Consider the following 56,421-nt stretch of genomic DNA (forward strand, 5'->3'; position numbering starts at 1 on the left):
TCAAATCATGAAGCGCCGAGGCGTTTCACAGGAACAAGCGCGGCGCGCCGTGATTGGCAACCCAACACTGATTGGCTCCATCATGGTTCATCGGGGCGAAGCCGATGCGATGATTTGCGGCACTATTGGCACTTATCATGAGCATTATGATGTGGTTGAGAAAGTCTTCGGTTTCCGCAAGGGCGCGCATGTGGCGGGCGCAATGAATGCGCTGCTGTTGCCCACCGGTAACACGTTTATCGCCGACACTTACGTCAATGATGACCCGACGCCAGAGCAGCTAGCCGAGATTACCTTGATGGCGGCTGAAACGGTGCGCCGTTTTGGTATTGAGCCAAAAGTGGCGTTGTTGTCTCATTCAAGTTTTGGTACCTCGAATTGCCCTGCGGCCCGTAAAATGCGCCGTACTCTGGAATTGGTGAATCAGATGGCACCTGAACTGGAGATCGACGGTGAAATGCACGGTGATGCGGCGCTGGTGGAAAGTATCCGCCATAACCTGATGCCGGACAGCCCACTGAAAGGGGCGGCTAACGTGCTGATTATGCCGAATATGGAAGCGGCGCGAATCAGTTATAACTTGCTGCGCGTAACTTCTTCAGAGGGCGTAACAGTCGGGCCAGTGCTGATGGGGGTAGCAAAACCGGTGCATATTCTGACGCCGATTGCTTCGGTGCGCCGAATTGTGAATATGGTGGCGTTGGCGGTGGTTGAAGCACAAACCGAGCCACTATAAAACCTCTTCCGCTTCGGTAGTTTTTTGTGAAATGAAAAACTTATACCCAAAGTAATTGGAGTTGCAGGTAGGCAGCCAGCAAGCAAATCCCGATGAGCTTACACTTGTAAGTGATTCGGGTGAGTGCGCGCAGCTAACAACCCTGCGGCTTCAAGAACGAAGGGTATTTCGGCGGTTTTTGCTGGCCTGCTGTAACCACTTATCCAGCTCGTTGGCAAATTGCTGGCGATCCCGCTGATTTAAGGTGTTGGGGCCGCCGGTTTGAATACCACTGGCGCGCATGGTGTCCATAAAGTCGCGCATATTCAACCGCTCACGAATGGTATCCGGGGTATAACGCTCACCGCGAGGGTTTAGCGCAATCCCCCCTTTTTCAATCACTTCTGCCGCCAGCGGAATATCGGCGGTGATCACTAAGTCGTTTTTTTCGACGCGCTGCACGATTTCGTTATCGGCAACATCAAAGCCGGAAGCAACCTGTAAGGTGCGGATAAACTTCGAGGGCGGTGTTTTAAGTGGCTGATTTGCCACCAAAGTGACCATCATGCCGGTTCTGTCTGCGGCACGAAATAATACATCCTTAATGACATTCGGACAGGCGTCTGCATCAACCCAAATTTGCATCAGTGGTGTTCTCCTGCGGCTAACCAGTCTTTGACTGGCAGAAAATCGCGGTACAATGCCGCCTCAGCGCTGTCTGCCGCTGGTTGATAATTATATTCCCAGCGCACCAGTGGCGGTAGGGACATTAAAATAGATTCTGTGCGGCCCCCGGTTTGCAGACCGAATAATGTGCCACGGTCCCAGACCAGATTAAACTCAACATAACGACCACGGCGATAAAGCTGGAATTCGCGCTCGCGTTCACCCCAACTCAGTGCTTTGCGCCGTGCAACAATCGGCATATAAGCATCAAGAAAACCATTGCCGACCGCCTGAGTGAAATTGAAGCAGGTAGCAAAATCGGGGCTGTTTAAATCGTCGAAGAACAGGCCACCAATACCACGGGCTTCATTGCGGTGCTTAATATAAAAATAATCATCGCACCATTTTTTATAGCGCGGATAGACTTGCTCACCAAAGGGTTGGCACAGTCCATTGGCGGTTTTATGCCAGTGAACCGCATCTTCTTCAAATCCATAGAAGGGGGTTAAATCAAATCCGCCGCCAAACCACCACACGGGATTTTCACCGGGTTTTTCAGCAATAAAAAAACGCACATTAGCATGGCTGGTAGGCAGATAAGGGCTGTTCGGATGAATGACCAATGACACGCCCAGCGCCTGAAAACTGCGACCTGCCAGTTCAGGGCGATGTGCTGTGGCCGATGCTGGTAATGCTGCGCCTGAAACATGCGAGAAGTTAACACCCGCCTGCTCGAATACCGCCCCGTTGACCAATACCCGACTGCGGCCACCACCGCCTTCCTCACGGACCCAATTTTCCTCTGTGAATTCAGCGTTGCCATCAGCTTGAGCCAGTGCGGCACAGATTTTATCCTGCAAACCCAGCAGGTAAGTTTTGATTTGGTCTGTATTGGGTAAATTCATCAGAAAGGTTCTAGTAGCCGGGAAATTATCAGGAGCCAAGTATACCCCGATTTACTGTCATTGTTGTACTCTCGGTGCGTATGAGTGCTGAATGGGAAATATTCTGGCGAGATTTATCTGGATCTTCTCAAATATCATTACGGACTATCACTATGGGAAATATCACTTTATTATTGCGTGATATAATAAGGCGTAATGATCAACATATTCATTTTACTCAAGGGTGCGAATATCCATGGAAATCCGCGTATTTCAGCAAGGCGATTTTGAAGAAGTGATTCTGCTGTGGGAGCATTGCGATTTGTTGCGGCCATGGAACGACCCAGAAATGGATATTGAGCGTAAGCTGAATCATGACCCCGAATTGTTCCTGGTAGCGGAAGTCAGCGGCGCGATTGTCGGCTCGGTGATGGGCGGTTATGACGGCCACCGAGGCTCCGCTTATTATCTGGGAGTTCACCCTGACTTTCGTGGTCGTGGCTTTGCCAATGCGCTGATCAGCCGCCTTGAGAAGAAACTCATCGCCCGTGGCTGCCCGAAGCTCAATATCATGGTGCGCGAAGACAATGACGCAGTCATTGGCATGTATGAAAAGCTCGATTACGAAACCCAAGACAGCATCATGCTGGGCAAACGGTTGATTGTCGATCAGGAGTATTGAGGGTTTAGTGGGTTGAATTTTAAATATATTTAATTCATACCTGCTGAGGGAATTAAGGTGTTAGTGTCTACCTGGCCGAATCATTGACTGCCCGTTGACCTTAAAATAAATAGACTCATCGGGATTAATGAGCCTCATCCTGGAGGCTCACCCTACGGGCTAGCATAAATGCTGTTCAAATCGGTTCCCGACCGATTTGTTATTCACTTGCTGCTTACCTGCGCTTCCAATGATTGTGCGGCGTGACATTATTATCTGGAGTCGCAAGCCAAAGAGCTGCGACTCCCATAATTTTAGCTATCAGATTGATTATTTAATCTTGGTAATGTTTTTCACATCGACTTCCACAGAGTTCCAGTCTTTATCTACTTTCCCTTCGATTTGGACTTTATCTTGTGGCGTAATGGTTTGGCCTTTCCAACGCTTGCTGTCGATATCCACCGTAATGGTGCCGGTGCTATCGCGGAAAGTATAGGTATCATGGCTGAGCCGCTCTACGATGCTCCCTTGTAAAGTGACATAGGCGTCATCACGCATGGTACTCACTTTATCTACCGTCGTGCTACTGGTGCTCGGGCCAGAGAAGCCGCCTTGTGTTGCTGGCTGAGCCTGTGTTGTTGCCGGGCCGTCAAAACCCCCTTGCGCAGTGTTTGTCGCACTTTGCGCCAGTAATGGCGTGCTGCATAACATAACCAAGGTGGCAGCTAAGGTCAGTTTCTTCATTTTATTGCTCCTTCAATGAATGAATTATTGCATTTGAAACCAGAGACCTTTTCGGCCTCGCTACCCAATACTAGACTAAAATCACATTAGAATTTACTGATTATAAGAAAGAATGATGAAAGCTGATTGTGTTATGGCACTTTTTCAGCGAGTTGGACTCCAATCTCTGGTTATCATTTTTCAACTGTCATGCTTTTGCTTCTGTGCAAGGTTCTCTGTAAAAAGGTTCTTTGTAGAAAATGTTCTTTGCAGACAAGCTGATGGGATGCAGTGGTTTTTTAAGGAGTTTTAGATGAATATTCGCCTACGGTTGTCAGGGGTGCGCTTGTTATTACTGGGGGCCCCTCTGTTATTGGCCGGGTGTTCAGCCACGTCCGGGTTTTCTTGGTCAAGTTTGTCTCCGCTTAATTGGTTTAGTGGCAGCAGCAGTATGCAAGTGACTGATAATGGTGTCGGTGGTATCACGGCCAGTACCCCTTTGAGCGAAAATGAGATTAAAGAAGGGCTGAAAGGTGATTATCGGTTGCGCAGCGGTATGGCAACTAATGATGGCAAGCTGGTTTCTTTCTACCAAGCCATGAAAGAAAACCAAGTTAAGTTGGTTATCTCTGGTCAGCCCAAAGGCACGGTAGAGCGCATTGATGTCATGGATAAAGATATTCCGAGCCAATGGGGCGTTAGTATTGGTGCGCCATTCAGTCAGTTATATAAAAAAGCTTTTGGTGTTTGTCAGAAAGGCACTGGTGATGATAGTGGGCAAATAGAATGTGCCGCGCCCGATAGCAAGCATGTTAGCTATTTATTTGCGGGCAACTGGCATGGCCCTGAGGGCTTAATGCCATCTGACGATACTTTGCAAAGCTGGAAAGTGAGCAAGATTATCTGGCGTGCTAAAAGCGAATAAATATTATTCTCCTGTTAAGGCGCGGCTTACATTTAGCGCCTTAATAATAATCCCATCCCGTTAAAAACCCTTTTCCCTTCACCCAATTTTATTTTGCGTTGACACAAGGTTATTTTAATCGCTTCAGTTATGATATTTGGCATAATCGATATGGTTTTTTAGTGAGGAAAAGAAATGACTCAAGTTCAGAGTGGCATTTTGCTGGAGCATTGCCGTTTTGCCATTTTTATGGAAGCAAGAGTACAGGGCGAATTTGATGCCATTCGCCAAGGGTGCAAAAAATTCTGCCTTTCATTGCAAGAGTTACAACAAAAATTCCCTAATGAGCATTTGGGCGCAGTTATCGCGTTTGGTTCAGATATTTGGCATGACCTATCCAATGGTCAAGGTGCACCAGAATTAAAGCCTTTTGTTGCCTTGGGCAAAGCGCCGATGATTGCTCCTGCCACCCAACGTGATTTATTGATTCATATTCAGTCATTACGCCAAGATATTAACTTTACTTTAGCACAAGCCGCTATTGCCGCTTTTGGTGATGCTATTGCAGTTGAAGAAGAGACCCATGGTTTCCGTTGGGTGGAAGAGCGTGATTTTACTGGCTTTATTGACGGTACAGAGAATCCGCAAGGAGAAAGTCGGCCAGAAGTTGCTGTCATTGCTGAGGGCGAAGAAGATGCCGGTGGCAGTTATGTATTAGTTCAGCGCTATGAGCATGACCTGAAAAAATGGCAGCGTATCCCGGAACATAAACAAGAACAAATTGTGGGGCGGACCAAGCATGACAGCGAAGAGTTGCCATCGGACCAGCGCCCTGATACTTCCCATGTTAGCCGGGTTGACCTTAAAGAGAATGGCAAAGGGCTGAAAATTCTACGTCAAAGTTTGCCTTACGGCACCGCCAGCGGTAAACACGGTTTGTATTTCATTGCCTATTGTGCGCGCTTACACAATATCGAGCAGCAATTATTGAGCATGTTCGGCTCAATTGACGGCAAGCACGATCTGTTATTAGGTTTTAGTAAGCCAGTGACCGGCAGTTATTACTTTGCGCCGTCACTAACTAAATTATTGTCTTTATAATTGCTCTTATTCTGAATGACAAAAGGTCGGTTTCCCGGCCTTTATCTTTTGGTGACTCATTCGGTATTGTAATTACATCGCTATTGCGTCGCGCATTCTGTTGACGACGGTCTGTTTCTGTTCTTTGGTCAGTGTGCGCAATGGTAAGCGCGGATTACCGGCATCAATGCCGTGTAATTGCATTGCTGCTTTACCAGCGGCAACACCACCAAATTCAACTAAGACGCGAATAAGTGCAATAACCTGATCCATACCGCGTTGCACAGCAACTTGGTTACCTGCATTAAAATCAGCAATAATTTTATGGAACAACGGCGCTGCATAATTATAAGTGCTGCCAACTGCGCCAATAGCGCCGACGGCCAGACCACCCGGTAAATGCTCATCAACCCCGAATGGAATATCAAATTTACCGCCGCTGACACGCAGACAGCGCTGGAATTCATACAAATCCGCATTATTGAATTTAATCCCTGACAGGTTTGGGATTTTTGATTCGGCTTTGATGAGGAATTGTTCCATATCCAAATTCACACCGGACATTCCGGAATGATAATAATAAAAGCCTTTCGAGGGAGCCGCTGCCGCGATTGCCTGACAATAAGCAATAAGGTCGTCAATATTACCCGGTTTGAAGAAGCAAGGGCCGATGGCCGAGGTTGCGAAGATATCCAGTGTTTCGGCATGGCGAGAAAGGTCGACGGCATCTTTAATACTCAATGCGCCAGTATGTAAGGTAATACTCAGTTTACCTTGCGCCGCTTTTACCCAGCGCTCGGCAACTTTTTTGCGCTCTTCTACTGAGCAATGAATACCTTCACCCGTGGTGCCACACACATAGACCCCTGTCACACCATCATTGACCAGATGCTCGGCAATTTGGTCGATGACGGGATAATTAACTTCACCCTGCTCATCAAAGGGAGTGTGCGGAGCTGCGATCAGGCCGGTTAACTTTTTCATACGCATCCTTAATAAATCAGAGAGAGTGGGGGCATGGTTAGCCAAAATAGTTTTGGGTACAAGTGACATCTCGTGTGATCAGTTTTTCGTCTGTTTTGCTGCTTCGTGTTTTTGTGATGTATTTTGTTGAATAGCTTCACAAAACCAACTGCAAATATGTTCTATACGCGTAATGGCAGAACCGACGGTGACAGCATAAGCGCCTGCTGATATTGCCGCTGCGGCTAATGCTGGCGAGTTATAACGGCCCTCTGCAATCACTCTACAGCCCGCTTGGGATAGCTGTTTTACCAGTTCTAAGTCCGGTTCGGTGGGAATTGACGTTTGGGTATAACCCGACAATGTGGTGCCGATAAAATCGATACCTAACCGGTGCGCTAACAGAGCATCTTCAATATTAGAGGAATCTGCCATTGTCAGGCAGCCTGTTGCTTTTGCCCGCTGGAATAAATCTTCTACTGAAACTGGGCGAGGGCGGCAGGTGACGTCAAAAGCGATAATATCGGCCCCGGCGGCACTTAACGCATCTACATCTTCCAGCCAGGGGGTGATTCTGACTTCTGAGTCAGACAAATCACGTTTAATAATGCCAATAACGGGGGCATCGGTAACCCGGCGCACCGCTTCAATATTCCTAATGCCCTCAACACGCAGACCAACCGCACCACCCGCCAGTGATGCTAATGCCATTGCCGCCACAATTTCTGGCGTATCCATGGCGCTGCCGGGGACAGGTTGGCACGAGGCGATAAGGCCATTTTGGAGCTGGTGGCGGAGACGACTTTTTTTACTTAGGTTCAGATTGCTCACGGTCTTTAGCTCCGATAAAATATTTTAAATGAAGTTTTACTCCATTATGTTAGATCTTTTATCTGTAGGGTGCAATGGTCAACCTTTCATTAATTGGGTCAAAAAGTATTTATTGTGGAGCGTAACTCCAGTATGAAAATAATAATGGAGTTGTGACAAGAAAATTGTCATAGTCATCCTATCAACATCATTACAGATATAGGGGGTTGCGCCAGATGGGAAAAGTGTTGGCACTGGATATCGGTGGAACAAAGATTGCTGCGGCGGTGGTGACTGAGAGCGGCATGTTAGTTGGCCGTCAGCAAATAGCGACACCACATGGCGGGGCAGCACAGCTGGCGATAGCACTGGAAACGCTGATTGCACCTTATCGGCATCTGGTTGATTTTATTGCGGTTGCTTCAACTGGCATTATCAATGGTGGCCGCTTGACGGCACTTAATCCTGCGAATTTGGGCGGTTTAGCGGATTTTCCGTTACAAGATTGCATCCAGTCGATCACTGATTTGCCTTGTGTGTTGCTCAATGATGGGCAGGCGGCCGCTTGGGCTGAGTATCAGGCGTTAAGTCGTGATGGTAACAATGAAATTTCGGTAAAAAATATAATTTCTGTAAAAAATATGATGTTCGTGACGGTTTCCACCGGTGTGGGCGGCGGCATCGTGTTGGATAAAAAATTGCTGGTTGGTCATCATGGATTGGCCGGTCACATTGGCCACACATTGGCAGATCCCCACGGCCTGTTATGTGGCTGTGGCCGTCGAGGATGTGTTGAAAGTGTCGCCTCCGGGACGGCAATCGGCGCAGAAACACTGGGTTGGAAACAACCGGTTGCTGCCGCCAAAGTATTTGAATTGGCACAACTTGGTAATATTCATGCAGAAAATATTATTAACCGCTCCGCGACTGCGATTGCTCAAATGCTGGCCGATATGAAAATGGCATTGGATCTGGAAATAGTCATTTTGGGCGGCAGTGTTGGGCTGGCGGCGGGGTATTTGGAGCGGGTTATTGGGGCACAAAATATATTGCCGGAAATCTATCGTGTGCCAGTTCAGGCTGCCCATCACCAGCAAGATAGCGGGTTGTTGGGCGCGGCACTGTGGGCCAGATCATCACTGTAGTCATAACATCATAGCAAAACTATTGAGGCCAATATGATCAGCGGATCATTAACACAAACAGCTTTTTTCAGTGGGTTACCAGAACGTCTGCAATGGGTTTTAGCCTATTTGGCTAAGACGCCGTTGGCGGAGCTAAGTTGCGGGCGTCATGAAATAGACGACGAGCTTGTTTTCATGAATGTGATGGAGTTTGAGACCCAACCGGCTGAAAATAAGAAGGCCGAAATGCACCGGACTTATGCAGATGTTCAACTGCTGATAAGTGGCATTGAAGGCATTGAATACTCGACTCTGACACCCACTGAGCATCTCGAACCTTATCATGCTGACGATGACTATCAACTGATTGCCGAGATTCCAGATAAAAGCCAATTACGCATGCTACCGGGGATGTTTGCGGTATTTCTACCGGGCGAACCTCATAAGCCAGGTTGCCAGATTGCGGGGGCGGGCACTATCAAGAAAGTAGTGGTGAAAGTTCATCATAGTTTATTGCATAACGAATTATCTCTATGATTTTTAAATAATAAGAAAGCACGTTATCTTTGACATCTTCCCCGGACCCCCGGGGTTTTTTTATTGATCTCACCCCGCACAATACCGCCATTTGTCTTCACGAAATGGGCCAATTATGTCATGATGCGCGGCAGAAGCGTCCCTATCCGTCAATTCTCTTTCCCTTGAGGTGTCCGCGTGAATACTGGTGCCCCCCGTTTTAAGCCAGGTAAAATTCTTGATGCCTTGGGTGCGATGCAAAATAGCCTGACCCGCTCAGCGCAGCGCATTGCCGCCTATATTTTGGCGGAACCCGCCAAAGTTACTCAGCTTTCTATTGCCGACCTTTCCTCCCTGACACAGGCCGGTGAAGCCACTATCATCCGTTTTTGCCGCACACTGGGTTATAAAGGATTCCAAGATTTCAAAATGGATTTGGCCATTGAGGTGGCAACCCGCCATCACAGTGAAAACAGCCTGTTAGATGCTGATGTGCAAGAGGGCGATGATGCATTGGCGATTGGCAATAAATTGCAATCGGCAATTAATAATGTGCTGTCTGAAACTCTGAATCTGCTGTCTTTTGAGAGTGTTGAACAGGTGGTTAAGCTATTGCGCCCGGCTGATCGCATCTGCATTTTTGGTGTTGGCTCATCCGGTATCACTGCGGAAGATGCCAAAGGTAAATTGATGCGTATCGGATTGCGGGTCGATGCGGCCACAAATAATCATTTCATGTATATGCAGGCTTCTTTGATGCGCCCCGGTGATGTGGCAATTGGTATCAGCCATTCGGGTACCTCAGCCGAAACCGTGCAAGCACTAAAACTGGCGAAGCAGGCCGGTGCCACCACAGTGGCGCTGACGCACAATATGGGCTCCACCATTACGGAACTGGCCGATTATGTGCTGATTAACGGTAACCGTCAGGGGCAGTTGCAAGGGGACTCCATCGGCACCAAAATTGCGCAATTGTTTGTTTTGGATCTGATTTATGCCCTGTTAGTCAAAGCGGATCCTGCTCAGGCAGAAAGCATTAAACGTAAAACAACCCAAGCCGTCAGTCAAAATGGATGACCGGTAATCTTTTTCTGCTGCCATATCTAGCTGCTGCTGCGGAGATCTTTCGCCCGCAGTGGTAAATACCCCATCATTCTGTTGCTTATCTTACTCACTCTGGCATTTCGCTATCTTTGTCACGTTTTAGACACATTGTGATTGAAATAGCGGGCTGATCTTATACACTCAAATGGAGTTTTACTCCTCTTATGCATTTTGTTTGGAGTAAAACCACATAAATATAAATGTGGCGAGAACCTTCGGGTAGTGACAGATTAAGTGATTTTAAACAATCAGTTGCTAGGGTTTACCTGCCGCGAGGAAAACAGTTTCTGCCAGTGAACTTAGCTGGTGGTGGAGAGATCGACGATATGAGCACTTCAGTACAACCACAAACGGACCAACCACCTCGTGGGGATAAACCATTGCGCTGGTATAAGCAGCTCACCCCTGCACAATGGAAGGCATTTATTGCCGCCTGGATCGGTTATGCCCTGGACGGCTTTGATTTTGTTCTTATTACTCTGGTTCTGACTGATATTAAACAAGAATTCGGTTTGACGCTGATTCAAGCAACCAGTCTGATTTCAGCGGCCTTTATCTCGCGCTGGTTCGGGGGCTTGGTGCTGGGTGCTATGGGTGATCGTTATGGCCGTAAATTAGCCATGATCACCAGTATTGTGCTGTTCTCCTTTGGTACCTTGGCCTGTGGTTTGGCACCGGGTTACACCACGCTGTTTATTGCCCGACTGATTATTGGTATCGGGATGGCGGGGGAGTATGGCTCCAGTTCTACCTACGTGATGGAGAGCTGGCCGAAGAATATGCGTAACAAAGCCAGCGGTTTCCTGATTTCTGGTTTCTCTATTGGTGCCGTATTAGCCGCTCAGGCTTATAGCTATGTGGTCCCGGCATTCGGCTGGCGTATGCTTTTCTACATTGGCTTACTGCCAATTATCTTTGCTTTGTGGTTGCGTAAAAATCTGCCGGAAGCAGAAGATTGGGAAAAAGCACAAAGTAAACAACAGCAGTCGAAGCAGACTAATGACCGCAACATGGTGGATATTCTGTATCGCAGCAACTTGAGCTACCTGAATATTGCGCTGACCATCTTTGCCTCCGCCGCCCTTTATGCTTGTTTCACCGGCATGGTATCTACCCCAGTCGTGGTGATCCTTGGTATTCTTTGTGCGGCAGTATTCGTCTACTTTATGGTACAAACCAGTGGTGATCGCTGGCCGACCGGTGTGATGCTGATGGTGGTGGTGTTCTGTGCCTTCCTCTACTCATGGCCGATTCAGGCATTATTGCCCACTTATCTGAAAATGGATTTGGGCTATGACCCGCATACTGTGGGCAATATATTGTTCTTTAGTGGGTTTGGTGCCGCGGTGGGCTGCTGTGTCGGGGGCTTCCTGGGGGATTGGCTGGGAACGCGTAAAGCTTATGTCACCAGTTTGCTGATTTCACAATTACTGATAATTCCACTGTTTGCCATTCAGGGCAGCAGCATCCTGTTCCTCGGCGGGTTATTGTTCCTGCAACAGATGTTGGGCCAAGGGATTGCCGGGTTATTACCAAAACTGCTGGGCGGCTACTTTGACACTGAACAACGTGCTGCGGGGCTGGGCTTTACCTATAACGTTGGCGCATTGGGCGGGGCGCTAGCGCCCATTCTAGGGGCTTCAATTGCTCAGCATCTCAGCCTCGGTACGGCGTTGGGTTCACTCTCATTTAGCCTGACATTCGTCGTGATTCTGCTCATTGGTTTTGATATGCCATCCCGTGTGCAGCGCTGGGTGCGCCCATCGGGTTTACGGATGGTGGATGCCATTGACGGCAAGCCATTCAGTGGTGCTGTTGGCCCAAATCATGTCAGTGTGGTGACACAGAAGTAAAATAATGACTTTTTATTGCCCGGTGCAGGTTGGCCGGGCTTTTTATTGACCAGACATAAGTGAAATAGGTGGCTGGCGACCAGCATCGTGACTGGCTTAGAGCATTTGATACTTGAACATCACTAAACGGTATATAAAAGCGTTATAGGTATGCACCTAGTTATAAATACACTGAACATAATTTAAGGGCACAACATTCTCAATGAAGAAGCTTGCTGCCGAATGAACCCAGTGAATAAGGTGCAAAATGAAACAGATTTCAATAAAGAAAAATGGATGGACTCGAGTTGCCTTATTTAGCGCGCTAATCTTCGGCAGTGCAACCGCGAGTGCCACCGAGCTGCTTAATAGTTCTTATGATGTGTCCCGCGAGTTATTCAGTGCCTTAAACCCCGGTTTTGAAAAACAGTGGGAACAGCAAAATCCTGGTGACAAGCTGACCATCAAACAATCTCATGCCGGTTCCTCCAAACAGGCGTTGGCAATCTTGCAAGGGCTTAAAGCGGACGTGGTGACCTATAACCAAGTCACTGATGTGCAAATCTTGCATGACCGCGGCAATCTCATCCCGCCTGACTGGCAAGCGCGTTTACCTAACAACAGCTCGCCGTTCTACTCCACCATGGCTTTTCTGGTGCGTAAGGACAATCCAAAGAACATCCATAGCTGGGATGATTTGGTGCGCGAAGACGTCAAGCTGGTATTCCCGAATCCAAAAACCTCCGGTAATGGCCGTTATACCTATCTGGCCGCTTGGGGGGCAACTGAACAAGCCAATGGTAAAGACCAGGCCCAAACCCGTGATTGGATGAAGCGTTTCCTGAAAAACGTGGTGGTTTTTGACACCGGCGGTAGAGGGGCGACCACCACTTTTGTTGAGCGCGGCTTGGGTGATGTGCTGATCAGTTTCGAATCTGAAGTGAACAATATTCGCAAAGAGTATGGCAGCGACAAATATGAAGTCATTGTCCCGCCAGTCGATATTCTGGCGGAATTCCCAGTAGCTTGGGTGGATAAAAATGTCGAGAAAAATGGCACTGAAAAAGCCGCCAAAGCTTATCTCAATTACCTCTACAGTCCACCGGCACAGCAGGTAATCACCAGCTTTAACTACCGTGTTTATGATAAAGCGGCGATGGAAGCGGCTAAATCCCAATTCCCTGATACCAAATTATTCCGCGTTGAAGAGCAATTCGGTAGTTGGCCACAGGTGATGAGCACTCACTTCGCCACTGGCGGCGTGCTGGATAAATTGTTAGCAGAAGGTCATCAGTAATGATGTCGGCATCGAGTAAACGGGTTCTGCCCGGATTTACCCTCAGTCTTGGGAGCAGCCTGCTTTACACCTGCCTGATTTTGTTATTACCACTCAGCGCGTTAGTGATGCAAGTTGCTCAGATGAGTTGGGCACAGTATTGGGAGGTGATAACCAACCCTCAGGTGGTCGCCGCTTATAAAGTCACCTTACTGGCCGCCGGTGTAGCCAGTATTTTCAATGCGGTATTTGGCATGTTGATGGCCTGGATTTTGACGCGCTATCAATTCCCCGGCCGCAGTTTACTTGATGGTTTGATGGATTTACCCTTCGCCTTACCCACGGCGGTAGCGGGCTTGACACTGGCAACCTTGTTCTCCACCACCGGTTGGTACGGTGCCTGGTTATACGATGTTTTGGGGATCAAAGTCTCCTTTACCTGGTTAGGGATTGCGGTCGCCATGGCCTTTACCAGCTTGCCGTTTGTCGTGCGCACCGTGCAGCCGGTATTGGAAGAGTTAGGGCCAGAATATGAAGAAGCGGCGGAAACTTTAGGGGCCAGCCGCTGGCAGAGTTTCCGTCTGGTGGTGATGCCGGAATTGGCTCCGGCCTTGCTGGCGGGCACTGCATTATCCTTTACCCGCAGTTTGGGTGAATTCGGCGCGGTGATTTTTATCGCCGGTAACATCGCCTGGAAGACGGAAGTGACTTCGCTGATGATTTTCATCCGCTTGCAAGAGTTTGATTACCCGGCAGCCAGCGCCATTGCGTCAGTCATTCTGGCGGTTTCACTGGTGCTGTTGTTCGGGATTAACACGTTACAAAGTCGCTTTGGTCGGCGGATAGGGGGGCATTGATGGCTGATATCACAGAATTTAATGGTGTGGCCCGCCCGCCCATCAACTGGGGCAAATGGACGTTGATCGCCATCGGCGCACTGTTCTCGTTTTTACTGCTAGTGATCCCGATGGTGTGGATCTTTATCACCGCATTTTCGAAAGGGATCGAGGTGGTCGGGCAGAACTTATCTGACCCCGATATGCTGCACGCCATTTGGCTGACGGTGCTGGTGGCGCTGATTACCGTGCCGGTGAACCTGGTATTCGGTGTGGTACTGGCTTGGCTGGTGACGCGGTTTGTTTTCCCCGGTCGCCAGTTATTGATGACATTAATTGATATTCCGTTTGCCGTTTCACCGGTGGTTGCCGGTTTGATGTATCTGTTGTTTTACGGCTCAAACGGCGTGGTGGGCGGTTGGTTGGATTCTCACGATATCCAATTGATGTTCTCCTGGCCCGGAATGGTGCTGGTCACCATCTTCGTCACCTGCCCATTTGTGGTGCGTGAACTGGTGCCGGTGATGATGAGTCAGGGCAGTCAGGAAGATGAGGCCGCCGTGTTGTTGGGGGCCTCAGGTTGGCAAATGTTCCGCCGTGTGACCTTGCCGAACATTCGCTGGGCATTGCTGTATGGCGTGGTGTTGACCAACGCCCGCGCTATTGGTGAGTTTGGTGCGGTTTCGGTGGTTTCCGGTTCTATTCGTGGCGAGACCTACACCTTGCCGCTGCAAGTTGAGTTATTGCATCAGGATTACAACACCGCCGGGGCCTTCACCGCCGCCGCGTTGTTGACGCTGATGGCAATAGTGACCCTTTTTCTGAAAAGCGGCCTGCAATGGCGCTTAGCGCGTCAGGTTGTTCGTCTCGAACAGGAGCAAAAAGCATGAGCATTGAGATTGATAATATCAGTAAGTATTTTGGCCGCACCAAAGTGCTGAATAACATCACACTTGATATTCCTTCAGGCCAAATGGTGGCTTTGCTTGGCCCTTCTGGTTCGGGAAAAACCACTTTATTGCGCATTATTGCCGGGTTGGAAAACCAAAACGCCGGGCGTTTAAGTTTCCACGGCACTGATGTGAGCCGCTTGCATGCCCGTGACCGCCGTGTTGGGTTTGTATTTCAGCATTACGCGCTGTTCCGCCACATGACGGTGTTCGATAACATTGCTTTTGGTTTGACAGTGTTACCTCGCCGTGAGCGCCCAAATGCGGCGGCTATCAAGCAGAAAGTGTCGCAATTGCTGGAAATGGTGCAATTGGGCCATTTGGCTAGCCGCTATCCATCACAACTTTCTGGTGGCCAAAAGCAGCGAGTGGCTTTGGCGCGCGCGCTGGCGGTTGAACCACAAATTCTGTTGCTGGACGAGCCGTTTGGTGCCCTGGACGCGCAAGTGCGCAAAGAGCTACGCCGCTGGTTGCGCCAGTTGCATGATGAATTGAAATTTACCAGCGTCTTTGTCACGCACGATCAAGAAGAAGCCATGGAAGTGGCTGATCGAGTGGTGGTGATGAGTCAGGGCAATATTGAACAGGTCGGGACACCCGATGAAGTGTGGCGCGACCCCGCGACTCGCTTTGTGTTGGAGTTCCTCGGTGAAGTTAACCGCCTGAGCGGTGAAATTCGCGGGTCACAGCTGTTTATTGGTGCCCATCATTGGCCGCTGGATTTAGCCCCAATGCACCAAGGCAATGTGGATCTCTTCCTGCGCCCTTGGGAGATGGAAGTCAACATTCAATCAAGTGCCCGCTGTCCGCTGCCGGTTCAGGTGCTTGAAGTCAGCCCGCGCGGCCACTTCTGGCAATTAACAGTGCAACCTATTGGTTGGCATCAGGATCCTATCAGCGTGGTCTTGCCAGAAGGTAACATTGACGCCCCGGTGCGCGGCAATCGCTATTATGTTGGCGGGTTAAATGCGCGCTTATATTCTGGCGATCAATTGCTGCAACCCATTGCTTTAGCCCAAAGCGCCTGATAGGTTTTTCTTCTTTTTGTAAACACAGAGTCATACCCAAAGTCATTGGAGCGGCGAACACCTCTGCCGCTTCAAGAAGAAAGGGTATCTAAAGGTAATGAATGTGACGACCCTCGAACACTGCATCGGCAACACCCCACTGGTAAAACTGCAACGCATGAGCCAAGGGCTGAATGCACAGATTTGGGTCAAACTGGAGGGCAATAATCCGGCCGGTTCGGTGAAAGACAGGGCGGCACTGGCCATGATCCAGCAAGCGGAATTGCGCGGAGAAATATCTCCGGGCGATGTATTGATTGAAGCCACCAGTGGTAATACCGGCATTGCGCTGGCGATGATTGCCGCCATCAAGGGCTATAAGCTGAAATTACTGATGCCGGAAAACATGAGCCAAGAGCGGCAGGCCGCCATGCGCGCCTATGGGGCCGAGCTGATTTTGGTCAGCCGTGAGCAGGGTATGGAGGGCGCGCGGGATCAAGCGCTGGCGATGCAAGCACGAGGGCAGGGTAAGGTGCTGGATCAGTTTAATAATACTGACAATCCGTATGCGCATTTTACCGGTACCGGGCCGGAAATCTGGCAGCAAACCGCGGGTAAAGTGAGCCATTTTGTTTCCAGCATGGGGACGACCGGCACTATCACAGGGGTTAGCCAATATCTGAAAAGTCAAAATCCGGAGATAACTATTATCGGCTTGCAACCGGCCGAGGGCAGCAGTATTCCGGGAATTCGTCGTTGGTCACCAGAATATATGCCGGGAATTTTCCGCTCCGAGCTGGTGGATCAGGTGCTGGATATCACACAAATTTCAGCTGAACAAACCATGCGCCGCCTGGCCACAGAAGAGGGAATTTTCTGCGGTGTTAGCTCCGGTGGTGCAGTGGCCGGGGCATTGCGAGTAGCCGCCGAAAACCCAGGTGCGGTGATTGTGGCGATTATCTGTGATCGCGGGGACCGCTATTTATCAACTGGAGTTTTTGAGTAATTAAAGGGGATTTTCCCCTTGATGAACCCAAAACAGATCATTGGGTTAGCGTTTATCTTGATGATTCATTGTGGTTCGAGCCGGGTTTGAATCACGTCCTGCTCGATAACACATTGCAAAAATTTCAAACCCTACTCAATCCCAAACCCTATTGTCACCCCCATCTTTTGGGCGCGCTGTAGCGCAGACCCGCATGATATTCATCGGCTGTAACCTATTGCATAATCGGTCAAAATTCCTTGAGCTACAATGAAGAAAAGAGTGAAACCAACGGCCATGGGATTATTGACCCATCAAAGCCGATGAGGGTGAATCAAATAAAACTCAAGGATATGTAAGGATTGAGTAAAATCGGCTGCGCGCAAGTCAAATAGGCATGAAAATAGCCGAAATCAGGCTGGAGAGCGAAGAGATGAAAATTTTGTTAGTCGATGATGATGTTGAGCTGGGCAGCATGCTGAGGGAATACCTAAGCGGCGAGGGTTTTAATGCCGAATTGGTCGTCACCGGTAAAGCGGGCATTGCCGCGGCTTTGTCTGGGGACTATACCGCCTTGATTCTCGACATTATGTTGCCTGACATGAGTGGCATCGATGTTTTGCGCCAAGTGCGTAAAAAAAACCGTTTACCCATTATTATGCTGACGGCCAAAGGCGACAATATTGACCGTGTTATCGGCCTGGAAATGGGCGCTGATGATTATATGCCGAAGCCGTGTTACCCACGTGAATTGGTGGCCCGACTGCGCGCAGTATTACGCCGTTTTGACGAGCACCCCGATGCGCTTTCGGCGGATGATAGTGTCATTACACATAGCGACTTGATGCTCAATCCGTCGACCCGCAGCAGTGAATGGCAGGGCAAACCCTTTGATTTGACAGCTTCTGAGTTTAATTTATTGGAATTGTTATTGCGCTCGTCAGAGCGGGTGGTCACCAAAGATGAGTTATCTGACAAAGGCTTAGGCCGGCCGCGGGAAGCCTATGACCGCAGTGTCGATGTGCATATCAGCAATATCAGACAGAAACTCGCGGCATTGCCGGGGAATACGTTAAATATTGAAACGGTCCGTAGCATTGGCTACCGCATCAGATAATTGCCATTGGTGGAGTCAGTTAAGTATGCGTGGACGGTTATTCTGGAAAATCCTACTGGGGTTTTGGCTGACCTTTATTTTAATGACCCAGATGCTCTGGGTGGTATTTTCCTTTTACGGCAATCGCCATGAACCACTTGAGCGCGAAATGATACGCCAGATTGCTAAGTTACAGGTCGCTTCTGCGGCCTCGGTGCTACAAAGTGGTGGCCTGCCAGCCCTAAATGCCATGACGGCGAACTGGCCGGAAACAGATAAAAATCACTTTTCGGTATTGCCAGCGACAGAAATACCCCAAGTGACGACGGAATCACCGGATAAAACGTTGCCAGCCAAAGGTCGAGGGCCAGAATTTTACAGTAGAGAAGTTACAGCTTGGGTCAAAGGATCGGATGGTCAGAATTATCGTATCAGTTACGACATTGATGGATTGCGGGAAGTCAATCAACAGGGAAGGTCCGATGGAGGCCGCCATGAAATATTGAACATTCCGATCCCCATGATTTGGATGGGAGTGCTGGGCGGCTTGTTCTTCAGTACCTTGCTGGCCTGGAACCTGACGCGGCCAATGCGCCAACTGCGTGCTGGTTTCGAACGGGTGGCGCAGGGCGATTTGTCGGTGCGGCTGTTGCCTGTTATGCGTCATCGCCATGACGAACTGACCGAAGTGGCGCGTGATTTTGATTCAATGGCTGAGCGGCTGAAAGAGTTGGTTAGTGCCCGCGAGCAATTATTGCACGACGTTTCTCATGAATTACGTTCTCCACTGGCTCGCTTGCAATTAGCGATTGGATTAGCACGTCAAAACCCCAAAAATGTCGAAAATTCATTGCTGCGCATTGAACATGAATCTGAACGGCTGGATAAGATGATTGGTGAGTTATTGGCGTTATCTCGCACCGAAAATCACAATATCGCCGATGATGACGAGTATTTCGATTTGTACGAGTTAGTGGCCGTGGTGGTCAATGATGCTCGCTATGAAGCACAGGTGCCGGGTGTTGAAATACTGCTACAGGTATCACCGCAAGTTGACTATACCGTCAAGGGGAATGCCGAGCTGATGCGGCGGGCGATTGATAATATTGTCCGTAATGCGCTGCGATTCTCCGCCCAAGGCCAACAGGTAAAAGTGGTGCTTTCATTGACTGATGAGAGTTACCAGATTCAGGTTTCTGATCAAGGGCCGGGTGTTGAAGACAGTAAACTCTCCAGTATTTTTGATCCCTTTGTCCGGGTCCAATCAGCTCTCTCCGGCAAAGGCTATGGTCTGGGTCTGGCCATCACCCGCAAGGTGATTTTGGCGCATGGTGGGCAGGTTGAAGCAAGAAACGGCGAGCAGGGTGGGTTGGTGATTATCTTGCGAGTGCCGCGTTGGAGTGCGATAGAATAAATTATCAAACAAAAACGGCGCACAAAGGCGCCGTTTTCCATATTCGTATGAAATTATTTCTTGATACGAATAATCGGCGTCTCACCCACGGTGACACTACCGGACAGTTTAATCAGTTCTTTAATCTCGTCCATGTTGGAGATAACCACCGGCGTCAAAGTAGACTTGGCTTTCTCTTCCAGCAGGGCCAGATTGAACTCAATAACTACATCGCCTTTCTTGACGCGTTGGCCTTCTTCAGCGATGCGTTTGAAGCCTTCGCCTTTCAGTTCAACAGTATCAATACCGAAGTGGACGAACAGCTCAATGCCGCTGTCTGATTCGATAGAAAAAGCATGGTTAGTTTCGAAAATTTTACCGATGGTGCCGTCAACAGGAGCAACCATTTTATTGCCTGAAGGCTTGATGGCAATCCCATCACCAACGATTTTCTCTGCAAAAACAACATCAGGAACATCTTCGATGTTGACGATCTCACCAGACAACGGCGCGACGATTTCAATAGTGCCACTGTCTTTTTTATCATCTGAAACCAGTGATTTCAGTTTATCGAACAAACCCATGATCTTCTCCTAAGTATTTATACTCGTCATACTTCAAGCTGCATATGCGTTGGCTGCGTTCAATCACCCGAATCACTTACAACACAGTAAGCTCATCGGGACTCTCTCACTTGCCACCTTTCCGCAACTCGAATTATTTAGAGTTTATATTGGGCAGCAGTCCAGTATCGTGGAATTAGCAGAGCGTTTTTTCTTCGATGAATGTGGTAACCAAATCCATCAATTCCTTCGCTGTTGGTTGAGCTAGTGCTTGCTCCGCCAACACTTTCACATCTTCGAAATTCGTATTACGGATAATTTTCTTGATGCGTGGGATCGAAATCGCACTCATGCTGAACTCATCCAGCCCCATGCCCAATAGCAACAGTGTAGCACGTTCGTCGCCAGCAAGTTCACCGCACATACCGGTCCACTTACCTTCAGCGTGAGATGCATCAATTACCTGTTTGATCAGGCCCAATACCGATGGCGACATTGGATTATAGAGATGAGAAATCAGCTCATTGCCACGATCTACAGCCAGAGTATACTGAGTTAGATCGTTTGTCCCAATACTAAAGAAGTCAACTTCTTTAGCTAAATGGCGAGCGATGACCGCCGCCGCAGGTGTTTCAACCATCACACCGACCTCGATAGTTTCATCAAAGGCCTTATTTTCTTCACGTAATTGGCTTTTCAGCAGCTCAAGTTCTGCTTTCAGTTCGCGTACTTCTTCAACCGAAATAATCATCGGGAACATGATACGCAATTTACCAAACGCCGATGCACGCAAGATGGCGCGCAGCTGTGCGTGCAGAATCTCTTTGCGATCCATAGCAATACGGATGGCACGCCAGCCCAAGAATGGGTTTTCTTCTTTTGGCAAGTTCATGTACGGCAGGTCTTTATCACCGCCGATGTCCATAGTACGGACGATAACTGCCTGAGAGCCCATGGCTTCCGCAACGGCTTTATAAGCCTGGAACTGCTCTTCTTCAGTCGGCAGAGAGTCGCGGTCCATGAACAGGAATTCGGTACGATACAGACCTACACCTTCAGCGCCATTACGTTCAGCACCGGCGATATCACGCACTGTGCCGATGTTGGCAACCACTTCAACCTGATGACCATCAAGGGTTATTGCAGGCAAGTCTTTCAGTTTGGCCAGATCATTTCTTTCGGTGATGTACTGAGCTTTCACCGCTTTCAGTCGCTCAATCACTTCAGTCGTTGGGTTTAAATAAATTTTGTTATTGACCGCATCGAGGATCAAATAATCATCATTCTGGATTTCTTTGGTCGCATTACTGGTCCCGACGATAGCCGGTAATTCTAGTGAACGAGCCATAATCGAGGTGTGAGAGGTGCGGCCACCTAAATCGGTGATGAACCCTAACACTTTATCCAGATTAAGCTGCGCGGTTTCTGACGGGGTCAAATCGGTTGCAACCAGAATCACTTCATCCGGAATAGCGCTCAAATCAACAATGGTCAGGCCGAGAATGTTCTTCAGAAGGCGTTTACCGATATCACGTACGTCAGCCGCACGTTCTTTCAGGTATTCGTCATCCAGTTCTTCCAGTGCTTTCGCCTGGCCTTCAATGACGGAATAAGCCGCGGCATCCGCAGACTGCTTATCATCTTTGATGAGGGCTATGATTTCCTGCTCAAGCTCTTCGTCTTCCAACAGCATGATATGCCCTTCGAAGATGGCAGCTTTCTCTTCGCCGAGACTGGCTTCAGCTTTGGTCTTGATCGCTTCCAACTGTTCAGCAGCTTTAGCCCGCCCAGTTTTGAAACGCTCGACTTCTTGCTCCACTTGGTCAGCAGAGATCTTTTTCCGGTTGATGACAATCTCATCTTCTTTCAGTAAAAGTGCTTTACCAAAAGCGATACCCGGTGATACTAAAATGCCTGAAATCATAACCCTACCTTACTCTTGACTGGTGTTAACTAAAAAAGCACGCGTGATTACTCAAGCTCTGCCATCAGTTTTACCAGATGCTCAACAGCTTTCTTCTCATCTTCGCCTTCGGCCGAGATCGTAACAACAGTCCCTTGGGTCAGGCCCAGAGTTTGCAGTTTGAACAGGCTCTTGGCACTAGCGCTTTTACCGTTAGAAATCACGGTAATTTCGCTTGCAAAGCCTTTTGCTTCTTTTACGAACTGGGCAGCAGGGCGGGTATGCAGACCGTTTGGTGCTGTAATAGTAACTTCTTGCTGGAACATTGTATTTCCCCAACTTATTGGATTTATGTTGTGGAGCTAAAGTTTAGTGTAAAAACCAAACTTTAGCCTGTATTGGTGCGCGCATAACTCATCATTCAACTCGCGCATGACTATGCCTCAACCAGTGACAAGTCACAAAGACAGTTTCTGATGCAACCCTAATTCAGGTCTAAAATCATCACTATCAGTTTTAAGAATAATGCTCTCTTTGCGTTATGTCTTCAATCAGCGTTCAGTGATGACATTTTTTGTTGTGTTGCATAATTGATAAATCGATTCAGCCAGAGAGGCGCTCAATACGTGATTAATTTCGCGTATCGAAATAATTGACCGGTTAAATACTAAACCCAGAGGGTAAAATCAATCTTTATGTAGTAAAAACTTTGAAGCGCGCCACAAAAAAAGCACCCACGAGGGTGCTTTTTTAGCATTTAGTGCGACGGCCTGACTACTGTTGCAGCTCTTGTTCAGTGAACAAATCTGCAAACAACGCCGTGCTTAAATAGCGCTCACCCGAGGACGGAAGAATAACCACAATTGTTTTGTCAGTAAAGTCATCTTCTTCAGAAAGCTTGACCGCTGCTGCAACGGCTGCACCAGAAGAAATACCGGCTAAAATGCCTTCTTCATCCATTAAACGGCGCGCCATCGAGATGGCTTCATCATTGGTGACCAGTGCAACACGATCAACCAGACTCAGGTCGAGGTTACCGGGAATAAAGCCAGCGCCGATCCCTTGAATCTTGTGCGGGCCGGGTTTTATTTCCTGGCCAGCTAATGCCTGAGTAATTACCGGAGAATCTGTTGGTTCAACCGCAACCGTGGTAATCGCCTTGCCTTTGGTATTTTTAATGTAGCGGCTGACACCGGTTAGGGTACCGCCGGTACCGACACCCGCGATAAAAACATCGACTTCGCCATCAGTATCTTCCCAGATTTCTGGGCCGGTGGTTTTTTCGTGAATATCTGGGTTCGCTGGGTTGCTGAATTGCTGCAAGATAAGATAGCGGTCTGGATCGGTTGCTTGAATTTCTTCTGCTTTGGCAATGGCCCCTTTCATCCCTTTGGCGCCTTCGGTTAGCACCAAATTAGCCCCCAGTGCTTTGAGCAGTTTACGGCGCTCAATACTCATGGTTTCGGGCATGGTCAGAGTTAATTTATAACCGCGTGCGGCGGCAACAAATGCCAGCGCGATACCGGTATTACCACTGGTCGGTTCTACCAGTTCTTTGTCTTTGGTCAGAATGCCACGATTTTCGGCGTCCCAAATCATATTGGCACCGATACGGCATTTAACACTGAAACTTGGATTGCGTGACTCAACCTTCGCCAAAATGCGCCCGTTACCGATACGGTTCAGACGAACCAGCGGCGTATGGCCGATTGTTAAAGAGTTGTCTTCATATATCTTGCTCATAGCCCGTCCTTTAACTCTATGAAAATGTAGGAATCGTTCAAAGCATACGCTAACAGTATGGCTATGGAAGTAAGGAATTGGTATATCGATATGTTATTAGGAAATAAGTTTTAATCCCAATAACTTTTAATCTTGGTAAATCACTTTTATTCTCGGCAATAGGGGCGCGACCAGCACGCCCAGGCAAAATTATTGTGATGACTGAACAAACTGATCGCGGTAGCGCTCGACCCACATTGCTGTGGCACCACAGACCGCGACTGGCATAATCACCAAGTTGAGGAAAGGAATCATAGTGAATAAACTCACTAAAGCGCCAAACTGCAGGTTATCGACCTTATTTTGACGCAGAGCACTGCGCATATGCTGAAAACTCACTTTATGGTTATCAAAAGGGTAATCACAATATTGTATCGAGAGCATCCAGGCGCTAAACAGGAACCACAGAACCGGAGCGAGGGTTTGGCCAATACCGGGAATGAAGTACAGCAGCAATAGCACCAAAGCCCGTGGCAAGTAATAGGCTAATTTCCGCCATTCACGCGCCATAATCCGTGGCAGATCTTTCAGGATACCCATAATACCGGTGTCTGGTAGCGGTTTACCGGTCAGGCTGGCTTCTAACTGTTCGGCCAGCAAACCGTTAAAGGGGGCCGCAATGAAATTGGCGAGGGTACTAAATAGATAACTGAACACCAGTAGCACTGAAATCACCATTACAGGCCACAATAAATAACTGAGCCACTGCAACCAGTCAGGGACATAACTCATTAACTGGGGAACCCAGTCACCTATCCGGTTGAATAACCACCAAAAAGCTCCTCCCATCAGCAGAATATTCACCAATAAAGGCAAAATCACGAATCGCCGGATACCCGGACGGGAAATTAACTGCCATCCTTGGGCAAAATAATGGATACCATTGACCTTTTTTACTGCTTTTTGCGTATACGCCATGCCATTCAGTTCTCTATAAGCTTGTTGACCGGTGTATCATATCGGTATGATTTCCCACTGCATAGTCACATTTTGTGCGAAAAATAAGCAAAACATCTAGTATAATCATCTTTCTTTGAAGAAAATTGAGCACGGACTTGCACTTGTGTACGTTGGGAAATAGAGTTAAAGGGTGAATGTTTGCCGCGGTGGCAATGTATAGGAACAACAGAGATAGTAATGATGCAGGATTTGCGTCTGATATTAATCGTTGTTGGCGCGATCGCCATAATAGCGTTGTTATTGCATGGTTTATGGACCAGCCGTAAAGAACGCTCATCAATTTTTCGCGATCGCCCAGTTAAACGTCCGAAACAAGAACGAATTGAAACCCCGATCGAGACTCTCGATGAAGGGGTGGGAGAAGTGCGCGTCCGCACTGCTCATCCACAAGAGAAGCCTTCGTTTAATCATCTTGATGAAGACGACGATGAATTGCCGGTAATTCAGCATACTGAAACCAAACCGGCTTCGGCTAAGGCGGAACCTCGCCAGAAACCTTTTGCTTCAGTGCAAACAGGCTCAGTGGAAATAGAAAACGATGACCCTCTTTTGGGTGGGCTATCTGCTGAGCAACCACCGCATGAATCACAGCGTGATCCTTTGTTTGGCTCGGTTGGGGAATATGACTCACAACCGCGTCACGCAGAACCACAACCTGTGGCTACACATGCCGCTCGGGTGGTTCCGCAACCTGTGGAATCACAACCAGAGCCTGTCGCTCCAGCTCCTGAAGTGAAACCACAAAAGCTGAAAGAAACCGTTTTGGTGCTGCATGTTGCAGCCCATCATGGCGGGGCTCTTGGGGGGGAAGTGCTACTACAAAGTGTACTTCAGTCTGGCTTCCAGTTTGGTGAAATGGGGATTTTCCATCGCCATCTTAGCCCGGCTGGCAGTGGCCCAGTATTATTCAGCTTGGCAAATATGGTGAAACCGGGTTCTTTTGACCCTGACACTATGTCTGACTTCTCAACGCCGGGTGTCTCAATGTTTATGATGGTGCCGTCTTATGGCGATGCACATCAAAACTTTAAGTTGATGCTGCAATCAGCCCAGCGTATTGCTGATGATGTCGGCGGTGTGGTGTTGGATGATGAGCGCCGCATGATGACCCCGCAAAAACTGGAAACGTACAAGGCCCGCATCCGCGAAGTGTTGGATGCAAACGCAACCGCCTGATAATGTTGCCTCGCAATGAATTGAATTAACCCGAACCCCCGCATGCCGGGGGTTTTTTATCTTTGATGGTGAGCCATGGAATCGATAATTCAGCAAATTAATCAACTAAGAACCTCATTGCGCCATCACGAGCATCAATATCATGTGCTGGATGCGCCAGAGATCCCTGATGCTGAATACGACCGGTTGATGCAGCAATTACGCGATTTGGAAGCACAACATCCCGAACTGATTACCAATGACTCACCGACTCAACGGGTAGGCGCCGCGCCTCTTGATGCATTCGAGCAGGTTAAACATGAAGTCCCGATGCTGTCTCTGGATAATGTCTTTGATGAAGAGAGTTATCTGGCTTTTGATAAAAGGGTGCATGACCGGCTGAAAAGCGCGGAACCGCTGACATTTTGCTGTGAATTGAAGCTTGATGGTTTAGCGGTGAGTTTGTTGTATGAAGAGGGTGAACTGGTACAGGCCGCAACCCGAGGTGATGGCACCACCGGTGAAAATATCACTGCCAATGTGCGCACTATCCGGGCTATTCCGCTGCGTTTACAAGGGGATAATATCCCGCGTCGGGTTGAAGTTCGTGGCGAAGTCTTTATGCCACAGGCCGGTTTCGAGCAACTGAATGACGAGGCGCGCCGCAAAGGGGGCAAAATTTTTGCTAACCCGCGTAATGCGGCTGCTGGCTCACTGCGCCAGCTTGACCCGCGTATTACCGCTAAACGGCCATTAACCTTCTTCTGCTATGGCGTGGGTTTATTGGAGGGCGGTGAACTTCCCCGCAGTCATATTCAGCGCCTAATGCAGTTTAAAGCTTGGGGCTTACCGGTCAGTAATCGGGTCAAACTGTGCACTGGCAGCGAGCAAGTCATTGCTTTCTATCGTCAAGTTGAACAAGACCGCGCCGGTTTAGGTTTTGATATTGATGGTGTGGTCATCAAAGTTGATTCACTCGACTTGCAAGAGCAGTTGGGTTTCGTGGCACGCGCACCGCGCTGGGCGACGGCATTTAAATTCCCGGCACAAGAACAGATAACTCAAGTCCGTGAAGTAGAATTTCAGGTGGGGCGCACCGGTGCGATTACCCCGGTAGCCCGGCTGGAACCTGTACAAGTGGCGGGCGTGATTGTCAGCAATGCCACTCTGCATAATGCCGATGAAATCGAGCGCTTGGGTTTACGCATTGGCGATACCGTAATTGTCCGCCGTGCCGGAGATGTTATTCCGCAGGTGGTGGGCGTAGTGATGGAGCAGCGCCCGCAGGATGCTAAAGAGATTACTTTCCCTGAACACTGCCCAGTGTGCGGCTCTGATATTGAGCGGGTTGAGGGCGAAGCGGTCGCTCGCTGTACTGGTGGGTTATTCTGCGCCGCGCAACGCAAAGAGGCATTGAAGCATTTTGTTTCGCGCCGGGCGCTGGATGTCGAAGGTATGGGTGACAAGATTATCGAGCAACTGGTGGAAAAACAGTATGTTGAGAATCCTGCTGATTTATTCACACTGACTGCGGGCAAGCTGACCGGGTTGGACCGGATGGGGCCGAAGTCCGCACAAAATCTGATAGCGGCGCTAGAAAAAGCGAAACAAACCACTTTTGCCCGCTTTTTGTATGCTTTGGGCATTCGTGAGGTGGGGGAGGCGACAGCGGCTAACTTAGCGGCTCACTTCCGTAATCTGGCAAATCTGCGTGCGGCAGATATTGAAGCATTAAAAAGTGTGCCGGATGTGGGGGAAATAGTGGCCAAACATGTGCGGAATTTCCTCGGTGAAGAACACAATCAGAAAGTGATCGAAGCGCTGGAAAAAGTGATCAGTTGGCCGGAGCCTCAACCAATTATTGCCGAAGAGATCGACAGCCCATTTGCCGGAAAAACCGTGGTGCTCACTGGCTCGCTGACCATTCTCTCACGTGACGAAGCAAAAGATCGCCTGACTGCTTTAGGGGCAAAAGTGAGTGGCAGTGTTTCCAAGAAAACGGATCTGGTGATTGCGGGTGAAGCTGCTGGTTCAAAATTGGTGAAGGCGCAGGAACTGGGGATTAAGGTTATCGATGAAGCAGAAATGATCCTTTTGCTTGGTGAATAATCTTACTCATGAAAGGGCATTCGGAGGGGCATGTGGAAAAAGAAAATTTAGTTGAGATCGCCAATACCCGTATGCCTTTCGGTAAATATCAGGGCCGGGTATTGATCGATCTTCCGGAGGAGTATCTGCTTTGGTTTGCGCGCAAAGGTGAGTTTCCTCAAGGCAAGCTGGGTATGCTGATGGAGATGACTCTGGCCATCAAGATTGAAGGGCTGGATAGTTTAGTTAAACCACTTAAACGCGGCTAATCTGGCATTCTAAAATATGGCGATGGGCGGATGCCCGTCATCGCCATAGTCTTGTTTTTTAAGGCATCACCGGCATTAAATATAAACGTCAATCTGGTTCTGTACCGAAGGGCGGTTGACGCCATCACCGGCCGGTGCGCTGACAGTATTGTTGTCCCCTTCTTTGGTTTTCTCCGCTTCTTTGGCTTGAATACGCGCAATTTCAGCTTGTAGTGCAGCAATTTGATTCTGAATTTGGTGTTGCTGTTTTTTTAACTCATCAGCAGTTAAATCCGAGTCTGTTAAGGTACTTAACTTTTCGGTCAGTTTTTGGATCTCTTGATTAATGGATTTAATCTGTGCCGCGCTACTGTTGTCTGACGAGCTACTACTGCTCACAGAGATTGATGCTGCAGATATTGTGGTCGACATCATTATTCCTTGAAATAACATGAGTGGAGTAATGCTTATCGACGAGGGGGATATTAACCTTTAACTTCTAAGGGCGGTTTTACACAATATTATCACTTGGCGTTTTTTTTGAGCGCTTATGTGTGGCTAAACCACCAAGCGCAATTCAGGCCAATGTTGTTGCCAACCTTTGCTATTGACCCGCTGATAGTAAGTATCGATTTCACCATTTTTGCTGTTCAGCGTAATAGTTTTACTAAACAAAGCAGCCAAACCGAACGGGGTGACCAGCTCAATATCGCCATTCTCTTTAAGGCTGGCACCAATGGCCGTTTCCACTTCAACCCAATAGCTGATGGCATCTTCGGTGCTGGTGTAAGGTTGGCGTCCAGTGCGCAGGTGCATTCTGGCCTGATTTTTGACTGACCACGGGAATGATTGATGCCGGGCTGATGTTGAGTGATTAAGTTGATCTTCAAGCTGTGAATCATGCTGCTCGCGGGTGTTTTGCTCATCGAAATAGACTAAATCGATATCATTAAGTGGGGTAGAGGAAGGGTATCGATGCAGCTTATCCCACACCAGATTACGGACAAATCCTGCGGCCAAGCACCACTGGTTTAACCGAAGTTCACGGGCAAAAGATAAAGCTTGCATCCGATAGGGGTCGGCACGTAACCATTCAATGATTTGCTGTCGTTGGTTCATCGGCTACTTCCTCTGTAATCAATGTATTTGAAGAAAAAACAGATTTGAAGAAAAACAGAATAACAGTGCGGAATGATAAATTAGAGAATAACGGGAGCAAAGCTTAAAAGGCAAAAGACCGGCCATAGGCCGGTCTTTTAAAGAGTGGTGGAGCTAGACGGGATCGAACCGTCGACCTCTTGCATGCCATGCAAGCGCTCTCCCAGCTGAGCTATAGCCCCACAAATGTGGTTGTTCGTATTGAATTATATGCCATCCACTTATCGAGTTTGAAAACTTTACCAAACAAGAAATTTGGTGGAGCTAGACGGGATCGAACCGTCGACCTCTTGCATGCCATGCAAGCGCTCTCCCAGCTGAGCTATAGCCCCAATGCGCACATAATAAATTGTGTGAACGGGGCGCATGATATGAAACCCCTGAAACAGTGTCAACGGCTAATTCTATTTCTTAGGTTAAGCGCTGAAAAAGCCGCCAAATCAGTGAGAAAACAGCATAAAAAAGGCGACTTTAGTCAGCCGCCTAATAAATGAGTTAGAATTTATTGCTGCGCTTCACGCTCACTGATAAAAGCCAGAGCTTTATCAATACGTGCTAGCGAGCGCGCCTGCCCGATGGCATGAACAGTGACATCCATACCCGGTGATTGGCCTGCGCCAGTGACAGCAACACGCAGCGGCATGCCAACTTTGCCCATACCTACACCTAGCTCATCAGCGGTGCCCTGAATGGCATTGTGAACGTTTTCAGTCGTCCATTCGGTGATAGCAGCCAGTTTGGCTTTAACTGCCTCCAGGGGCTGACGGGCCACAGGGCGCAAATGTTTTTTCGCCGCGTCTGCATCGAACTCATCAAACTCTTCATAGAAATAGTGGCAAGATTCGGCCATTTCTTTTAATGTCTTACAGCGCTCACCTAATAACTTAACTATCTCGGCCAACTCAGGGCCATTGCGAGTATCAATACCCAACTGCTCAACCTGCCATGACAAGTGAACTGCAACCTGTTCTGGCGGCAAGCTATTGATATAGTGATGATTCAGCCATTGTAGTTTTTCAGTATTGAAGGCACTGGCAGATTTGCTGACCGCATCCAGTGTGAATAGCTCGGTCATCTCAGCAACAGAAAATATTTCCTGATCACCATGAGACCAGCCCAGGCGGACCAGGTAGTTCAACAGCGCTTCTGGCAGATAGCCGTCATCGCGGTATTGCATCACACCGACCGCGCCATGGCGCTTAGACAGTTTTTTGCCGTCATCACCCAAAATCATTGAAACGTGGGCATATTCAGGAACCGGCGCGCCCAGCGCTTTCAAGATATTAATCTGGCGCGGGGTATTATTGATATGGTCTTCACCACGGATAACATGGGTGATTTCCATATCCCAGTCATCAACCACCACGCAGAAGTTATAAGTCGGCGAACCATCGGTACGGCGGATAATTAGATCATCCAGCTCTTGGTTGCTGAATTCGATTGGGCCACGGATTTTATCATCGAAAATAACCGAGCCTTCCTGTGGGTTACGAAAACGCACGACAGAAGGTTCATCAGCACCATGGGTACACTGGCTATCGCGGCAGCGGCCATCGTAGCGGGGTTTTTCACCATTGGCCATTTGGGCTTCGCGCAATTCATCCAGACGCTCTCTGGAGCAATAGCATCTATAAGCAGTGCCGTTTTCCAACATTTGGTCAATGACCGCATTGTAGCGATCGAAACGTTTGGTTTGGAAATACGGGCCCTCATCCCAATCCAGATTTAGCCAGTTCATACCGTCCATAATGGCGTCGATAGCTTCCTGAGTTGAGCGCTCAAGATCAGTATCTTCAATACGCAAAACAAATTCACCACCAAAGTGGCGAGTGAACAACCAGGAATACAACGCGGTACGTGCGCCACCGACGTGAAGATAGCCGGTAGGACTGGGTGCAAAACGGGTTTTGATTTTCATTGGGTTCGATGCCTTATTACGCTACGCCGACCAGCAAAAGCTGGCTGTTGCTCGAAATTCGAAAAAGTAGGCGACATTCTACCACCCTGAGACAATTCCTCAACGATGTTACCGGTATGCCAAGGTTCATAGTGGCGATAAATATCGCATCCTGTTTAAATTTGCGGCGAACGATTGTTTTCGTTTTAAAAACCGTTGACTCACTTCGAACTATCCCTATAATGCGACTCCAACAACACGGCGGGGCGATTAGCTCAGTTGGTAGAGCATCTCCTTTACACGGAGGGGGTCATCAGTTCGAATCTGGTATCGCCCACCAAACTCGACGTGTTATAAAGTAAATGAAATACAAAGCATTAAATGAGATAGATGAGGGCGATTAGCTCAGTTGGTAGAGCATCTCCTTTACACGGAGGGGGTCATCAGTTCGAATCTGGTATCGCCCACCACTCATCTCTCATTGTTTGAAGTATCAAAGTAGTAAAAGTGGGCGATTAGCTCAGTTGGTAGAGCATCTCCTTTACACGGAGGGGGTCATCAGTTCGAATCTGGTATCGCCCACCACTTTTATACTTTCAGCATTATATAATGGGTCGTTAGCTCAGTTGGTAGAGCAGTTGACTTTTAATCAATTGGTCGCAGGTTCGAATCCCGCACGACCCACCATTATATCTAGTATCTTATTAAATCCCTCAAACTCAGAAGTTGCATACTACACGATATCGTGTGGGTGAGATCCTGCGTTCAGGTTCGAGCCGAGCGAAGCGAGACAGCAACGCTTTAGCGTTGACCCGAAGGGCGAGGCCCGCGGCCGAGTCATCCCGCACGACCCACCATTATATCTAGTATCTTATTAAATCCCTCAAACTCAGAAGTTGCATACTACACGATATCGTGTGGGTGAGATCCTGCGTTCAGGTTCGAGCCGAGCGAAGCGAGACAGCAACGCTTTAGCGTTGACCCGAAGGGCGAGGCCCGCGGCCGAGTCATCCCGCACGACCCACCATTATATCCAGTACCTTAGTAACCCCCCCAAAACTTCCAAATAGCTATTTCCCCCATTTCTTTTTACCGACTTATATCTTTAGCTTTTTAACCTGCCAATAAGCATCATTACATCAAATAGCATGCCCTCGAATCACAGGCATAAAAAAAGGCGCCGTAGCGCCTTTTTAGAGATTATTTTCTGATACTTAGAGTACCAGGCCCGCGATAGACGCAGACAGCACACTGACCAGTGTAGAGCCGTACAGCAGCTTCAAGCCAAAACGAGAAACGACATTACCTTGGTGCTCATTCAGGCCTTTAATCGCACCGGCGACGATGCCGATGGAAGAGAAGTTAGCGAATGAAACCAGGAATACGGACAGAATACCCACACTACGTGGTGACAATTCTGATGCCACTTTCTGCAAGTCCATCATGGCCACAAATTCGTTAGAAACCAATTTGGTTGCCATTATACCGCCGACTTGCAAGGCTTCATGAGCAGGAATGCCCATTACCCAAGCAAACGGGAAGAAGACATAGCCCAAAATACCCTGGAAGCTAATACCAAACAGCAGGCTAAACAGAGCATTCATCGCAGCAATCAATGCGATAAAACCAATCAGCATTGCTGCTACGATAATGGCAACTTTGAAACCGGCCAAGATGTATTCACCCAGCATTTCAAAGAAGCTTTGACCTTCATGCAAGTTGCTCAGCTGTAACTCTTCTTCATCCTCAGCTTTATACGGGTTGATTAGCGACAACACGATAAAGGTGCTGAACATGTTAAGCACCAGCGCGGCGACCACGAATTTCGCATCCAGCATTGACATATAAGCACCGACAATTGACATCGAGACTGTCGACATTGCCGTTGCTGCCATGGTGTACATGCGTTTTTCAGACATTTTGCCTAAAATATCTTTATAGGCGATGAAGTTTTCAGATTGGCCCAGAATCAGTGAACTGACTGCGTTGAATGATTCCAGCTTACCCATGCCGTTAACTTTGGACAATAAAGTCCCAATAATACGAATAATGACGGGCAGAACTTTAATGTACTGCAGAATACCAATGAGAGCAGAAATAAAGACGATAGGACACAGCACTCTCAGGAAGAAGAATGCGAGGCCTTTATCCCCCATGTTACCGAAGACAAAATCAGTGCCGGTAGCAGCGAACCCCAGTAATTTGTCGAAAAAGCCCGCGAATCCTTTCACAAAACCTAATCCAACTTCTGAATGGAGGAAGAAGTACGCCAGCAACACTTCAATAACCAATAATTGAATAACAAACCGAATGCGGATGCTTTTGCGATCTTTGCAGATAACAAGAGCCAATATGGCCACTACGACTAAGGCCAACGCAAACTGTAGAATATGGGACATATGTGCTCCAAATTAGAGGCAGACTAGGTTTTGGTGGACATTTTATGTAACGGCTACATTAAAAACGAGATATAGACAGCAAATATAGAAATTCACTTTCATAAATGCAAACAAATTAGTGGGGTTGATCACAAAAAATAGGATGTTAATAATATGCTACAGGGATAGTGTAAATATGCTAGTTTGAACAATTGTAGTGAGCGAGCTCGGAAATTGCGATGCAGTATTTAACACAATTTTTCAGAAACCAAGAGCGCCTCCCTTACTGCACGGCAGATTACGCGGTATTAGCTATCAGAGAGATAAGTTTCACCATTCCAAATGCGCTTGATAATTATTATCATTTAGATATTATGGGTGATAAGAGAGTAGCCGTAAATTTCCAAGGGTAATACTGAATGTTGAATAGCCGTGCTGTCGATACACCCCGCCGTAACTCAAGGAGGATAAAACTCTCCCTGATGGGGCCTGCCTTTATTGCTGCCATTGCCTATATCGACCCCGGTAACTTTGCGACTAACATTCAAGCCGGAGCTACCTTTGGCTATACTCTCTTATGGGTGGTGGTGTGGGCTAATGTCATGGCGATGTTAGTCCAATTGCTGTCAGCAAAACTTGGGATCGCGACCGGTAAGAATCTGGCGGAGCATATTCGTGATCGTTTCCCACGCCCGGTAGTATGGGCTTACTGGGTGCAGGCCGAGATTATCGTGATGGCAACAGACTTGGCCGAGTTTATCGGGGCCGCTATCGGCTTCAAATTGCTGCTAGGTGTAACACTGCTACAAGGCGCGGTACTGACTGGCATCGCCACTTTCCTCATTCTTATGCTGCAAAACCGTGGGCAAAAGCCAATCGAAATGGTGATTGGTGGGCTGCTTTTGTTCGTCGCGGCATCTTATATTGTTGAACTGATTTTCTCTCAACCTGAACTGGCGGCCCTGGGGCGCGGGATGATTATTCCGAGCTTACCTAACAGTAACGCGGTGTTTTTAGCCGCCGGGGTCTTGGGGGCGACAATTATGCCGCACGTCATTTACCTGCATTCAGCATTAACACAGACGGAAAGCAAAGAATCCAAAACTGAGCGCTACGCCTCAACCAAGTTTGATGTGGCGATTGCCATGACGATTGCTGGTTTTGTGAATTTGGCCATGATGGCAACCGCTGCTGCGGCTTTCCATTTCAATGGTTATCAACATGTTGCCGAAATCGAAGAAGCCTATTTGACCTTACAACCCTTGCTGGGCAATGCTGCCGCCACAGTTTTTGGTTTGAGTTTGGTTGCCGCCGGCCTGTCATCGACAGTGGTGGGCACCATGGCTGGGCAAGTGGTGATGCAGGGGTTTGTGCACTTTTATATTCCAATGTGGCTACGCCGCGCGATCACTATGTTGCCGTCCTTTATTGTCATTATGATCGGCATGGACGCGACTAAAATACTGGTGATGAGCCAAGTTTTACTGAGCTTTGGCATTGCATTGGCGCTGGTGCCGTTATTGGTATTCACCGGCAATAAAGAATTGATGGGGGAGTTGGTTGATAACAAACTGACTCAGATTCTGGGTAAATTTGTTGTCTTGTTCGTAATCGGATTAAATGGTTATCTGCTGGCGAGTCTGCTTTAGGTTTATCAGTCAGACGGGTTAAAGATATAAACCCGTCTGAGAGACTGCACGCGAGTTAGTCGTGATGGTGATGATCACGCCCTTGGCCACGGTGATGTTTTTTGCCGCGGTTGTCATGATGCTTGTCATGTTTCCAGTAGCGCCCTTCGCGGTAATAATAGTTCTTTTTCCACCAATTTCTCTCTTGCCAGCGGTGACCATCCCAGTAATGACCATGACGATTACGCTCGCCTAAATCTCGCCCTTGATGATTTTTCCACCATTGGCGGTCGCGCCAGTCATAACCATCCCAATAATTACCATTGCGATCCTGTTCGCCAATGTGTAAAGAAATACTGGGCAGCAATTCAATGCTCTCGGCATTCGCCATGGGGATAAGAGGGAACCAGGCTAATATTGTTATCAGCAATATGGTTATCGACGGCCAAGGTTTTATCTTTCTCGGCCTCAGGATACTCAGTTTTAACATTATTGATTTAAATATGGCCGTCTTTAACATTATTTATCCTTTTTTGCCTTATAGGCTATGGCGTCATCTTAAACAGAAAGTCAGCCGTTGAGATTCGGATAAAACTGTAAAATACGGATTTAGGATTTATCTGTGGGGGTAATGAAGAGGGTACAGGGGGCATCCCCCCTGTTTAGTGATTAAAAAGAGAACGTTTACACTAAAATATCTTCAATCGCTTTTATTTCTGCGTCACTGAACTCGGTATTTGCCAACATGCCGACGGCATCATCAATTTGGCTGGTTTTACTGGCCCCAATCAGGGCTGACGTCACCCGCCCACCACGTAATACCCAAGCTAACGACATTTGCGACAGTTTCTGCCCGCGATCAAGCGCCAGTTCATTTAATTGACGAACCTTGACCAGTTTCTCTGCTGAAAGTTGCTCTGGATTCAGGAACTTACTGTCACTGGCTGCCCGAGAATCCAATGGAATTCCTGCCAGATAGCGGTCAGTTAACAAGCCGCCCGCCAGTGGCGAGAAAGCAATAGAACCGACGCCATATTCATCCAACGTATCTTGTAACTCGGCTTCAATCCAGCGCTCAAACATAGAGTATTTAGGTTGGTGAATCAGGCAGGGGGTGCCGAGCTGTGCGAGAATTTCACAGGCTTGGCGCGCTTGTGCCGCAGGGTAGTTCGACAAGCCGATATACAAGGCTTTGCCTTGGCGCACCAGTAAATCCAGTGCCGCCATGGTCTCTTCTAGCGGGGTATTAGGGTCTGGCCGGTGATGATAGAAAATATCAACATAATCCAAACCCATGCGCTGCAAACTTTGATTGATGCTCGCGACCAGATATTTTTTTGAACCCCAATCCCCATAAGGGCCGGGCCACATGGTATAGCCCGCTTTGGACGAGATAATCAGTTCATCACGGTAAGGGCGTAAGTCTTGCTGCAATATTCGGCCAAAGTTCAGCTCAGCGGATCCAGGGGGCGGGCCATAGTTATTGGCTAAATCAAAGTGGGTAATACCATGGTCAAAAGCCCGATGAATCAGATTACGGCTATTTTCATACAAGGTGCTATCGCCAAAGTTATGCCACAGGCCGAGAGAAATAGCCGGCAGCATTAATCCACTACGACCACAACGGTAATATTCCATTTCCTGATAGCGGGAGGAAGCTGCTTGGTAGACCATGATGCCCCTTATTGATGAGAGTAAACGACGCCTTAATGTATGCGTTTCCACTATTCTCGTAAGTTGGCGAGATCACAGAGTCTGCTTTTGGTCACTGAATTTGGTCAGTTAGGATCAATGCTGCGTGGTGGATTAAATTCCATTATTTTTCTGATCAATAACCAAGGGTATGTGGTTGAATGAGCTATTTATGGGCCGCAGCAGAGCTATAACGATTGGCTTTTATCGTGGTGGTATTGCCGCAAATGGATGCGCTTGAATTATTGGTCAATATAGCCAAATCTCTTCAGGCCGGTAATACAGCGCTCTGACTTCACTGGCCGTTATTTGTCTTACCGGTCAATTGATCCAACAACCAATAACCTGCTGGCCCCGGCGGGGTTTTTTTCGACCAAACGGCGTCAATTGAGATAGTTTTAGGCCAACCAAGGGTCGATAAGGCGACCAGTTTTTTATGACTGTATTGCTCAACTAACCAGCGCGGTAAAATAGCCCAACCGAAGCCTTGCTCTGCCATTTCCAGCAACATCAAATAACTCGGCGCTGACCACATTAGCCCCTGCGACTGATTGCGCTCGGTGCGGTTATAAGTATTCAGGCGAAGTTGTCGGGTGGTGGCTAATTGTTCGGGGTGGACATGGGGTAACTGCGCCAGCGGATGGTCGGGTTTGACAAAAATTGCCATTTCCGTCTGGGCGGGTAATCGGTTAGCAGCAATGTCCGGCGGGTAATGATGCTGAACTTCCACCACGCCAATATGCGCCCGCCTAAGTTGCAGTAAGTCAATCACATCGAAATCTTCGGCAATTAAACACTCAAATTCGATATCAGGATAACGCTGTTCAAAGCGGCGCAATAAGCTTTCATGATGGGTAGGCTGATAGGTATCAGACAATACAAATGTCAGCCGGGTCTCAACCTGGGCCGCCAAACGGATGGAGAGGTTATCCAGCCGCTCACTGGCAGCTAGAATTTCCTGCACATGGGAGAGCACTCGCCGCCCATGGTCAGTCAACACCGGTAGTCGGGCTTGTCGGTCAAACAATGTTAAACCCAGATCCGCCTCCAAATTGGTGATAGCGGTGCTGATGGTCGACTGGCTTTTGCGCAGCTTGCGGGCAGCTGCTGAGAATGAGCCGAGGGCAGCGGCTTCGACAAACGCAATCAGTGCTTCGGGGGAATAATGCATAAACTATCTATTTTATCGATGGGTTCTATTTTTAATCTATCTTAAAAATCGATGATAATCACCATCGACAATCTGTTTCTGATTAATTAAGTGGGTGTTTTATGCAAGTTCATCGCAAATCTTTATTTGAGCGGATTATCCATGCCGTGGGTTTTGAGGTCATTGCTATCTCGATTTGTGCACCTGTTGGCGCATGGCTGCTGGATCGTTCAATATTACAGATGGGCACCTTAACCGTGCTGCTCTCCTCAGTGGCGATGCTGTGGAATATTATTTACAACAGCTTATTCGACCACTTCTGGCCGGTTAGCCGTGTTGCCAAAACCCTCCGTGTGCGAGCATTCCATGCATTGGGCTTTGAAAGTGGGTTTATCTTAATTGGCTTGCCGATTGCGGCCGGTGTATTGGGGGTTTCTCTGTTACAGGCATTGATACTGGAGATTGGTTTCTTCCTGTTCTTCCTGCCTTACACGATGTTTTACAACTGGGCCTATGACAGTTTGCGGGCGCGAATTATTCGCTCACGTCAGCCCGTAGCACTCAAGCCCGCTTCTGACGAAGGGCGCGGTTCAAACTGATTTTTGACCTCATTACCCAGCATTTTTTTACCGTCAGCAGTGGCAAGTGGCCGCTGCTGAAACGTTTTTATGTGATCTTTATCCCAAAGCGAAACGGTTTCCAGCATTGAGATTGTTGTTTCCCCAGCCTGATTTTACAGTGAGCATAATTGAAGTTAAGAATATCTGTAATGGAGAAGTTTCTGATGACGAGCTATGCCCTGGTGGGTGACGTTGGTGGCACTAATGCCCGTTTGGCGCTTTGCGCTGTGGCGACCGGCGAAATATCACAAGCAAAAACATATTCAGGTTTAGATTACGACAGTCTGGAAGCTGTTATTAGGCAATATTTATCAGAGTATAAGGTCACTGTAGGGCACGGCTGTATTGCCATTGCCTGCCCGATTACTGGCGATTGGATAGCAATGACCAATCACACTTGGGCATTTTCTATCGCCGAAATGCAGCAAAATCTGGGGCTAAAGCACTTAGAAATCATCAATGATTTCACCGCGGTATCAATGGCGATCCCGATGTTGTCGCCGCAGGATGTACTGCAATTTGGCGGCACAGCGCCACAGCCGGGCAAACCGGTTGCGGTCTATGGTGCGGGGACGGGATTGGGGGTGGCGCATTTAGTTAATGTGGATAGTCGCTGGATAAGCTTGCCGGGTGAGGGCGGGCATGTGGATTTTGCGCCCAATAGTGAAGAAGAAGACCGGATTTTGGCGGTATTGCGTCAGGAACTGGGCCACGTTTCCGCCGAGCGGGTGCTTTCCGGGCCGGGGCTGGTCAATCTATATCGGGCAATTGTGATTTCTGATGGCCGCCAGCCCGAGAATCTGGCCCCGAAAGATGTGACTGAACGCGCTCTGGCTAACAGTTGCACAGACTGTCGCCGCGCATTATCCCTATTTTGCGTGATTATGGGGCGCTTTGGCGGCAATCTGGCCTTAAATCTCAGCACCTTTGGCGGTGTCTATATTGCTGGCGGTATTGTGCCGCGCTTTATGGAGTTCTTCAAAGCTTCCGGTTTTCGCGGTGCTTTTGAAGATAAAGGCCGTTTCAAAGATTTCTTGCAGGATATTCCGGTCTATATGATTACTCATCAGCAACCCGGTTTGCTGGGGGCGGGGGCTTATTTGCGTCAGAAATTAGGGCATACCCTTCATCCTTGATGCCGTATTTATTACTTTCTGCTTCGACTGCCGACAAAGTCAAATGAAGGAGAAACGTGCCGCTAGGGTCGTAACGGCGTAAGCCGTCGAAGTGCCCCTAGGTGCGGTCGACCCTTCACTCACTCAGTTATCAACAGTTTTGTTATTAACCTCAGCAGAGCCAAGGCTCTGCTTTTTTACGGCGGAGAATGATTACGCGTGACTGCTAGCAGTGACCGCAGTTGGGGCTGTTGAGATATTTTTTGTCTCGGCAGTCGCCCCTTTTGGCGGCTTGATAATCAGGGTTAACAGCAAGGAAACCACAGACATCACCGCAATGACGATAAAGGTCGCGTGATACCCGCCCAGACGTGCCGCAATAAATGATCCTGCCAGTGCGCCTAAACCAAACCCTTGATAGATAATCCCGTAATTCTTGCTGTGATTTTTTAAACCGAAGAAGTCGCCGACAATCGCTGGGAATACCGTGATATTGCCACCAAAACAGAAAGCAATGGCACCAACACACAAGAAGAACAGGGCGTGAGTCAGCGGGACAAAACTTAATACGGATACTGCCAAGGTGGTCACCAGCAAGGTAAAACTGATAACCCGCAGGCGGCCAACTTTATCGGATAGCGCCCCCAGAATAATACGCCCGGCGGTGTTAAAAATGGCGATGGCGGACACGGTATTGGCTGCGGTGGCTAAATCCATTCCTGCCAGTTGCACGCCTAAATCTTTCACGATACCAATCAGATATAAACCACTCATACAGGCGGTGAAGAAAATGACAAACAGGAAGTAAGATTCTTTGACCGCCAGCATCTCTTTAACACTGAAATCACGGCCAGTATGGGCAGATTGTAAGCTAGCGGCTTGTGGCGCGACGATTTTTTCCCGCAACAAGAAAGAACCGGCCCCAACCAAGACCATCACGATAATGCCCCAGTAGAAGAAAGCCAACGAAACACCTTGGTTAGCAATTAAACTGGCATTCACGTATTTGAACAACAGGCTGCCGGTGCCAAATGCACCCACAGAAATACCTGAAATCAACCCCTTACGTTCTGGGAACCATTTAATCAGATTCGATAGAGTGGTGATGTAGGCGGTGCCATCAGCAAAGCCCACTACAATACCCGCCAGCAGATAAATCATCCCGAGCGAAGTGGCAAAAGAGCTGGCAATCAACCCCAAACCGAGGATGATGCCGGAAATCAGTGTCAGTTTACGGATACCAATGCGCTCTTGCAGGCGGCCCGCAAATAATGTGGCGATAGCCAGAGAGAAACTGGTGATAGAGAAAGTGGTCGCCACCGCGCCCAGTGACCAACTGAATTTTTCTCCCAGTGGCTGATTAAATAAGCTCCAAGTATAGATAGTGCCTAACCCCATCTGAACGATGATGGTACCAACAACAATTAGCCAACGATTTACCGGTTTACTGCTCATGCCGGACTCCTTAGACATTAATGCATACGGCCCGAATATGGCTATTACTGACGTGATAGTGGTCAGTAATGGCGTCGGAGCCTAAGAATTACGCGCTGATGGAGCACCGGAAATCTGGTATTGCGGTGTTATCAGCCCGCCGAATGAAACCAGTATACGGGCGGGCTAATAACTATAGATCGAAAGGGGAATGAGCTGCATTCAGAGAGGAATGAAATGCATTTAAAGGCGCATCAGTTGCCTAAATTCCTTTATCTTGCTGCGGCTAACGGGGACTTCAAAGTCCAACTCACTGAGTCGCAGGATATAAGTGTTATTAAACCAGGGCACAATTTCGCGGATTTTGGCTAAATTTACACAATAAGAGCGGTGACAGCGGAAAAAGTGCTCTTCAGGCAGGCGACTGCAAAACTCGGTGATATTCATCGGCATAATGAATTCTGCGCGCCGCGTGTAAACTAAAGTGACCTTTTCCTGCGCCGCTGCATAATAAATATCATTGATATCCGTGACGATGATGCGCTCATCTTTCATCAGATTGATGGTATGGGCTGCCGGGCGGTGACTGGGGCTGTTGTTTTGCTCTTTATTTTGGTGATCACGCTTATGCAGCGCTTCCAATTTTTGCAGCATAGTGACAATGCGTGATTCGTGATAAGGCTTTAAAATATAGTCAAAAGCTTCAATTTCAAAGGCTTCTACCGCATGCTCTTTATAAGCCGTAATAAAGATAATATAGGGTTTATGGGCAAATTTGCTGATATTTTGCGCTAGCAAAACCCCATCTAATGATGGAATGTTAATGTCGAGGAAAATGGCGTCAACCTGATGATTTTGCAGGTATTTAAGTACGTCCAGCCCATCTTCAAAGGTGGCTTCGATGGTGATATTACTGTGCTGGCGGATAAGATAACTTAATTCTTCCTGAGCCAGAAACTCATCTTCGACAATAATTGCTTTCACGGGTTAAACTCCGGCTGAAATACTGGGTTCTGCATGGACTTTGCCACCATTCTTGCTGATATAAAAAGAAATCTCGGTGCCCGGTTCCATTCTGCGTATCTGCAAACCCTCGCCATAGAGTAATTTCACTCGATGATGGACATTCAGTAAACCAATTTTATTGCCTGGCATTTCATTATTAGTCACGCGCGCAATGGTCTCCTGATTAATTCCATTGCCAGTGTCTTTCACTGAAATTTTTATCTGGTCGCCGCTGTCTTTAACTGCGATCACCACCACACCTTTACCGCGGCACGGCTGAATACCATGCACGATAGCATTCTCCACCAACGGCTGGATCAACAAGCTGGGGATCTTTAGCGCAATATCATCGTCAATATCATAAATGACAGTCAACTTGCTGCCAAAACGCGCCTGTTCGATGGCGATATAGTCTTGAATTTGATGCAGTTCTTTACGGATATCAATTTGTTCATCATTTAATTCAAGGTTATAGCGCAAATAACGAGACAAATTAATGATCAATTGGCGCGCGGTATCTGGATTGATACGAATTGACGAGGAAATAGCATTTAAAGCATTAAATAAAAAGTGCGGATTAATCTTACTTTGCAGCGCGCGCAATTCCGCCTTATTGGCCATTTTGCGCAGGTGTTCAATACGCGAAACCTCAATCTGGGTTGAAATGATTTGCGATAATCCTACCGCCATGACTTTGAGTGAGTAAGTGATTTTGTGGGCATGGCAATAATAGATTTTCAGCGAGCCAGTGACTTCACCTTTTTCCCATAACGGGATAATAATCAGGGAATGAATTTGGGGAGTCCGGTGGACTTCATCATTATTGCGGATGGTAATTTTACCGCGCTGAATACTTTCTTTGGTGATATCACTGATTATTTCATGGCCAATATTATAGGTTTCCACCCCGACGCCGACATACGCCAAAATATGTTGAGTGTCGGTGATGGCGACTGCATCAGCCTTGATATCATTGCGAATAATTTCACAGACACTGCGCAATGATTCACCGTTGATATTGCGAAAATAGGGCAAGGTTTTATTCGCAATATCCAGCGCCAATTTTGCTTGTCGCGCAGCAATGACTTCTTTTTCATCCTCGACACTCTGCACCAGCAGCACAATTAACCCAATACAGACCGCCCCTAAAATCATCGGAATCGCGATTTTAGACACAATATCGATACCCAGTGCTGTCGGTTTGGCCCATATAACCACCAAGAGCATAGTCAGCGATTCACAAATCATACCGGCCAGAATGCCAATACTCCATTGGCGCTCTTTTTTGACTTTCAGGTTGATATAACCCGACATCAAGCCCGCAATAATACTGGTAATTAAGCAGGGTACCGAAGTAATACCATCAATATCAATTAAATAGCGATGGGAACCCGCGATAAGCCCGGTAATAATCCCGACCCATGGGCCAAATAAAATACCGCCGGACATGACGGCAATGACCCGCACATTCACCAGAGAACCTTCAACATTAATGCCGGAATAGGTGCCGAAAATAGCAAACAGCGAAAAGATCGCGGTGACGGCGGCTAATTCCAGCGGCGTATGTTTCTCTTTTTGTAGTAACTGACGAAATAGGCGGGTGCGGGTCAGGAAGAACAAGCAAATTAACATCAGTGCGGCGCGATCAAATACCGCCAGTAGCATTTCAAATATCTGGTGCACACTATTTTCTCTTGGCAACATTTTCTGTTAGCAACATTTACTGTTGGCAACAACCGGGGGATCTTGGGTTCTAACTATCAGATCTTGAGGCGGGTAAGCGGCTAACTATAAGGAAAATAGTGGTCGACTGCTACTTTATCCGTGCTATTGAGCCGAATAGCCGGGGAAGGCTGCCGGAGGAATAAACTCCGGCAGAGTATCAAGCGGAATACGGCTACTTTGTCATCCCCAGTTGTTGTCGGCCAATATCTGTCAAATTATCGACTGTAGCCCGGCCGGTGAAATCGACTTCGAAATCATCGGCAGCAAAGTCTGGCGGTGAACGGCCATCTATAAAACTGGCTAACTGGCGCGGTAAGTAGGCAGCATTTTTTTCACATCCTGGGGCAGCGGCGATATACATCACATTGCTGTCAAACTCGCCGTGATGTTCGTTTTCCACTGAATGAATGACATCGCAGTGCCAAAATACAGTGTCACCGGCTTCCAGATCTGGAATAGGGGAAATAGCTTCCATTAAAAGAGGATGCCACTGTTCAGAGGCCGATAAAGCACGGCCCGGTGCCGCACCACACAAGTCATCATCGGCGACATCGTCTTGCAAAGCACGTAACAGGATGTAGGCCATGGCATTGGCAATCGGGATCACATTTAGCGTCCCGGCATGGGGGCGCTGTGGTGTCAGCGCCGTCCACCCTTGGAATGTTCGGAACATAGAGCACACCGCCGGTGACGGAAACTCTCGCACTTCCGGGCGGCCTTCAGCTGCGAAAGGATCGTATTGTTGCCATTCACCGGAAAACACGTGGCGATAAACATGACGGAAATTTTCATCTAACCAGCGCTCAATTGAGCCACCATCTACATGAGGCGATAGGCCCAAAGATGAGGATTTTGGCGGGCGGCGGCGGGTGCGGTCAGCATAGGTCACGACCTGATTAGCATCAAAGTGTTGCTTGCCATTGCTTTTGGTTTGCCACAGATTATTTAAGAATATCTGCACTGCATTCATGCGCGGATCTTGGCGGGCTTCGACTTGCGGTGTTGACCAGTAAATGCCGTAAATTTGGGGTTTGCTGGCCGCCAGCGTGCCAAAGTAGTTATCTTCCGCAGCATTTTTCAGGCGCTCGACAAAATTATTACGATCCAGATAATTGCCGATCTCACGGTTCCATGCTGCGGCTTTCTCTGTCGGGAACACCCCGAGAATGGCGCAGCAGCCCCGTTTTTTGATTTGTGCTTTCTGTTCGTCGGTGACTTTGCCATTGATAATATCATCGGCATGAATGCGAGGGACCGGATTCTCGCCTTGAGCCAGACTACGGCGGATCTCAGTCACTTGTTGGCGGATATTCTCTTCTACGGCGTGGAAAACCTGCCGATAATTGGGGAGCGCTTGGCGCAATTGTTGCTTCACCGCTTTGATGGCTGCGGGAATATCGTCGATTTGTAATGAAGCCATGATGTTGACTCTCCAATAGCTGTAGGTTGAGGTCGCGGTAAGAAGTTTGCGTTTTACTGAGCATTTGTTTATTTTTTGTTATCTTGAGGTGACATTATTTAAGTAAAATAGAGAAGAATAAAGGGATGAGGTTTTGGCAAAATTTCCTCTTTAATTTTTACCGCTCTTTTTACGATTAACATCTTAAAATTAAAGGAAAAAAAGTGCCTGTGATCCCGATGTTTAGCCACTCCCCCATTTCTTTGCGGACGCCAAGGTTGGTTCTGGATAGCCTTAATGAACAAGATTGGCCGCTATTTTTGCAGCTACATCAAGACCCGGACGTCCAGCACTATATTGCGGACCCGCTGGAAATGGCCGAAATACGCGCCCGTTTTGAGTCACGTGTAATGCCGTGGGAGAAAACCTCCAACCACTGGTTATGTTTGGTTATCCGCGAAAAAGAAAGTGGGCAGGCGATGGGGCTGACGGGTTTTTTGGCGGAATGGTTGCCGCTCCAGCAAGCCGAGGTGGGTTATGCCATCTTGCCCTCTTATCACGGTAAAGGTTTTGCGAAAGAGTCACTGATGGCGGTGCTGGCATTTGGCTTCCAACAATGCCAATTCCATAAGATGAAAGCCACAGTCACCGTGGGAAATCATGCTTCGCGGCGAACGCTGGAGAGTTGTGGTTTCCAATTGGAAGGCACTTTGCGTGATAATTTTCAGCTTGATGGACAGTGGTGTGATGATTGGGTATTGGGGTTATTAGCCGGTGAATGTCCGCCATCGCGCTGAACTCCGATGAGTTGGAAATTTGTTATCAGCCTATCGACAGCTATCAAGCGCTAGGATATGTTTCATGTTAGACCATTTGATGGTCAGCGTCGCTCGGACGGTCCGGGCGCTCACGTATCTTCGAGGAAATTATGGCTGAATCCCCTTCCAAACGTCGTTTTGCCCGTATTGATCGTCTTCCCCCTTATGTTTTCAATATCACTGCTGAGTTGAAAATGGCGGCGCGTCGCCGTGGTGAGGACATCATTGATTTTAGTATGGGTAATCCGGATGGCCCGACGCCGCCGCATATTGTTGAGAAAATGTGCAGCGTCGCGCAGCGTGAAGATACCCACGGCTATTCAACCTCGCGCGGGATACCTCGCTTGCGCAGGGCGATTTCTCGCTGGTATGCGGATCGTTATCAGGTGGATATTGACCCTGAAAGTGAAGCCATTGTCACCATCGGCTCGAAAGAGGGGCTGGCACATTTGATGCTGGCCACATTGGATCACGGTGATACCGTGTTGGTGCCCAATCCCAGCTATCCCATTCATATTTATGGTGCGGTGATTGCGGGTGCACAAGTCCGTTCGGTGCCGCTGACTGAAGGTATTGATTTCTTTGGTGAACTGGAACGCGCCATTCGTGAAACCATTCCAAAACCGAAAATGATGATCCTTGGTTTCCCGTCTAACCCAACGGCGCAATGTGTGGAGCTGGACTTTTTTGAGCGCGTAGTGGCGTTGGCAAAGCAATATGATGTGCTGGTGGTGCATGATTTGGCCTATGCCGACATTGTATATGATGGCTGGAAAGCGCCATCAATCATGCAAGTGCCGGGGGCGAAAGACATTGCGGTCGAATTCTTTACCTTATCTAAAAGCTACAATATGGCGGGTTGGCGCATTGGTTTTATGGTCGGTAACCCCGAACTGGTCAATGCATTGGCGCGAATTAAGAGCTATCACGATTACGGCACCTTTACCCCATTGCAGGTAGCAGCCATTGCTGCGCTGGAAGGGGATCAACAGTGCGTGCGTGATATCGCCGAACAATACCGCCAGCGCCGTAACGCCTTGGTTCGTGGGTTGCACGAAGCGGGTTGGATGGTCGAGAATCCAAAAGCATCAATGTATGTTTGGGCGAAAATTCCCGAACCTTATGCTCATTTAGGATCGCTGGAATTCGCCAAGCGCTTGCTATCTGATGCAAAAGTCTGTGTCTCGCCGGGGATTGGATTCGGAGATTATGGTGATACCCATGTCCGTTTCGCTCTGATTGAGAATCAGGACAGGATCCGCCAGGCGGTGCGCGGGATTAAAAGTATGTTCCGTGCTGATGGTTTGCTGAAACCGGGGAAATCCACTCCGGGGGAAACGGTTTAATCCGTTAGCGATTTTTAGCGGCGTATACACTTATTCTGGCAGGTGGCTTAGACCTTCAGTCAGAATAAAAACACTTTTTCACTCTATTACCCATCCATTCTTCATGTTCTCTTCATCTGTTTACACCATGCTTATGATTAATTGAGTTATTTCAGTGGAGTGTGCGGCTATGAGAAATCGCTATTCATTACCTCAGATAACCTTACATTGGCTAACGTTATTGATGATCATTTTGACCTATGCGGCGATGCTACTCAGTGACTCGGTACCTGATGAAGATAGAACCTTGGTGAAAAACCTGCATTTCAATTTTGGTATTTCTGTCTGGTTACTCATGCTGGTGCGGCTCTGGCTGCGGCATCAAAATGTGACACCGGCGATCACGCCCAAATTACCGGATTGGCAGCTATTAGGGGCGCATATTTTACATTGGTGCCTGTATTTGATGTTTTTATCATTGCCAATATTGGGGGTTTTGGCGCAGGCCTATGGAGGAAAAACGTGGTTCTTGCTCGGTTGGCAAGTTCCACAGTGGGTAACACCCAATGATGATGCGCGGGTGTATCTCAAGCAAACCCATGAGTTAATTGCTAATTTAGGATACTTTGTGATTGGGGCGCATGCGTTGGCGGCACTTTATCATCATTATATCCGCCGTGATGATACTTTGCGTAGAATGATGCCGGGGGAATGATGTGAACCCTAAAGTGATAAAGGGCGCAAATGCGTCCTTTATACGATGTCAGGTAGTGAATATCTCAGCCGATGATTATTCGACCATCATCATGAAAGTGCCAACCCAAACCACCAACATAATTGAGATACCCATAAAGAAATACTTCATTGACCACTCCTCCTTGGAGCCACCTCGCCAGACTGAGTCACTCAGCCACTTCTGCGAGTCAATGGCGCTAATGTAATCCCAATAGAGAGCGATTTTCAATACTGTAACTTTATGCATCAGATCACATTTTTGTACAAAAACAGTAATGAATGTTAGTCAATGTATTGAAGTGTGAAGCTATTAACGTTTTTTTTAAATTATCGCCTAATAACAATTTGTTACTCTCTTGACTCAAATTTAAGCGATAACGGGAGCGTCAGCGTTATTTTTAGATTTTTCTTACTGCCACATCCGCTTCAAAGCCCAGTAAATAAAGGGCTTGTTCCAGAGCTTCAACCTTCGAGGCGTAATACACATCCAGCAGGCGATCCATCTGAGCAGCATTTAGGCTCAGTTTGCGCGCCATATCGGCTTTGCGGGTTTGGGTGGTGAGCATAGCATTGTGCAATTCTGCTTTCAGGCGCACTAAAATAGGCACGTGAATAGCAATATCACCCGATTGCAACGCTGACGGGGCAGGGACAGGGCGCTGTTCTTCTATTTGTGTGGCAATGCCATTTTTAATACCGTCTTGAGCTTCTAACTCTATGTCGTCGACCGAGTAAGTCACTGAACCTGATTCTGGAAAGTCGCGATAATGAATATGATATTCGCCGCTGACTTCATCATGGGTATAGCTGGCTGGGTAATGTTGCACGGTGTAGCTCCTGTGGGAACAAGGTACTTCAAGATGCGGACATTGTACTGGCATCAGCAATGCGGGGTTACTTATTTAGTGCATTCATCCAAATGAGGTGTATTTAGCGCGAGTTCAGGGCAAGCATTTTTTCAGGATACGAGCGTAATGAATGCCTAAAAATACAGATGGAAACTTATAATCAATTGGGCTAATAGAAGCTAAAATAATAAGTGATGAAACAAACTGTTTTTAAATAAAAATATGTTTTACTTATTAAGCTAACTCTCCCTGTAAGTCATTTTTTTAAATATTTTTAAACGCATTTCGTTTCTGCTACTATTCTTCGCGGATAAAAACATTCGCGGATAAAAATGCCTTAAAATCAAAATAAATTAACTATACCTTTGTTTTTATGGTATTTTTATTGGTTTTTCCTCTCTGGGAATACTGTTTGTTTTAAATGAAGTTAACGGTATGTTATTTATTCCTCCCAGCTATGCTTCTAATCTTTTTTTGAGAATATTTAATTTATGATGAAAAAAACACTTTGGGCTGTCGCCCTAATCACGACCACTTTATTGAGTGGATGCGCGACAGAATCCTCTCGTTCGTTGGAAGTGGCAAAAGTTGCCTCTTATGGCACGCAATATAATGGCCCTCGCAGCCCTATTTCAGTGGGTAAATTTGACAATCGTTCAAGCTATATGAACGGAATTTTCTCTGATGGTGTGGATCGCTTGGGAAATCAGTCAAAAACTATTTTGGTGACGCACTTGCAACAAACTGGCCGCTTTAATGTATTAGAGCGTACCAATATGGAAGAGTTGAAAAACGAAGCCGCCATTTCTGGGAAAAGCCAGCAGTTGAAAGGGGCAACCTATGTTGTCACCGGCGATGTGACTGAGTTTGGCCGCAAAGAAACGGGTGACCGCCAACTATTTGGTATTTTAGGTCGTGGTAAATCTCAGGTGGCTTATGCCAAAGTGAATCTGAATATTGTTAATGTTAATACCTCAGAAGTGGTGTTCTCTTCACAGGGCGCGGGTGAGTATGAACTGTCTAACCGTGAAATTATTGGTTTTGGCGGCACGGCAAGTTACGACTCAACCTTGAATGGCAAAGTATTGGATTTAGCCATTCGGGAAGCGGTTAATAATTTAGTCACTGGCATTGAATCAGGGGCATGGCAGCCTGCGAAATAAATCTTAATAATGAGTATGGATACTGCAAAATGAAATTGACACAAAAGATGTCTTTGCTATTAGCCGCCGCTGTACTGGCAGGCTGTGCCACGGCACCGAAACCGATTTATCACTGGGATAATTACCAAGCGACGGTTTATCAATACTATAAATCCGATGCCAGCCCTGAGCAGCAAATTGCTGCCTTAAAAGAGAGTATTGAAAAGTCACGCGCTAAAGGTTTGCCAGTCCCCCCTGGTTTACATGCACATCTGGGCATGCTGTATGGCAATACTGGGCATACAGACTTGGCGATGGCTGAATTTAACACGGAGAAGTCGACATTCCCTGAGTCTGCGCCGTTTATGGATTTCTTAATGAGCAAGGATAAAGGGGCATTTAAATGAAATCTATTTTTGCGATATGTGCTGTCATGATGGCGCTGTTATTGACCGGTTGCGCCAAGCCAGTACATCAGGACTATTCTGCGTTTAAGCAAAGCAAACCGCGGAGTATTTTGGTGCTACTGCCACAAAACCAGTCACCTGAAGTAGAAGCCAGCCATGGCGTGTTGTCTCAGGTTACTTACCCGTTATCTGAAGCAGGTTACTATGTGTTGCCCGTCGCCGTCGTTGAAGAGACCTTTAAACAAAATGGCATGACCAATGCGGGCGATATCAATGCAGTCAGCCCTGCTAAGCTCCACAAAATCTTTGGTGCTGATGCGGTGCTGTACATAACCATCGTCCAATATGGCACTTCATATCAGATAATTACCAGTGACACCCGTGTAACGGCGAATGCAAAATTGGTTGATTTAAAAACGGGTAAATTGCTGTGGAGTGGCAGTGCTACTGCATCCAGTAATGAAGGGGACAGCTCCTCTGGTGGCGCTATTGGTATGTTGGTTCAGGCGGCGGTCTCTCAGATTGTCAATACCATGACTGACAAAAGCCATGATATTGCCGGTATAACCAGCGTCAGAATGCTTTCGGCTGGAACGCCAAATGGTATTTTGTATGGCCCGCGCTCCCCGCAATACGGTAAAGATGGCAATTAAGTATTTTTAGCCCCATGCCCCTGAAGTTATCGGGGGCATTTGTTGGTTTCCCAATAGCATCCAATTTAATCCCTTACTCTCTAGCTTGTTAATGCCATCTCCAGTGCCATTGCCGGGCACTTAACCACACATTCACCGCAGCCATCGCACAGTTCATCAACTAAAATTGGAGGCTGGTTGATCCGCCAGACTAGCGCTTGTTTTTCACAATAATCGGCGCAACTGTCACAATAGATATAAGTATTCTGGCAGGGATTTTTTATTACCGGATGAGGGTGACTTGCCGGTGATGAGTCGCTAGCCGCCCCTTTTAATAAGCCACGAAATAGCCCCCGGCGGCTAATAACCCGACTTTCCATATAGGCTTTATAGTAGCGTTCGTCTCTATTCATCGATTTTTTTTATCACCGATATAGCTCATAGGGATGGGGGAATAAACCCAATTTCAGTTGCAGGGTTTTTAGGTAACACTCGGTAATCTCAGCTAAAAGCGGATAAACCTGATGCTCGAGCTGTGCATTTTTGACCAGCTCAAGATAGCGGTAGGCCCAGGGTAGCAGGTGCTCGGTGAGCAGCATTATTGCCGCGTCAGTTGGCTGTTGCTGAGTTAAATGTGGCTGTTCAATGAGATGCACCAAAGCCAAAAGCATTAACCCAAACTGGTCTTCCGGCTCATGAATAGCACTCTGACTTGCCAGCCCTAATGTTGATAGAAATTCACGATATTGCAGGGTGCTGGTGCCCATCAGAATATTTTCTTTATCCAGATAAACTGACCCCCACGGCGGCGCGGGCATTTCACCTTGCCCCTCAAACAGCACTGAGAAGTCATATTCCAATTGTTCTGGTGAAATATCAGGTATCTGTTGGCAGCAGCGGGCAATGTTGGCCGGGTGGGGCCATGGGAAAAGATCTTTTATTTGTGGCAGCAATGGCCAGAGACGCCGCACTGTATCGGACTGCGGGGGATAGTAAAAACATGCGCCGAGAATGCGTGGTAAGGTGGTGTTTAATAACGTCAAAATCTTCTCTCTCCTGGCCCGGTCACTTTCGTCTTGAGTAGCCGCAGGGGAAGGCGGCTACTCGGTTATTAAGAAAAATCAGTGAGTTGAATTACATCGGGACTTGCCAGAGATTATAGAAAGCAATGCGCCCAGCCAATTCACCGATGACTAGCGCTGAAGCACTCACCGCCAGTGTCGTGCGGGGAATTCGGTCTTTCAGTAATGCAGCTGCGGCCACGAAAATACCCAATGTGAGCAGCAGGATTTGCACTCCCCAAAATACAGATTGTTGGCTGCTTAGATCCACAGAACTGTGCCCCAAGAAACTTAAATAGCCGGGTTTATTCACCAATGTCACGATAGCGCCGACTAACAATGCCGTGGCACCCAACTGGCGTGCGCCAGTGAGGATGGCGAAAGCGCCGCCGCCGACCAATACGGTCATCCATAGCTGCAATGAGGTGTATGAGGTATCCCAGTTAGGCACTGTGGTCAATTGATAAACTTGAGTGATTGACCACGCAAAGGCTAAGCCAAAAATCACTGTCGCCACATTACACAGCATTGCCAGCATGGCATTTTTCACCATGGCGGAGAAGAACACCGTGCCACAAGCCATCGCCACAAACAGACTGCTGAGCAGTATTTCATTGCTCATCGGGGAGCGGCCGACGCCGAGTAACATGTTCATCGCGCGTAGGGGTTGCCCAACATGCAGCGCGCCAATGACTAAGCCCACAAGCATCAAAATCAGGCCGAGAATATTAGCCTGTTTGAGCTGCTGTGCCGTGGTCAGGCCGAGTTGATGGCTTAAGAACACTAAAGCAAACAACCCAACGGCGGTTTGCTCCAGTACGGTGAAGAATACCAAAGGTAATTCGTGCATTTTATACCTCCGCCGGATTTTGGATGCGGCCTGATGTATCACCGGATGGTTTGGCATCACGATGGCTTCTGATAACCAGGTTAGGGTGTGTTAGATGGGCATGAGGCAAGGGCGCTACCGCATTTTCTTGGCCGTATTTATCACGTAATATCGTGATTTCATCGAAATCTAATGCCCGCTGCGGGCAAGATTCGACACAAACTGGCTTATGTCCTTCGGCAACTCTTTGATAGCAACCATCGCACTTGGTCATCAGTTTCTTTTTGGCATCAAATTGCGGCGCACCATAGGGGCAGCGCATCTCACAGTAACGGCAACCCACACACAAATCCTGATTCACCACTACCAAGCCGTCTTCTTCACGTTTGTGCATCGCGCCGGTCGGGCAGCCGGTGACACAAGTCGGCGACGAACAGTGATTACAGGCAATGGACAGGTAATAACTGAAGACATTTTGTACCCAAATATTGTCCTGTTGCGTCCAACTTCCTCCGCCATATTCATAAACTCGGCGTAATTTTGGCCCGAGATCCAAGTTCTTCTCATCCTTGCAGCTGATTTGGCAAGTTTTGCACCCGGTGCACTTGGTGGAGTCGACAAAAAAACCATATTGCTTCATTTTTCAACTCCTTATGCGCGTTTAACTTCAACGAGGTTAGTGTGTTGTGGGTTACCTTTCGCTAATGGCGAAGGGCGCTGGGTCGTCAAGGTATTGATACAACCGCCCACATCAATGCCCTCCTTGTTGATATTGCGCCATGCTCCTTGTGGCACGCTAATGACACCGGGTAAAACGCGCTCGGTAATTTTGACCGCGATACGCATCCGCCCCCGGCCATTGAATATTTCGACCATATCACCGGGTTGAATGCCACGGGCCTGCGCATCGATGGGGTTCATCCAAAACTGGTGTGGCACTGCTTCACGCAACATGGCGACATTATAATAAGATGAGTGACAATGGCCTTTAACATGGAAACCGGTCATTTGCAGTGGGTAGGTTTTCAGGGTTTCTACATCACCAACACCTTCAAATGTCGGGCAATATTCAGCGACGGCGGTAATACGATCTCCGGGTGCCAATTGCCACTCTTTTTCCAATGTGGCGAGCGCTTCAGAGTAGATCTCAATTTTGCCGGATGGGGTTTTCAATGGGTTATTTTGCGGGTCATCGCGGAAGTCTTTTAAGGCGATATATTGACTGCTGTCAGCATAAATCCGGTCAATTATTCCTTTGTCATTGGTCTGCTCAAAGGGCGGCAGTGCCGGGTTCTTTTCGCGCATTTTGTTATAACTGATTTCAATCCATTCTTGCTGGGAATGCCCTTCGGTAAAGGCTTCCCCAATGCCACATTTGGTGGCAATTTCGGCTAAAACATCATAAGACGGGCGACATTCCCACATAGGTTCGATAGCATTTTGCAGCCGCGTCACATAGTGATAAGCCCCGCTGGCATAGGAGTTATCAATCAAATCATTTGATTCCACCGAGGTGACATCGGGTAATAATAAATCAGCATATTTAGCCGAGCGGGTCATGTGGTTTTCCCACACTAAAATAAATTCGCACAGTGATTCATCTTGCAAGATACCGTGGGTTTTATTCAGGTCAGAATGCTGATTTCCAATCACGTTACTGGCGTAATTCCACATAAACTTAATATTGGTATCAAGTTTATCTTTATTCTTCACATGGGCATTTTTAGCGGTCATCTCAGTGCCACGGAAAATAGCGTCTGTCCACATAAAACAAGGAATCGCTGTTTTTACAGGATTGGGAATATTGAATCCCGGCACTGGATATTTAACATTCCCGCCCCAGGCTCCGGTATTGGTGCCGGCTCTGCCGATATTACCGGTCATCAATGGCAGCATCATAATTGAGCGCGCAGCTTGCTCACCATTAGCGCTGCGCTGAATGCCCCAACCTTGGGAAATCCAAGCAGCACGGGCATTTCCTAACTCGCGTGCGAGTTGGATAATACGGGTTGGCGCAATACCGGTTATTTCACTGGCCCATTGCGGTGTTTTTTCTAAGCCATCGATACCCAGACCTAAAATATAATCTTTATATGAACTATTGGCCGGAGCAGAGGCGGGTAATGTGCTGGCATCCCACCCTACACAATATTCCTTCAGGAAGTCCTCATCGGTCAGGTTTTCTTTAATTAATACATAACCCAATGCGGCGACCAGTGCGGCATCGGTGCCGGGAAATATAGGGATCCATTCGGCATTGAGGGTGGTGACACTGTCAGTCATCCGTGGGTCGATAATAATGACTTTAGCTTTACTCTTCCCCAGCGCATGAACCGTTTCAATATATTGGCCACCACCTGACATGCGTGTTTCTGCCAAATTATGGCCAAACATCACTACTAAGTCGGAGTTTTTAATTTCATCCAGCAGAGTTTCATCGGCATTACCATAAATATAAGGCATCACGGTATTAATTTGCGCCGTGGAGTAGGTGCCGTGCTGATCCAGAAAACCACCGAGCAAACTGAGCATTCTTTTACAAGCATTACGGCCTTGTAAATTAGCCCCGGTAGAGCCAGAACCATATTGATAATAAATGGCTTCATTACCATGTTGTTGAATGGTTTTTTTTAGATTGTCAGCCACAATTGTGGTGGCTTCATCCCAGCTGATTCGTTTGAATTTACCTTCGCCGCGTTTGCCCACTCGCAACATGGGATATTTTACTCGGTCAGGATTATATGTTTTCCATCTGACCGAACGGCCACGTAAACAGGGCCGAATTTGATGCTCGCCAAAGGTGGAATCATCATAAATAGCTTCATTAGCAATTTTAACAATTTCACCATTTTTGACATGTACTTTTAGTGGGCAGCGGCTACCGCAGTTAACCAAGCAAGCACTGTATTTAATGGTTTCTTTGCTGACTGAAGCCGCCTGTTCTGGCGCGGCTTGCACCGAAAAAGGTAGGGTGATTGAACCGGCAATTGCTGCAGCCCCGGTGACTGCGGCAGATGTTTGAATGAATTCACGGCGGCTCAGTGAGCCAGCGATAGATCTTTTATTGTTATTCATCGACATTCCCTTTGCGAAGGACATTATTTTGACGAAAATAAAACATAGAATAGAGTGCTAATGTCCCACCTTAGGAAATAATTTGTTACTTTCATATGATATAAATCAATTAAGACGGAATAAC

At 47.9% G+C, this 56,421-nt stretch carries 54 protein-coding genes, 6 tRNA genes, 2 other RNA genes and 1 pseudogene (1 of these 63 cut by a window edge); 33 read left to right on the forward strand and 30 right to left on the reverse strand.

Annotated features, from left to right (window positions below; translation table 11 throughout):
* Nucleotides 1–736: the end of an NADP-dependent oxaloacetate-decarboxylating malate dehydrogenase gene (gene maeB, locus DXZ79_RS05870; RefSeq protein WP_038635031.1), read on the forward strand. 1,544 nt of this gene lie to the left of the window's left edge; the window shows 736 of its 2,280 coding nt (coding positions 1,545–2,280); its start codon lies beyond the left edge, outside the window; it ends in the stop codon at nucleotides 734–736.
* Between the two features lie 150 nt (nucleotides 737–886).
* On the opposite strand, the gene DXZ79_RS05880 is transcribed toward maeB, so the two are convergent.
* Nucleotides 887–1,360 (reverse strand): YaiI/YqxD family protein, encoded by a 474-nt coding sequence (locus tag DXZ79_RS05880; protein ID WP_038635028.1) that lies wholly within the window; start codon nucleotides 1,358–1,360, stop codon nucleotides 887–889.
* Entirely contained in the window at nucleotides 1,360–2,286 is a 927-nt protein-coding gene (gene hemF, locus DXZ79_RS05885) for an oxygen-dependent coproporphyrinogen oxidase (RefSeq protein ID WP_038635025.1), read from the reverse strand. Before hemF ends, DXZ79_RS05880 begins: the two co-directional genes overlap by 1 nt.
* Before the next feature lie 235 nt (nucleotides 2,287–2,521).
* Here hemF and DXZ79_RS05890 point away from each other — a divergent pair, with 235 nt between their 5' ends.
* Nucleotides 2,522–2,947 carry a GNAT family acetyltransferase gene (locus DXZ79_RS05890; protein WP_004392525.1) on the forward strand — a complete coding sequence of 142 codons (426 nt, stop codon included), beginning with the start codon at nucleotides 2,522–2,524 and terminating at the stop codon, nucleotides 2,945–2,947.
* 309 nt (nucleotides 2,948–3,256) lie between these two features.
* Here DXZ79_RS05890 and DXZ79_RS05895 read toward each other — a convergent pair whose 3' ends face one another.
* Nucleotides 3,257–3,670, reverse strand: coding sequence for a YgiW/YdeI family stress tolerance OB fold protein (locus DXZ79_RS05895; protein ID WP_038635020.1), 414 nt, complete (start codon nucleotides 3,668–3,670; stop codon nucleotides 3,257–3,259).
* A 292-nt stretch (nucleotides 3,671–3,962) separates the two neighbouring features.
* On the opposite strand from DXZ79_RS05895, the gene DXZ79_RS05900 reads away from it, so the two are divergent.
* Complete coding sequence (locus tag DXZ79_RS05900; protein WP_038635017.1) at nucleotides 3,963–4,574, forward strand: RpoE-regulated lipoprotein; 612 nt, start codon at nucleotides 3,963–3,965, stop codon at nucleotides 4,572–4,574.
* A gap of 174 nt (nucleotides 4,575–4,748) precedes the next feature.
* The gene (locus DXZ79_RS05905) at nucleotides 4,749–5,654 is read left to right on the forward strand and encodes a Dyp-type peroxidase (protein ID WP_038635014.1); all 906 of its coding nucleotides are present in this window, start codon (nucleotides 4,749–4,751) and stop codon (nucleotides 5,652–5,654) included.
* 72 nt (nucleotides 5,655–5,726) lie between these two features.
* On the opposite strand, the gene DXZ79_RS05910 is transcribed toward DXZ79_RS05905, so the two are convergent.
* Nucleotides 5,727–6,617 (reverse strand): dihydrodipicolinate synthase family protein, encoded by an 891-nt coding sequence (locus tag DXZ79_RS05910; RefSeq protein ID WP_038635011.1) that lies wholly within the window; start codon nucleotides 6,615–6,617, stop codon nucleotides 5,727–5,729.
* 78 nt (nucleotides 6,618–6,695) lie between these two features.
* Complete coding sequence (locus tag DXZ79_RS05915) at nucleotides 6,696–7,367, reverse strand: N-acetylmannosamine-6-phosphate 2-epimerase (protein WP_230852345.1); 672 nt, start codon at nucleotides 7,365–7,367, stop codon at nucleotides 6,696–6,698.
* A gap of 275 nt (nucleotides 7,368–7,642) precedes the next feature.
* Here DXZ79_RS05915 and DXZ79_RS05920 point away from each other — a divergent pair, with 275 nt between their 5' ends.
* From DXZ79_RS05920 to DXZ79_RS05970, 11 genes and pseudogenes are all read left to right on the forward strand, one after another.
* The gene (locus DXZ79_RS05920) at nucleotides 7,643–8,551 is read left to right on the forward strand and encodes an N-acetylmannosamine kinase (protein ID WP_050291468.1); all 909 of its coding nucleotides are present in this window, start codon (nucleotides 7,643–7,645) and stop codon (nucleotides 8,549–8,551) included.
* Nucleotides 8,552–8,584: 33 nt separating this feature from the next.
* Nucleotides 8,585–9,067 (forward strand): N-acetylneuraminate anomerase, encoded by a 483-nt coding sequence (gene nanQ, locus DXZ79_RS05925; protein WP_120011154.1) that lies wholly within the window; start codon nucleotides 8,585–8,587, stop codon nucleotides 9,065–9,067.
* Nucleotides 9,068–9,301: 234 nt separating this feature from the next.
* Nucleotides 9,302–10,123, forward strand: a complete 822-nt coding sequence (locus DXZ79_RS05930) for a MurR/RpiR family transcriptional regulator (RefSeq protein ID WP_458379671.1) — start codon at nucleotides 9,302–9,304, stop codon at nucleotides 10,121–10,123.
* Between the two features lie 353 nt (nucleotides 10,124–10,476).
* Nucleotides 10,477–12,003: an MFS transporter gene (locus DXZ79_RS05935; protein WP_038634998.1), complete on the forward strand. Its 1,527-nt coding sequence runs from the start codon at nucleotides 10,477–10,479 to the stop codon at nucleotides 12,001–12,003.
* Between the two features lie 247 nt (nucleotides 12,004–12,250).
* Nucleotides 12,251–13,279, forward strand: coding sequence for a sulfate ABC transporter substrate-binding protein (locus tag DXZ79_RS05940; RefSeq protein WP_050291466.1), 1,029 nt, complete (start codon nucleotides 12,251–12,253; stop codon nucleotides 13,277–13,279).
* Nucleotides 13,279–14,115, forward strand: a complete 837-nt coding sequence (gene cysT, locus DXZ79_RS05945; RefSeq protein ID WP_038634993.1) for a sulfate/thiosulfate ABC transporter permease CysT — start codon at nucleotides 13,279–13,281, stop codon at nucleotides 14,113–14,115. The genes DXZ79_RS05940 and cysT overlap by 1 nt, the downstream gene beginning before the upstream one ends.
* Nucleotides 14,115–14,991: pseudogene (gene cysW, locus DXZ79_RS05950) on the forward strand (sulfate/thiosulfate ABC transporter permease CysW). Before cysT ends, cysW begins: the two are co-directional and overlap by 1 nt.
* A complete protein-coding gene (gene cysA / locus DXZ79_RS05955; protein ID WP_038634987.1) occupies nucleotides 14,981–16,072 on the forward strand; it encodes a sulfate/thiosulfate ABC transporter ATP-binding protein CysA in 1,092 nt (363 codons plus the stop codon). Before cysW ends, cysA begins: the two are co-directional and overlap by 11 nt.
* 103 nt (nucleotides 16,073–16,175) lie before the next feature.
* Nucleotides 16,176–17,057 (forward strand): cysteine synthase CysM, encoded by an 882-nt coding sequence (cysM, locus tag DXZ79_RS05960; protein WP_038639672.1) that lies wholly within the window; start codon nucleotides 16,176–16,178, stop codon nucleotides 17,055–17,057.
* A gap of 412 nt (nucleotides 17,058–17,469) precedes the next feature.
* Nucleotides 17,470–18,153, forward strand: coding sequence for a response regulator transcription factor (locus DXZ79_RS05965; RefSeq protein ID WP_038639669.1), 684 nt, complete (start codon nucleotides 17,470–17,472; stop codon nucleotides 18,151–18,153).
* Nucleotides 18,154–18,178: 25 nt separating this feature from the next.
* Complete coding sequence (locus tag DXZ79_RS05970; RefSeq protein WP_038634984.1) at nucleotides 18,179–19,546, forward strand: ATP-binding protein; 1,368 nt, start codon at nucleotides 18,179–18,181, stop codon at nucleotides 19,544–19,546.
* Nucleotides 19,547–19,599: 53 nt separating this feature from the next.
* On the opposite strand, the gene crr is transcribed toward DXZ79_RS05970, so the two are convergent.
* The 5 genes from crr to cysZ all read right to left on the reverse strand — a co-directional run bounded on the left by crr (nucleotide 19,600) and on the right by cysZ (nucleotide 24,691).
* Nucleotides 19,600–20,109, reverse strand: a complete 510-nt coding sequence (gene crr, locus DXZ79_RS05975) for a PTS glucose transporter subunit IIA (RefSeq protein WP_004392561.1) — start codon at nucleotides 20,107–20,109, stop codon at nucleotides 19,600–19,602.
* A 175-nt stretch (nucleotides 20,110–20,284) separates the two neighbouring features.
* Entirely contained in the window at nucleotides 20,285–22,012 is a 1,728-nt protein-coding gene (gene ptsI, locus DXZ79_RS05980) for a phosphoenolpyruvate-protein phosphotransferase PtsI (protein WP_038634982.1), read from the reverse strand.
* A 47-nt stretch (nucleotides 22,013–22,059) separates the two neighbouring features.
* Nucleotides 22,060–22,317 carry a phosphocarrier protein Hpr gene (ptsH, locus tag DXZ79_RS05985; protein WP_004393588.1) on the reverse strand — a complete coding sequence of 86 codons (258 nt, stop codon included), beginning with the start codon at nucleotides 22,315–22,317 and terminating at the stop codon, nucleotides 22,060–22,062.
* Nucleotides 22,318–22,765: 448 nt separating this feature from the next.
* Nucleotides 22,766–23,734 carry a cysteine synthase A gene (gene cysK, locus DXZ79_RS05990; protein ID WP_038634979.1) on the reverse strand — a complete coding sequence of 323 codons (969 nt, stop codon included), beginning with the start codon at nucleotides 23,732–23,734 and terminating at the stop codon, nucleotides 22,766–22,768.
* Between the two features lie 189 nt (nucleotides 23,735–23,923).
* Nucleotides 23,924–24,691, reverse strand: a complete 768-nt coding sequence (gene cysZ / locus DXZ79_RS05995) for a sulfate transporter CysZ (RefSeq protein WP_038634976.1) — start codon at nucleotides 24,689–24,691, stop codon at nucleotides 23,924–23,926.
* Between the two features lie 219 nt (nucleotides 24,692–24,910).
* Between cysZ and zipA the strand changes: the two genes are divergently transcribed.
* The 3 genes from zipA to DXZ79_RS06010 all read left to right on the forward strand — a co-directional run bounded on the left by zipA (nucleotide 24,911) and on the right by DXZ79_RS06010 (nucleotide 28,245).
* Complete coding sequence (zipA, locus tag DXZ79_RS06000) at nucleotides 24,911–25,909, forward strand: cell division protein ZipA (RefSeq protein WP_162928730.1); 999 nt, start codon at nucleotides 24,911–24,913, stop codon at nucleotides 25,907–25,909.
* 75 nt (nucleotides 25,910–25,984) lie between these two features.
* Complete coding sequence (ligA, locus tag DXZ79_RS06005) at nucleotides 25,985–27,997, forward strand: NAD-dependent DNA ligase LigA (protein WP_038634971.1); 2,013 nt, start codon at nucleotides 25,985–25,987, stop codon at nucleotides 27,995–27,997.
* 32 nt (nucleotides 27,998–28,029) lie between these two features.
* A complete protein-coding gene (locus tag DXZ79_RS06010; RefSeq protein ID WP_004703771.1) occupies nucleotides 28,030–28,245 on the forward strand; it encodes a DUF3820 family protein in 216 nt (71 codons plus the stop codon).
* A gap of 75 nt (nucleotides 28,246–28,320) precedes the next feature.
* On the opposite strand, the gene DXZ79_RS06015 is transcribed toward DXZ79_RS06010, so the two are convergent.
* The 5 genes from DXZ79_RS06015 to gltX form a co-directional block, all read right to left on the reverse strand.
* Nucleotides 28,321–28,656 (reverse strand): FlxA-like family protein, encoded by a 336-nt coding sequence (locus DXZ79_RS06015; RefSeq protein WP_038634964.1) that lies wholly within the window; start codon nucleotides 28,654–28,656, stop codon nucleotides 28,321–28,323.
* Nucleotides 28,657–28,782: 126 nt separating this feature from the next.
* A complete protein-coding gene (locus DXZ79_RS06020) occupies nucleotides 28,783–29,343 on the reverse strand; it encodes a nucleotidyltransferase family protein (protein WP_120011156.1) in 561 nt (186 codons plus the stop codon).
* A 145-nt stretch (nucleotides 29,344–29,488) separates the two neighbouring features.
* Nucleotides 29,489–29,564: transfer RNA gene (locus DXZ79_RS06025), tRNA-Ala, on the reverse strand.
* Nucleotides 29,565–29,638: 74 nt separating this feature from the next.
* A tRNA-Ala gene (locus DXZ79_RS06030) sits at nucleotides 29,639–29,714 on the reverse strand.
* A 170-nt stretch (nucleotides 29,715–29,884) separates the two neighbouring features.
* Complete coding sequence (gene gltX / locus DXZ79_RS06040) at nucleotides 29,885–31,300, reverse strand: glutamate--tRNA ligase (protein WP_050291462.1); 1,416 nt, start codon at nucleotides 31,298–31,300, stop codon at nucleotides 29,885–29,887.
* 243 nt (nucleotides 31,301–31,543) lie between these two features.
* Between gltX and DXZ79_RS06045 the strand changes: the two genes are divergently transcribed.
* From DXZ79_RS06045 to DXZ79_RS06070, 6 genes are all read left to right on the forward strand, one after another.
* Nucleotides 31,544–31,619, forward strand: a tRNA-Val gene (locus tag DXZ79_RS06045).
* A 54-nt stretch (nucleotides 31,620–31,673) separates the two neighbouring features.
* Nucleotides 31,674–31,749: transfer RNA gene (locus DXZ79_RS06050), tRNA-Val, on the forward strand.
* Between the two features lie 39 nt (nucleotides 31,750–31,788).
* Nucleotides 31,789–31,864: transfer RNA gene (locus DXZ79_RS06055), tRNA-Val, on the forward strand.
* A 26-nt stretch (nucleotides 31,865–31,890) separates the two neighbouring features.
* Nucleotides 31,891–31,966 (forward strand) — tRNA-Lys (locus DXZ79_RS06060).
* A 44-nt stretch (nucleotides 31,967–32,010) separates the two neighbouring features.
* Nucleotides 32,011–32,136, forward strand: a non-coding RNA gene (locus DXZ79_RS06065) — RtT sRNA.
* A gap of 44 nt (nucleotides 32,137–32,180) precedes the next feature.
* A non-coding RNA gene (locus DXZ79_RS06070) (RtT sRNA) lies at nucleotides 32,181–32,306 on the forward strand.
* Between the two features lie 187 nt (nucleotides 32,307–32,493).
* Here DXZ79_RS06070 and DXZ79_RS06075 read toward each other — a convergent pair.
* A complete protein-coding gene (locus DXZ79_RS06075; RefSeq protein WP_038634955.1) occupies nucleotides 32,494–33,678 on the reverse strand; it encodes a NupC/NupG family nucleoside CNT transporter in 1,185 nt (394 codons plus the stop codon).
* 398 nt (nucleotides 33,679–34,076) lie between these two features.
* Between DXZ79_RS06075 and DXZ79_RS06080 the strand changes: the two genes are divergently transcribed.
* Nucleotides 34,077–35,306: an Nramp family divalent metal transporter gene (locus tag DXZ79_RS06080; RefSeq protein ID WP_038634952.1), complete on the forward strand. Its 1,230-nt coding sequence runs from the start codon at nucleotides 34,077–34,079 to the stop codon at nucleotides 35,304–35,306.
* A gap of 55 nt (nucleotides 35,307–35,361) precedes the next feature.
* Here DXZ79_RS06080 and DXZ79_RS06085 read toward each other — a convergent pair whose 3' ends face one another.
* From DXZ79_RS06085 to DXZ79_RS06095, 3 genes are all read right to left on the reverse strand, one after another.
* A complete protein-coding gene (locus tag DXZ79_RS06085) occupies nucleotides 35,362–35,805 on the reverse strand; it encodes a DUF2502 domain-containing protein (protein WP_072089030.1) in 444 nt (147 codons plus the stop codon).
* Between the two features lie 164 nt (nucleotides 35,806–35,969).
* The gene (locus DXZ79_RS06090) at nucleotides 35,970–36,959 is read right to left on the reverse strand and encodes an aldo/keto reductase (RefSeq protein ID WP_050291460.1); all 990 of its coding nucleotides are present in this window, start codon (nucleotides 36,957–36,959) and stop codon (nucleotides 35,970–35,972) included.
* Nucleotides 36,960–37,272: 313 nt separating this feature from the next.
* Nucleotides 37,273–38,148 (reverse strand): LysR family transcriptional regulator, encoded by an 876-nt coding sequence (locus tag DXZ79_RS06095; protein ID WP_120011157.1) that lies wholly within the window; start codon nucleotides 38,146–38,148, stop codon nucleotides 37,273–37,275.
* A 101-nt stretch (nucleotides 38,149–38,249) separates the two neighbouring features.
* Here DXZ79_RS06095 and DXZ79_RS06100 point away from each other — a divergent pair, with 101 nt between their 5' ends.
* Together DXZ79_RS06100 and glk are read left to right on the forward strand one after the other, a co-directional pair.
* Nucleotides 38,250–38,726, forward strand: coding sequence for a multidrug/biocide efflux PACE transporter (locus DXZ79_RS06100; RefSeq protein WP_038634936.1), 477 nt, complete (start codon nucleotides 38,250–38,252; stop codon nucleotides 38,724–38,726).
* A gap of 185 nt (nucleotides 38,727–38,911) precedes the next feature.
* Nucleotides 38,912–39,883: a glucokinase gene (glk, locus tag DXZ79_RS06105; RefSeq protein ID WP_038634933.1), complete on the forward strand. Its 972-nt coding sequence runs from the start codon at nucleotides 38,912–38,914 to the stop codon at nucleotides 39,881–39,883.
* A gap of 192 nt (nucleotides 39,884–40,075) precedes the next feature.
* On the opposite strand, the gene DXZ79_RS06110 is transcribed toward glk, so the two are convergent.
* The 4 genes from DXZ79_RS06110 to DXZ79_RS06125 all read right to left on the reverse strand — a co-directional run bounded on the left by DXZ79_RS06110 (nucleotide 40,076) and on the right by DXZ79_RS06125 (nucleotide 45,446).
* Nucleotides 40,076–41,317: an L-lactate MFS transporter gene (locus DXZ79_RS06110; RefSeq protein WP_038634930.1), complete on the reverse strand. Its 1,242-nt coding sequence runs from the start codon at nucleotides 41,315–41,317 to the stop codon at nucleotides 40,076–40,078.
* Between the two features lie 222 nt (nucleotides 41,318–41,539).
* Complete coding sequence (locus DXZ79_RS06115) at nucleotides 41,540–42,280, reverse strand: LytR/AlgR family response regulator transcription factor (protein ID WP_038634928.1); 741 nt, start codon at nucleotides 42,278–42,280, stop codon at nucleotides 41,540–41,542.
* 3 nt (nucleotides 42,281–42,283) lie between these two features.
* Complete coding sequence (locus DXZ79_RS06120; RefSeq protein WP_038634925.1) at nucleotides 42,284–43,984, reverse strand: sensor histidine kinase; 1,701 nt, start codon at nucleotides 43,982–43,984, stop codon at nucleotides 42,284–42,286.
* Between the two features lie 214 nt (nucleotides 43,985–44,198).
* On the reverse strand, nucleotides 44,199–45,446 hold the full coding sequence (locus DXZ79_RS06125; protein ID WP_038634922.1) for a DUF1479 domain-containing protein: 1,248 nt from the start codon (nucleotides 45,444–45,446) through the stop codon (nucleotides 44,199–44,201).
* A 218-nt stretch (nucleotides 45,447–45,664) separates the two neighbouring features.
* Between DXZ79_RS06125 and DXZ79_RS06130 the strand changes: the two genes are divergently transcribed.
* The 3 genes from DXZ79_RS06130 (at nucleotide 45,665) to DXZ79_RS06140 (ending at nucleotide 48,283) form a co-directional block, all read left to right on the forward strand.
* Nucleotides 45,665–46,222, forward strand: coding sequence for a GNAT family N-acetyltransferase (locus DXZ79_RS06130; protein ID WP_042562610.1), 558 nt, complete (start codon nucleotides 45,665–45,667; stop codon nucleotides 46,220–46,222).
* A gap of 131 nt (nucleotides 46,223–46,353) precedes the next feature.
* On the forward strand, nucleotides 46,354–47,589 hold the full coding sequence (alaC, locus tag DXZ79_RS06135; protein WP_038634919.1) for an alanine transaminase: 1,236 nt from the start codon (nucleotides 46,354–46,356) through the stop codon (nucleotides 47,587–47,589).
* 169 nt (nucleotides 47,590–47,758) lie between these two features.
* The gene (locus DXZ79_RS06140; protein ID WP_050291458.1) at nucleotides 47,759–48,283 is read left to right on the forward strand and encodes a cytochrome b; all 525 of its coding nucleotides are present in this window, start codon (nucleotides 47,759–47,761) and stop codon (nucleotides 48,281–48,283) included.
* Nucleotides 48,284–48,358: 75 nt separating this feature from the next.
* On the opposite strand, the gene ypdK is transcribed toward DXZ79_RS06140, so the two are convergent.
* Both ypdK and DXZ79_RS06150 read right to left on the reverse strand, forming a co-directional pair.
* Nucleotides 48,359–48,433 carry a membrane protein YpdK gene (gene ypdK / locus DXZ79_RS06145; RefSeq protein ID WP_098057507.1) on the reverse strand — a complete coding sequence of 25 codons (75 nt, stop codon included), beginning with the start codon at nucleotides 48,431–48,433 and terminating at the stop codon, nucleotides 48,359–48,361.
* Nucleotides 48,434–48,701: 268 nt separating this feature from the next.
* A complete protein-coding gene (locus DXZ79_RS06150) occupies nucleotides 48,702–49,130 on the reverse strand; it encodes a type II toxin-antitoxin system HicB family antitoxin (protein WP_038634911.1) in 429 nt (142 codons plus the stop codon).
* Nucleotides 49,131–49,642: 512 nt separating this feature from the next.
* Here DXZ79_RS06150 and DXZ79_RS06155 point away from each other — a divergent pair.
* The 3 genes from DXZ79_RS06155 to DXZ79_RS06165 are packed head-to-tail and all read left to right on the forward strand — an operon-like array spanning nucleotide 49,643 to nucleotide 51,353.
* A complete protein-coding gene (locus DXZ79_RS06155) occupies nucleotides 49,643–50,314 on the forward strand; it encodes a CsgG/HfaB family protein (RefSeq protein ID WP_038634908.1) in 672 nt (223 codons plus the stop codon).
* A 29-nt stretch (nucleotides 50,315–50,343) separates the two neighbouring features.
* The gene (locus tag DXZ79_RS06160) at nucleotides 50,344–50,700 is read left to right on the forward strand and encodes a DUF4810 domain-containing protein (RefSeq protein WP_038634906.1); all 357 of its coding nucleotides are present in this window, start codon (nucleotides 50,344–50,346) and stop codon (nucleotides 50,698–50,700) included.
* Complete coding sequence (locus DXZ79_RS06165; RefSeq protein ID WP_120011158.1) at nucleotides 50,697–51,353, forward strand: DUF799 domain-containing protein; 657 nt, start codon at nucleotides 50,697–50,699, stop codon at nucleotides 51,351–51,353. The genes DXZ79_RS06160 and DXZ79_RS06165 overlap by 4 nt, the downstream gene beginning before the upstream one ends.
* A gap of 80 nt (nucleotides 51,354–51,433) precedes the next feature.
* Here the strand turns inward: DXZ79_RS06165 and DXZ79_RS06170 are convergent, their stop codons facing one another.
* The 5 genes from DXZ79_RS06170 to DXZ79_RS06190 all read right to left on the reverse strand — a co-directional run bounded on the left by DXZ79_RS06170 (nucleotide 51,434) and on the right by DXZ79_RS06190 (nucleotide 56,297).
* Complete coding sequence (locus tag DXZ79_RS06170; RefSeq protein WP_038634900.1) at nucleotides 51,434–51,745, reverse strand: 4Fe-4S binding protein; 312 nt, start codon at nucleotides 51,743–51,745, stop codon at nucleotides 51,434–51,436.
* A gap of 12 nt (nucleotides 51,746–51,757) precedes the next feature.
* Nucleotides 51,758–52,375, reverse strand: coding sequence for a TorD/DmsD family molecular chaperone (locus tag DXZ79_RS06175; protein WP_038634897.1), 618 nt, complete (start codon nucleotides 52,373–52,375; stop codon nucleotides 51,758–51,760).
* A 91-nt stretch (nucleotides 52,376–52,466) separates the two neighbouring features.
* Nucleotides 52,467–53,243: a dimethyl sulfoxide reductase anchor subunit family protein gene (locus DXZ79_RS06180; RefSeq protein ID WP_120011159.1), complete on the reverse strand. Its 777-nt coding sequence runs from the start codon at nucleotides 53,241–53,243 to the stop codon at nucleotides 52,467–52,469.
* Nucleotide 53,244: 1 nt separating this feature from the next.
* The gene (locus DXZ79_RS06185; protein ID WP_038634891.1) at nucleotides 53,245–53,862 is read right to left on the reverse strand and encodes a DMSO/selenate family reductase complex B subunit; all 618 of its coding nucleotides are present in this window, start codon (nucleotides 53,860–53,862) and stop codon (nucleotides 53,245–53,247) included.
* Between the two features lie 11 nt (nucleotides 53,863–53,873).
* Nucleotides 53,874–56,297, reverse strand: coding sequence for a DmsA/YnfE/YnfF family dimethyl sulfoxide reductase (locus tag DXZ79_RS06190; RefSeq protein ID WP_038634888.1), 2,424 nt, complete (start codon nucleotides 56,295–56,297; stop codon nucleotides 53,874–53,876).
* Nucleotides 56,298–56,421: the final 124 nt, after the last annotated feature.

It is taken from the genome of Yersinia rochesterensis (assembly GCF_003600645.1).
GTDB classification, from domain to species: Bacteria; Pseudomonadota; Gammaproteobacteria; order Enterobacterales; family Enterobacteriaceae; genus Yersinia; species Yersinia rochesterensis.

What these genes read in the sequence shown, in the direction of transcription:
- DXZ79_RS05900 (WP_038635017.1), top strand. Translation starts at nt 3,963, where the DNA reads ATGAATATTCGCCTACGGTTGTCAGGGGTGCGCTTGTTATTACTGGGG.
- DXZ79_RS06090 (WP_050291460.1), bottom strand. Translation starts at nt 36,959, where the DNA reads ATGGTCTACCAAGCAGCTTCCTCCCGCTATCAGGAAATGGAATATTAC.
- DXZ79_RS05895 (WP_038635020.1), bottom strand. Translation starts at nt 3,670, where the DNA reads ATGAAGAAACTGACCTTAGCTGCCACCTTGGTTATGTTATGCAGCACG.
- DXZ79_RS05940 (WP_050291466.1), top strand. Translation starts at nt 12,251, where the DNA reads ATGAAACAGATTTCAATAAAGAAAAATGGATGGACTCGAGTTGCCTTA.
- DXZ79_RS06180 (WP_120011159.1), bottom strand. Translation starts at nt 53,243, where the DNA reads ATGCACGAATTACCTTTGGTATTCTTCACCGTACTGGAGCAAACCGCC.
- nanQ (WP_120011154.1), top strand. Translation starts at nt 8,585, where the DNA reads ATGATCAGCGGATCATTAACACAAACAGCTTTTTTCAGTGGGTTACCA.
- DXZ79_RS06170 (WP_038634900.1), bottom strand. Translation starts at nt 51,745, where the DNA reads ATGAATAGAGACGAACGCTACTATAAAGCCTATATGGAAAGTCGGGTT.
- DXZ79_RS06075 (WP_038634955.1), bottom strand. Translation starts at nt 33,678, where the DNA reads ATGTCCCATATTCTACAGTTTGCGTTGGCCTTAGTCGTAGTGGCCATA.
- cysK (WP_038634979.1), bottom strand. Translation starts at nt 23,734, where the DNA reads ATGAGCAAGATATATGAAGACAACTCTTTAACAATCGGCCATACGCCG.
- DXZ79_RS06165 (WP_120011158.1), top strand. Translation starts at nt 50,697, where the DNA reads ATGAAATCTATTTTTGCGATATGTGCTGTCATGATGGCGCTGTTATTG.
- DXZ79_RS06125 (WP_038634922.1), bottom strand. Translation starts at nt 45,446, where the DNA reads ATGGCTTCATTACAAATCGACGATATTCCCGCAGCCATCAAAGCGGTG.
- DXZ79_RS05910 (WP_038635011.1), bottom strand. Translation starts at nt 6,617, where the DNA reads ATGAAAAAGTTAACCGGCCTGATCGCAGCTCCGCACACTCCCTTTGAT.
- ligA (WP_038634971.1), top strand. Translation starts at nt 25,985, where the DNA reads ATGGAATCGATAATTCAGCAAATTAATCAACTAAGAACCTCATTGCGC.
- DXZ79_RS06190 (WP_038634888.1), bottom strand. Translation starts at nt 56,297, where the DNA reads ATGAATAACAATAAAAGATCTATCGCTGGCTCACTGAGCCGCCGTGAA.
- DXZ79_RS06185 (WP_038634891.1), bottom strand. Translation starts at nt 53,862, where the DNA reads ATGAAGCAATATGGTTTTTTTGTCGACTCCACCAAGTGCACCGGGTGC.
- DXZ79_RS06155 (WP_038634908.1), top strand. Translation starts at nt 49,643, where the DNA reads ATGATGAAAAAAACACTTTGGGCTGTCGCCCTAATCACGACCACTTTA.
- alaC (WP_038634919.1), top strand. Translation starts at nt 46,354, where the DNA reads ATGGCTGAATCCCCTTCCAAACGTCGTTTTGCCCGTATTGATCGTCTT.
- DXZ79_RS05905 (WP_038635014.1), top strand. Translation starts at nt 4,749, where the DNA reads ATGACTCAAGTTCAGAGTGGCATTTTGCTGGAGCATTGCCGTTTTGCC.
- zipA (WP_162928730.1), top strand. Translation starts at nt 24,911, where the DNA reads ATGATGCAGGATTTGCGTCTGATATTAATCGTTGTTGGCGCGATCGCC.
- DXZ79_RS05880 (WP_038635028.1), bottom strand. Translation starts at nt 1,360, where the DNA reads ATGCAAATTTGGGTTGATGCAGACGCCTGTCCGAATGTCATTAAGGAT.
- cysT (WP_038634993.1), top strand. Translation starts at nt 13,279, where the DNA reads ATGATGTCGGCATCGAGTAAACGGGTTCTGCCCGGATTTACCCTCAGT.
- DXZ79_RS06085 (WP_072089030.1), bottom strand. Translation starts at nt 35,805, where the DNA reads ATGTTAAAGACGGCCATATTTAAATCAATAATGTTAAAACTGAGTATC.
- DXZ79_RS06015 (WP_038634964.1), bottom strand. Translation starts at nt 28,656, where the DNA reads ATGTCGACCACAATATCTGCAGCATCAATCTCTGTGAGCAGTAGTAGC.
- DXZ79_RS06160 (WP_038634906.1), top strand. Translation starts at nt 50,344, where the DNA reads ATGAAATTGACACAAAAGATGTCTTTGCTATTAGCCGCCGCTGTACTG.
- glk (WP_038634933.1), top strand. Translation starts at nt 38,912, where the DNA reads ATGACGAGCTATGCCCTGGTGGGTGACGTTGGTGGCACTAATGCCCGT.
- DXZ79_RS05920 (WP_050291468.1), top strand. Translation starts at nt 7,643, where the DNA reads ATGGGAAAAGTGTTGGCACTGGATATCGGTGGAACAAAGATTGCTGCG.
- DXZ79_RS06130 (WP_042562610.1), top strand. Translation starts at nt 45,665, where the DNA reads ATGTTTAGCCACTCCCCCATTTCTTTGCGGACGCCAAGGTTGGTTCTG.
- ptsH (WP_004393588.1), bottom strand. Translation starts at nt 22,317, where the DNA reads ATGTTCCAGCAAGAAGTTACTATTACAGCACCAAACGGTCTGCATACC.
- DXZ79_RS06140 (WP_050291458.1), top strand. Translation starts at nt 47,759, where the DNA reads ATGAGAAATCGCTATTCATTACCTCAGATAACCTTACATTGGCTAACG.
- cysZ (WP_038634976.1), bottom strand. Translation starts at nt 24,691, where the DNA reads ATGGCGTATACGCAAAAAGCAGTAAAAAAGGTCAATGGTATCCATTAT.
- DXZ79_RS06100 (WP_038634936.1), top strand. Translation starts at nt 38,250, where the DNA reads ATGCAAGTTCATCGCAAATCTTTATTTGAGCGGATTATCCATGCCGTG.
- DXZ79_RS05935 (WP_038634998.1), top strand. Translation starts at nt 10,477, where the DNA reads ATGAGCACTTCAGTACAACCACAAACGGACCAACCACCTCGTGGGGAT.
- DXZ79_RS06110 (WP_038634930.1), bottom strand. Translation starts at nt 41,317, where the DNA reads ATGAGCAGTAAACCGGTAAATCGTTGGCTAATTGTTGTTGGTACCATC.
- DXZ79_RS06080 (WP_038634952.1), top strand. Translation starts at nt 34,077, where the DNA reads ATGTTGAATAGCCGTGCTGTCGATACACCCCGCCGTAACTCAAGGAGG.
- gltX (WP_050291462.1), bottom strand. Translation starts at nt 31,300, where the DNA reads ATGAAAATCAAAACCCGTTTTGCACCCAGTCCTACCGGCTATCTTCAC.
- hemF (WP_038635025.1), bottom strand. Translation starts at nt 2,286, where the DNA reads ATGAATTTACCCAATACAGACCAAATCAAAACTTACCTGCTGGGTTTG.
- DXZ79_RS06020 (WP_120011156.1), bottom strand. Translation starts at nt 29,343, where the DNA reads ATGAACCAACGACAGCAAATCATTGAATGGTTACGTGCCGACCCCTAT.
- DXZ79_RS05965 (WP_038639669.1), top strand. Translation starts at nt 17,470, where the DNA reads ATGAAAATTTTGTTAGTCGATGATGATGTTGAGCTGGGCAGCATGCTG.
- ptsI (WP_038634982.1), bottom strand. Translation starts at nt 22,012, where the DNA reads ATGATTTCAGGCATTTTAGTATCACCGGGTATCGCTTTTGGTAAAGCA.
- DXZ79_RS05890 (WP_004392525.1), top strand. Translation starts at nt 2,522, where the DNA reads ATGGAAATCCGCGTATTTCAGCAAGGCGATTTTGAAGAAGTGATTCTG.
- DXZ79_RS05970 (WP_038634984.1), top strand. Translation starts at nt 18,179, where the DNA reads ATGCGTGGACGGTTATTCTGGAAAATCCTACTGGGGTTTTGGCTGACC.
- DXZ79_RS06095 (WP_120011157.1), bottom strand. Translation starts at nt 38,148, where the DNA reads ATGCATTATTCCCCCGAAGCACTGATTGCGTTTGTCGAAGCCGCTGCC.
- cysA (WP_038634987.1), top strand. Translation starts at nt 14,981, where the DNA reads ATGAGCATTGAGATTGATAATATCAGTAAGTATTTTGGCCGCACCAAA.
- crr (WP_004392561.1), bottom strand. Translation starts at nt 20,109, where the DNA reads ATGGGTTTGTTCGATAAACTGAAATCACTGGTTTCAGATGATAAAAAA.
- DXZ79_RS05930 (WP_458379671.1), top strand. Translation starts at nt 9,302, where the DNA reads ATGCAAAATAGCCTGACCCGCTCAGCGCAGCGCATTGCCGCCTATATT.